Source organism: Chryseobacterium tructae (assembly GCF_030409875.1).
Taxonomy (GTDB): Bacteria; Bacteroidota; Bacteroidia; order Flavobacteriales; family Weeksellaceae; genus Chryseobacterium; species Chryseobacterium tructae.
The window spans coordinates 807,400-864,536 of the sequence record NZ_JAUFQR010000003.1 but is presented as its reverse complement, the minus strand read 5'-3'; the positions used below and the strand labels follow the sequence as shown (position 1 = coordinate 864,536).

At 35.4% G+C, this 57,137-nt stretch carries 47 protein-coding genes and 3 pseudogenes (1 of these 50 running past the window's edge); 32 read left to right on the top strand and 18 right to left on the bottom strand.

The annotated features are described in order from the left end of the window. Positions 1-425: 425 nt before the first annotated feature. Positions 426-2,957: a DUF5686 family protein gene (locus QWZ06_RS27650; RefSeq protein WP_290302373.1), complete on the top strand. Its 2,532-nt coding sequence runs from the start codon at positions 426-428 to the stop codon at positions 2,955-2,957. A 67-nt stretch (positions 2,958-3,024) separates the two neighbouring features. Here QWZ06_RS27650 and QWZ06_RS27645 read toward each other — a convergent pair whose 3' ends face one another. The 5 genes and pseudogenes from QWZ06_RS27645 to rplU all read right to left on the bottom strand — a co-directional run bounded on the left by QWZ06_RS27645 (position 3,025) and on the right by rplU (position 6,099). After that, on the bottom strand, positions 3,025-3,198 hold the full coding sequence (locus QWZ06_RS27645; protein WP_290302372.1) for a hypothetical protein: 174 nt from the start codon (positions 3,196-3,198) through the stop codon (positions 3,025-3,027). A 348-nt stretch (positions 3,199-3,546) separates the two neighbouring features. Then, positions 3,547-4,758, bottom strand: a complete 1,212-nt coding sequence (locus tag QWZ06_RS27640) for a T9SS type A sorting domain-containing protein (protein WP_290302369.1) — start codon at positions 4,756-4,758, stop codon at positions 3,547-3,549. A 141-nt stretch (positions 4,759-4,899) separates the two neighbouring features. After that, positions 4,900-5,058 (bottom strand): bacteriocin-like protein, encoded by a 159-nt coding sequence (locus QWZ06_RS28275; RefSeq protein ID WP_435384146.1) that lies wholly within the window; start codon positions 5,056-5,058, stop codon positions 4,900-4,902. Positions 5,059-5,254: 196 nt separating this feature from the next. Next, positions 5,255-5,512 carry a 50S ribosomal protein L27 gene (gene rpmA / locus QWZ06_RS27635; protein ID WP_027372929.1) on the bottom strand — a complete coding sequence of 86 codons (258 nt, stop codon included), beginning with the start codon at positions 5,510-5,512 and terminating at the stop codon, positions 5,255-5,257. A gap of 12 nt (positions 5,513-5,524) precedes the next feature. Beyond that, positions 5,525-6,099, bottom strand: a pseudogene (rplU, locus tag QWZ06_RS27630) (50S ribosomal protein L21). Between the two features lie 183 nt (positions 6,100-6,282). Here rplU and QWZ06_RS27625 point away from each other — a divergent pair. Together QWZ06_RS27625 and QWZ06_RS27620 are read left to right on the top strand one after the other, a co-directional pair. Further along, positions 6,283-7,170, top strand: coding sequence for a neutral zinc metallopeptidase (locus QWZ06_RS27625; protein WP_290302366.1), 888 nt, complete (start codon positions 6,283-6,285; stop codon positions 7,168-7,170). 119 nt (positions 7,171-7,289) lie between these two features. Next, positions 7,290-8,384, top strand: coding sequence for an acyltransferase family protein (locus QWZ06_RS27620; protein WP_290302365.1), 1,095 nt, complete (start codon positions 7,290-7,292; stop codon positions 8,382-8,384). Here the strand turns inward: QWZ06_RS27620 and QWZ06_RS27615 are convergent. Continuing rightward, positions 8,374-9,570, bottom strand: a complete 1,197-nt coding sequence (locus QWZ06_RS27615; RefSeq protein WP_290302364.1) for a porin — start codon at positions 9,568-9,570, stop codon at positions 8,374-8,376. The two genes, QWZ06_RS27620 and QWZ06_RS27615, sit on opposite strands and share 11 nt — an antisense overlap. 198 nt (positions 9,571-9,768) lie before the next feature. Between QWZ06_RS27615 and QWZ06_RS27610 the strand changes: the two genes are divergently transcribed. The 6 genes from QWZ06_RS27610 to QWZ06_RS27585 all read left to right on the top strand — a co-directional run bounded on the left by QWZ06_RS27610 (position 9,769) and on the right by QWZ06_RS27585 (position 17,555). Beyond that, positions 9,769-10,347: a MiaE family protein gene (locus tag QWZ06_RS27610; protein ID WP_290302362.1), complete on the top strand. Its 579-nt coding sequence runs from the start codon at positions 9,769-9,771 to the stop codon at positions 10,345-10,347. A gap of 23 nt (positions 10,348-10,370) precedes the next feature. Continuing rightward, positions 10,371-10,988, top strand: a complete 618-nt coding sequence (locus QWZ06_RS27605) for a DUF502 domain-containing protein (protein ID WP_290302361.1) — start codon at positions 10,371-10,373, stop codon at positions 10,986-10,988. A 90-nt stretch (positions 10,989-11,078) separates the two neighbouring features. Further along, positions 11,079-12,455: a tryptophanase TnaA gene (tnaA, locus tag QWZ06_RS27600; RefSeq protein ID WP_290302359.1), complete on the top strand. Its 1,377-nt coding sequence runs from the start codon at positions 11,079-11,081 to the stop codon at positions 12,453-12,455. A 548-nt stretch (positions 12,456-13,003) separates the two neighbouring features. After that, positions 13,004-13,777, top strand: coding sequence for an FAD-dependent monooxygenase (locus QWZ06_RS27595; protein ID WP_290302357.1), 774 nt, complete (start codon positions 13,004-13,006; stop codon positions 13,775-13,777). Between the two features lie 4 nt (positions 13,778-13,781). Beyond that, positions 13,782-14,939 carry a pyridoxal phosphate-dependent aminotransferase gene (locus tag QWZ06_RS27590; RefSeq protein ID WP_290302355.1) on the top strand — a complete coding sequence of 386 codons (1,158 nt, stop codon included), beginning with the start codon at positions 13,782-13,784 and terminating at the stop codon, positions 14,937-14,939. Positions 14,940-15,101: 162 nt separating this feature from the next. After that, positions 15,102-17,555, top strand: a complete 2,454-nt coding sequence (locus QWZ06_RS27585) for a TonB-dependent receptor plug domain-containing protein (protein ID WP_290302353.1) — start codon at positions 15,102-15,104, stop codon at positions 17,553-17,555. Positions 17,556-17,727: 172 nt separating this feature from the next. On the opposite strand, the gene QWZ06_RS27580 is transcribed toward QWZ06_RS27585, so the two are convergent. After that, the gene (locus tag QWZ06_RS27580; RefSeq protein ID WP_290302351.1) at positions 17,728-18,945 is read right to left on the bottom strand and encodes a PQQ-dependent sugar dehydrogenase; all 1,218 of its coding nucleotides are present in this window, start codon (positions 18,943-18,945) and stop codon (positions 17,728-17,730) included. A gap of 105 nt (positions 18,946-19,050) precedes the next feature. Between QWZ06_RS27580 and QWZ06_RS27575 the strand changes: the two genes are divergently transcribed. The 3 genes and pseudogenes from QWZ06_RS27575 to uvrB all read left to right on the top strand — a co-directional run bounded on the left by QWZ06_RS27575 (position 19,051) and on the right by uvrB (position 23,005). Beyond that, on the top strand, positions 19,051-19,422 hold the full coding sequence (locus tag QWZ06_RS27575) for a BlaI/MecI/CopY family transcriptional regulator (RefSeq protein WP_290302349.1): 372 nt from the start codon (positions 19,051-19,053) through the stop codon (positions 19,420-19,422). Between the two features lie 83 nt (positions 19,423-19,505). Continuing rightward, on the top strand, positions 19,506-20,825 hold the full coding sequence (locus QWZ06_RS27570) for a M56 family metallopeptidase (RefSeq protein ID WP_290302347.1): 1,320 nt from the start codon (positions 19,506-19,508) through the stop codon (positions 20,823-20,825). A 189-nt stretch (positions 20,826-21,014) separates the two neighbouring features. Continuing rightward, positions 21,015-23,005 (top strand): annotated as a pseudogene (uvrB, locus tag QWZ06_RS27565) (excinuclease ABC subunit UvrB). A 76-nt stretch (positions 23,006-23,081) separates the two neighbouring features. Here uvrB and QWZ06_RS27560 read toward each other — a convergent pair. From QWZ06_RS27560 to QWZ06_RS27545, 4 genes are all read right to left on the bottom strand, one after another. Beyond that, complete coding sequence (locus QWZ06_RS27560) at positions 23,082-23,309, bottom strand: DUF3820 family protein (protein ID WP_123860621.1); 228 nt, start codon at positions 23,307-23,309, stop codon at positions 23,082-23,084. A 20-nt stretch (positions 23,310-23,329) separates the two neighbouring features. Beyond that, positions 23,330-24,406: an AI-2E family transporter gene (locus tag QWZ06_RS27555; RefSeq protein ID WP_290302345.1), complete on the bottom strand. Its 1,077-nt coding sequence runs from the start codon at positions 24,404-24,406 to the stop codon at positions 23,330-23,332. Between the two features lie 11 nt (positions 24,407-24,417). After that, positions 24,418-25,155 carry a beta-carotene 15,15'-monooxygenase gene (locus tag QWZ06_RS27550; protein ID WP_290302343.1) on the bottom strand — a complete coding sequence of 246 codons (738 nt, stop codon included), beginning with the start codon at positions 25,153-25,155 and terminating at the stop codon, positions 24,418-24,420. Positions 25,156-25,227: 72 nt separating this feature from the next. Continuing rightward, positions 25,228-25,953, bottom strand: coding sequence for a hypothetical protein (locus tag QWZ06_RS27545; protein ID WP_290302340.1), 726 nt, complete (start codon positions 25,951-25,953; stop codon positions 25,228-25,230). A gap of 44 nt (positions 25,954-25,997) precedes the next feature. Here QWZ06_RS27545 and QWZ06_RS27540 point away from each other — a divergent pair, with 44 nt between their 5' ends. Further along, positions 25,998-26,975 carry an aminodeoxychorismate synthase component I gene (locus QWZ06_RS27540; protein WP_290302338.1) on the top strand — a complete coding sequence of 326 codons (978 nt, stop codon included), beginning with the start codon at positions 25,998-26,000 and terminating at the stop codon, positions 26,973-26,975. Beyond that, positions 26,959-27,585, top strand: coding sequence for an aminotransferase class IV (locus QWZ06_RS27535; RefSeq protein WP_290302336.1), 627 nt, complete (start codon positions 26,959-26,961; stop codon positions 27,583-27,585). Before QWZ06_RS27540 ends, QWZ06_RS27535 begins: the two co-directional genes overlap by 17 nt. Here the strand turns inward: QWZ06_RS27535 and menD are convergent. Continuing rightward, positions 27,582-29,258, bottom strand: coding sequence for a 2-succinyl-5-enolpyruvyl-6-hydroxy-3-cyclohexene-1-carboxylic-acid synthase (gene menD / locus QWZ06_RS27530; protein WP_290302335.1), 1,677 nt, complete (start codon positions 29,256-29,258; stop codon positions 27,582-27,584). The two genes, QWZ06_RS27535 and menD, sit on opposite strands and share 4 nt — an antisense overlap. Before the next feature lie 84 nt (positions 29,259-29,342). Here menD and QWZ06_RS27525 point away from each other — a divergent pair, with 84 nt between their 5' ends. The 4 genes from QWZ06_RS27525 (at position 29,343) to QWZ06_RS27510 (ending at position 31,572) form a co-directional block, all read left to right on the top strand. Continuing rightward, positions 29,343-30,293, top strand: a complete 951-nt coding sequence (locus QWZ06_RS27525) for an isopenicillin N synthase family dioxygenase (RefSeq protein WP_290302333.1) — start codon at positions 29,343-29,345, stop codon at positions 30,291-30,293. Between the two features lie 65 nt (positions 30,294-30,358). After that, positions 30,359-30,508 carry a hypothetical protein gene (locus QWZ06_RS27520; protein ID WP_290302332.1) on the top strand — a complete coding sequence of 50 codons (150 nt, stop codon included), beginning with the start codon at positions 30,359-30,361 and terminating at the stop codon, positions 30,506-30,508. A gap of 585 nt (positions 30,509-31,093) precedes the next feature. Further along, positions 31,094-31,255 (top strand): bacteriocin-like protein, encoded by a 162-nt coding sequence (locus QWZ06_RS27515; RefSeq protein WP_185155145.1) that lies wholly within the window; start codon positions 31,094-31,096, stop codon positions 31,253-31,255. Between the two features lie 146 nt (positions 31,256-31,401). After that, positions 31,402-31,572 carry a bacteriocin-like protein gene (locus QWZ06_RS27510; protein WP_160138986.1) on the top strand — a complete coding sequence of 57 codons (171 nt, stop codon included), beginning with the start codon at positions 31,402-31,404 and terminating at the stop codon, positions 31,570-31,572. Positions 31,573-31,610: 38 nt separating this feature from the next. On the opposite strand, the gene QWZ06_RS27505 is transcribed toward QWZ06_RS27510, so the two are convergent. Then, positions 31,611-32,657 (bottom strand): PA0069 family radical SAM protein, encoded by a 1,047-nt coding sequence (locus QWZ06_RS27505; protein ID WP_290302329.1) that lies wholly within the window; start codon positions 32,655-32,657, stop codon positions 31,611-31,613. Between the two features lie 123 nt (positions 32,658-32,780). Beyond that, on the bottom strand, positions 32,781-32,975 hold the full coding sequence (locus QWZ06_RS27500; RefSeq protein WP_290302327.1) for a hypothetical protein: 195 nt from the start codon (positions 32,973-32,975) through the stop codon (positions 32,781-32,783). A 173-nt stretch (positions 32,976-33,148) separates the two neighbouring features. Here QWZ06_RS27500 and QWZ06_RS27495 point away from each other — a divergent pair, with 173 nt between their 5' ends. Continuing rightward, on the top strand, positions 33,149-33,499 hold the full coding sequence (locus QWZ06_RS27495) for a hypothetical protein (RefSeq protein WP_290302326.1): 351 nt from the start codon (positions 33,149-33,151) through the stop codon (positions 33,497-33,499). A gap of 103 nt (positions 33,500-33,602) precedes the next feature. Here QWZ06_RS27495 and QWZ06_RS27490 read toward each other — a convergent pair whose 3' ends face one another. The 3 genes from QWZ06_RS27490 to QWZ06_RS27480 are packed head-to-tail and all read right to left on the bottom strand — an operon-like array spanning position 33,603 to position 38,845. Continuing rightward, positions 33,603-36,266: an AsmA family protein gene (locus QWZ06_RS27490; RefSeq protein ID WP_290302325.1), complete on the bottom strand. Its 2,664-nt coding sequence runs from the start codon at positions 36,264-36,266 to the stop codon at positions 33,603-33,605. Positions 36,267-36,268: 2 nt separating this feature from the next. Further along, positions 36,269-38,044 (bottom strand): WG repeat-containing protein, encoded by a 1,776-nt coding sequence (locus QWZ06_RS27485; RefSeq protein ID WP_290302324.1) that lies wholly within the window; start codon positions 38,042-38,044, stop codon positions 36,269-36,271. Positions 38,045-38,047: 3 nt separating this feature from the next. Next, positions 38,048-38,845 (bottom strand): DUF2797 domain-containing protein, encoded by a 798-nt coding sequence (locus QWZ06_RS27480; protein ID WP_290302323.1) that lies wholly within the window; start codon positions 38,843-38,845, stop codon positions 38,048-38,050. A 90-nt stretch (positions 38,846-38,935) separates the two neighbouring features. Between QWZ06_RS27480 and QWZ06_RS27475 the strand changes: the two genes are divergently transcribed. The 11 genes and pseudogenes from QWZ06_RS27475 to msrA all read left to right on the top strand — a co-directional run bounded on the left by QWZ06_RS27475 (position 38,936) and on the right by msrA (position 54,559). Further along, entirely contained in the window at positions 38,936-39,964 is a 1,029-nt protein-coding gene (locus tag QWZ06_RS27475) for a GDP-mannose 4,6-dehydratase (RefSeq protein WP_290302321.1), read from the top strand. Positions 39,965-40,099: 135 nt separating this feature from the next. After that, the gene (locus QWZ06_RS27470) at positions 40,100-40,321 is read left to right on the top strand and encodes a DUF2795 domain-containing protein (RefSeq protein ID WP_002662059.1); all 222 of its coding nucleotides are present in this window, start codon (positions 40,100-40,102) and stop codon (positions 40,319-40,321) included. Between the two features lie 125 nt (positions 40,322-40,446). Next, a pseudogene (gene secA, locus QWZ06_RS27465) lies at positions 40,447-43,520 on the top strand (preprotein translocase subunit SecA). Between the two features lie 151 nt (positions 43,521-43,671). After that, positions 43,672-45,870, top strand: a complete 2,199-nt coding sequence (locus QWZ06_RS27460) for a TonB-dependent siderophore receptor (protein ID WP_290302320.1) — start codon at positions 43,672-43,674, stop codon at positions 45,868-45,870. Positions 45,871-45,903: 33 nt separating this feature from the next. Then, positions 45,904-46,119 (top strand): hypothetical protein, encoded by a 216-nt coding sequence (locus QWZ06_RS27455; protein ID WP_290302319.1) that lies wholly within the window; start codon positions 45,904-45,906, stop codon positions 46,117-46,119. Next, on the top strand, positions 46,080-48,065 hold the full coding sequence (locus QWZ06_RS27450; RefSeq protein ID WP_353960049.1) for a TonB-dependent siderophore receptor: 1,986 nt from the start codon (positions 46,080-46,082) through the stop codon (positions 48,063-48,065). Before QWZ06_RS27455 ends, QWZ06_RS27450 begins: the two co-directional genes overlap by 40 nt. A gap of 39 nt (positions 48,066-48,104) precedes the next feature. Beyond that, positions 48,105-49,307, top strand: coding sequence for a PepSY-associated TM helix domain-containing protein (locus tag QWZ06_RS27445; RefSeq protein WP_290302317.1), 1,203 nt, complete (start codon positions 48,105-48,107; stop codon positions 49,305-49,307). Then, positions 49,307-51,418 carry a TonB-dependent receptor gene (locus tag QWZ06_RS27440; RefSeq protein ID WP_290302316.1) on the top strand — a complete coding sequence of 704 codons (2,112 nt, stop codon included), beginning with the start codon at positions 49,307-49,309 and terminating at the stop codon, positions 51,416-51,418. Before QWZ06_RS27445 ends, QWZ06_RS27440 begins: the two co-directional genes overlap by 1 nt. 50 nt (positions 51,419-51,468) lie before the next feature. Then, on the top strand, positions 51,469-52,680 hold the full coding sequence (locus QWZ06_RS27435; RefSeq protein WP_290302315.1) for a PepSY-associated TM helix domain-containing protein: 1,212 nt from the start codon (positions 51,469-51,471) through the stop codon (positions 52,678-52,680). Positions 52,681-52,759: 79 nt separating this feature from the next. Next, positions 52,760-53,728, top strand: a complete 969-nt coding sequence (locus tag QWZ06_RS27430) for an ROK family protein (protein WP_290302314.1) — start codon at positions 52,760-52,762, stop codon at positions 53,726-53,728. Between the two features lie 276 nt (positions 53,729-54,004). Continuing rightward, entirely contained in the window at positions 54,005-54,559 is a 555-nt protein-coding gene (msrA, locus tag QWZ06_RS27425) for a peptide-methionine (S)-S-oxide reductase MsrA (RefSeq protein WP_290302313.1), read from the top strand. Positions 54,560-54,809: 250 nt separating this feature from the next. On the opposite strand, the gene QWZ06_RS27420 is transcribed toward msrA, so the two are convergent. Further along, the gene (locus tag QWZ06_RS27420; RefSeq protein ID WP_290302312.1) at positions 54,810-55,577 is read right to left on the bottom strand and encodes a hypothetical protein; all 768 of its coding nucleotides are present in this window, start codon (positions 55,575-55,577) and stop codon (positions 54,810-54,812) included. 372 nt (positions 55,578-55,949) lie between these two features. Between QWZ06_RS27420 and QWZ06_RS27415 the strand changes: the two genes are divergently transcribed. Then, positions 55,950-56,156 (top strand): hypothetical protein, encoded by a 207-nt coding sequence (locus QWZ06_RS27415; RefSeq protein ID WP_290302311.1) that lies wholly within the window; start codon positions 55,950-55,952, stop codon positions 56,154-56,156. A gap of 67 nt (positions 56,157-56,223) precedes the next feature. Continuing rightward, positions 56,224-57,137: the 5' portion of a tetratricopeptide repeat-containing sensor histidine kinase gene (locus tag QWZ06_RS27410; protein WP_290302309.1), read on the top strand. It continues 739 nt past the right edge of the window; only the first 914 of its 1,653 coding nucleotides appear in the window; its start codon is at positions 56,224-56,226; its stop codon lies off the right edge, out of view.

Below are 57,137 nucleotides of genomic sequence, written 5' to 3'. Positions count from 1 at the left end.
CGTAGCAGGAGTTGGAGAGACTGATTGTAAGTAGGAAAAATTAAAGAGAGTCGACTTTCTTTTAAAATGGATATATATTATTCTATATCTAAAGTATAGCTGATGTCGAAAAAATATTTGAATACAGATTTAAAAGAATTCATTTTTTTGCCCTTCTTATTACAAACTTCCTATTTTATTATCTCTTAAAAAGGGTGATTTTAGATAAATATAAGTCGTAAAAGAAGTGACTTTTCCGTTTATTATTAATTGATTGATTCCTTATCTATTAAGCTGATAAACATAGTATTTATTTTTTATTAGATGGTAGTACTATTTTTGTTAAATTTGCCGTTTTACATAGAAGTGTAAGAATATTTTATTTTTTTATATATTTTTTAAAAAACTGCATACTTTTTGTTTGTGCTAATTGCCTGAAGAAACGAATGATGTTAAACAACAACTCTAAAAAACACTATTTTTTATTTTTTTTCCTGACTATTACCAGCTTCACATATGCTCAAACCCGGGCTAGTGGTAAGATTGTTGATGCCAAAAACAACAAGGAAGTGAACAAAGTTGATATTTTTATCAATGATAGTAAAACTCCAGCCTTTACTACCACCTCAGGAAGCTTCAGCGTTCAGTCTGACAGCATTATCCAGAGATTGAAGTTTGTTAGAAAGAATTATACTGCAGAAACTTTTGACGTTACTCCTGAAAATGCTGAGAATATTTTTGTTCAGCTTTCTCAGGCTAAGGTAAGCAGCATTCAGGAAGTTGTGATTCAGGCGGGGAAACCTAAATACAAAAACAAGAAGGAAAACCCAGCATATGCTATTATGCAAAAAGTGTGGGCTCAGAAAAGAAACAACGGTCTGGAAAAATTTAATACTTATTCATACAAGGAGTATGAAAAGACCCAATTTGATCTTAATAATATTGACAGTGCCTTTATGAAGAGGAAAATCTTCAATAAGCTGGACTTTATTTTTAATTATGCAGATTCTACAGCAAGCGGCAGACTAGGGCTTCCTATTTTCCTCAATGAAGCTGTTTATGAAAATTATGGTAAAAATAAACCTGATAAAGATACTAAGAGAACGTTAGTGGCTCAAAAGACTTCAGGTTTTCAGGACAACCAGGTTATTACTGTTTCTGCAAAGAATCTTTACAGGGATATTAATATTTATGACAATACTTTAAATTACTTTGATATTGGATTTCAGAGTCCGGCGGGAACTGATGGATTCGGGACTTATGATTATAATCTTGTGGATACTATTTCTATTCATGGAGAGAAAGCTTTTCAAATAAGATATCAACCTAAGCGAAAAGATGTATTGGCATTTCAGGGAAATCTTTATATAGATACAGACAGTTATGCTGTCCTTGGAGCTACTTTAAGATCTACACAAAAAATAAATGTTAATTTCGTCAATAGTGTTTATACTCAACTTGAATATGACAATCCGGATGAGACCACATTTCTCCCAAGGAAATTGATCACAGAGGTTGAAATGAGTCCTTTTTCAAAGAAAAAAGGATCTAAGAGTATTATTGCCCGAAAATCTGTTGATTATTCTAATTATGAATTTAATATTCCTCTTGATCCGAAAGTTTTTAAAAGAAAAGAAGAGGAATATGAAGATAAGTTTACGGATAAAGATGAAGCGTACTGGACAAAAGCAAGACCTGATACTTTATCTAAATCTGAGCAAGGCGTTTATAAAATGCTAGACCAATTACAACAAACTCCAAAGTTCAACCGAATGGTAAAACTGTTTGAAACTCTTGGTTCTCGTTATTACAATGCTTTTAAAGGGGTAGATTTTGGACCTATCTTCTCAGTATACGGAAGAAATGATGTAGAGGGAGATAGAATAAGACTTGGTGCAAGATCTTATTTTGGATTGAATGATCCTTGGAGAGTTCAGTTTTATACGGCTTACGGATTTAAAGATCATCAGATAAAATATGGTGCTGAAGCACGGTATATGTTCAACAGACTTAACCGATTTATGATTGGAGCCGGAACCAGCAGAGATATCGTTCAGCTGGGGGGACAACTTACCGCAGGTGACGGAGTGGCATCTCGATCGTTATCTTCAAGTACATTTTTTGCAAGAGGAGAAAATATTTCTTTAAGTTCTGTAAACCAAACCAATGTTTTTGCGGCTATAGAGCCTTGGAAAAATGTACAGATCAGAGTTGATGGAGTAATGCAAAGCATTCATTCTGCTATTCCTGAAAAGTTCAACCTTATGTATTACCAGGATGGGCAATTAAGGAAAACAGTTAATGATTCCCATGTCACTATCAGTTTAATTGCAAAACCGGGTGCTAGATTTTCTCAAACAGGGATAGACCGATATCAGGCAAAAAACCTTGCCCCTACTATTGTTTTAAGATATACCAGAGGTATAGAAGGACTGTTTAATGCAGATTTTAATTATAATAAGCTTCAATTTATGTTCTACAAACCATTTTTGATTGGAACATTAGGGAAGACCATTGTCAATTTTGAGGCAGGAAAAAATTTCAATACAGTTCCTTTAGCTTTACAGAATATTATTCCTGCTAACCTTTCTTATACTTTGGCTCCGAATACATTCTCACAGCTTAATTATTATGAGTTTGTGGCAGATGCTTATACTACTCTTCATTTGGAACACCACTTTAATGGTAAAATATTATCTTATATTCCTTTAATTAAAAAGCTAAAGCTTAGAGAAGTTGCCTTTCTAAGAGCTGCTTATGGAACTTTAAGTGATGCATCTAAGGCAATTAATGTAGAAGGATTTAGATATTCTGCTCCAAGTGACCATATTTACTATGAGTATGGATTTGGAATTGAAAACATTGGTATTGGAAATCTTAGACTCTTTAGAGTAGATTTTAACTGGCGAGGAAATTATCTTGACAGACCTGATATTTCAAAATTTGGTGTTAAGGCAGGAATTCAGGTAGGATTTTAAAAAAATATGATATTAAAACGGGCGGCTTCTTCGAAGCCGCCCGTTTTATTTTATTTATACTTAAAAATCAACAATAACAAGGCATCATTTCTTCTACGGCATTTGGGCAGTACTGCTGCTGCCAGGAAGTAAGCCCACACCATTGAGCACATGTTGTAACCAAAAAATCAGGACATGTATAATCATTTCCTGCGTTGATCGATTTTAACTGCTTCTTTGTAATTCTGTTATAATTTTTCATACTATCTATTAAATACACTCACAAGGTTCTTCAAAGAGATTACTTAAACAGTGTTGTTTTTGCCAGGGAGTCCATCTACACCATGCATTACAAGAATTTGCCACAGGAGGACAATTTCCTGCTCCTCCATTAATTTCTTTCAGATTCTTTTTCGTTAATTTTTTTTAGATTTTTCATAATTATTTAGTTTTAATTTATTGCCTACTCTATATGCTTTTCGGCTTACGCAATGAATTTGTTATTTGATTATAAACAAATATATAAATATTTCACTATCACAAGAATATTTATGAAAATTTAATTTATTTCTAATAAAAAAGCTGAACCTGTAAAGCTCAGCTGATATATTTATTTTTTAATCAATTTTGCAGATTGGGTTTCTTTATCTGACAGCAATATCAAATAGTAAACTCCAAGAGGCAAATTCTGGACGTTAATGATTCCAGTATCCGGAAGAGAGCCAGTACTCATTATCTTTCCTGATTCATCCAAGATTTTATACATTTTAAATTGGTTACTCTCAACATATACATAATCTTTAGCCGGATTAGGATATATTATGGCTTCCTTTTTTATAGTCGTTTCATGAACGTCAAGACTTGACGAAGCAGCAAGCCATACCACAGCATTTACCAAAAGGGGTCTGTGATTTCCATTAGCATCACCTGTATATCCATTATATAGTGTATCATTAGGATCTCCTGTACCATCATCCGGAACAGAGCTATCTCCTAGAGCGCAAATTCTTCCATTACCATAAGTAGATGTTGCAAACATTACATTTGTACTTCCGACTGTTGAAGAGCCCGTTGTAAAGATAAGCCCTTGTGCAGAAGGATTATTGTTTTTATTTAGAGTCATTGTAGCCCCACTTGAAAATTTCATTTGCGTTGGTGTTCCTTGTGGACCAGCCAAAATGGTAGGATTAAGATTAACTGGAGCAAAATTGGAACTCACTGGTGACACATTATTTAGATTAAAACTTATTCCAAAAGGATTATTAGCAACATTATTTGAAGTAAAAAAGTCATTCCATATAGCAGGAGAATCCCAGCCATCATTATTCCTGTCACTTACCGTATGATCTGAAACCATAAAAAGCCCCCCTCCATTGGCTACAAAATTTAACATTGCTGTTTTTTCTGAGTCAGTAAATCTTATATTAGGTTCAACGACAATAAAAACTTTATAATTAGAAAGATCTTGTGGATTGGATGAGTTTCCATAACTAATATTTCCGTTATAAGGTAAAGTTTCTACAACATATCCCTGCCTTACCAGGTCAATTCCCCAATTGCTCAACGCTCCCTGCCAATAAGTCTCTGAGGTGGTGCCAGTAATTCCACTTTGGGCAGGAGTTGGAATTCTTTGCGGATTCGATTCTGTTCCGGTTGTACCTATTCCCGTAGAGGTCACGCTAAGATTATGAGTATCAGCATCGATAATCCAATCTGCATTTCCCCCCATTTCAGCTTTGGTAGCATCAAACAGTACTTTGACTTGAGCCTGCCAGCCTAAAGAAACCAACATACTCAACACAAGTATACATTTACCCTTCATATTTATTATATTTAAAAATGGGGAACAAAATTATAATTCTTTGAATTTTGTTGGAATGGATAAAATTAAAATTATATTAAAATTGAAAATAAAAAAGCGGCTTCTAAGAAACCGCCTATATCATTCTCACTCATTTATTCGTTAGCAAGGTGCACAGGATTCTCCCAATATGCAATGGGTCTTCTGCCATGGAGTCCAGCTGCACCACTCTTCACATGTATCTGTCATTGAAGGACAAATCCCTGCGCCTCCGCACACATTCTTTAAGCCTCTTTTTGTAAGTTTTTTTAAATTTTTCATAGTTATATAGTTTTAATGGGGGTTCCTTACCTTATATATTTTTTGGTTTGCACAAATAATTTGTTATTTGATCACCAACAAATATAAAAATATTTCACATTCTATAGAATATGATTAAAAAAACGACTCATGGGTATGAAGCAAAAAAAATCCTCAGCAAATACTGAGGATTTAATTTTTATAAAACGCTTAAAAATTATGCGTTTGGTTCTACAGATACGAAAGATCTGTTGTTTGCTTTCTTTCTGAAAACTACTTTACCATCTACTAATGCAAACAAAGTGTGATCTTTACCGATTCCCACGTTATCACCTGGGTGGTGCTGAGTACCTCTTTGTCTAACAATAATATTTCCGGCAATAGCTGCTTGTCCTCCGAAAATCTTCACACCTAATCTCTTAGAGTGAGACTCTCTACCGTTCTTGGAACTACCGACTCCTTTCTTGTGTGCCATTTTATTACTGGATTATTTGTTAAGTGCTTTAAATTGATCAATATTCTTAATGATAGCAGCATCTACTTCTTCATGAGTAAGAATATTCTTTTCTAGTTCAACTTTAACTGCTTTACCTAAAGTAATTAAAGTTTCTCTGTTCTCTTTAGACTGAGACAAGTTGTTTTTCTTTAAGTGATAGTTCAACTCGTGATCTTCACTAAAGTTAACAGTTGCGTTGTCAGAAAGAACCTCAGACTTTACAGTTTCTTTTTTAGCAGCTTTTTTAGCTCCTGCTTCAAATCCTGTAATACCAGTGATTACGATTTGAGTTAAAGATTGTCTGTGACCGTTTTTCACTTTGTAACCTTTTCTTCTTTTCTTTTTGAAAACGATTACTTTATCAGCTTTTACGTGGTCAAGGATCTCTGCTTCCACAGTGATACCGCTTACAGCTGGGGCGCCTACAGTGATTGCTCCGTTTACAGTAAGAAGAACTTTATCGAAAGAAACTTTCCCTCCTTTATCTCCTTTTAAACGGTTCACAAACAACTTTGGTCTTGCTCAACTTTATATTGAAGCCCTGCTATTTCTACAATTGCAAACATTGTTTATAAATTTTTAGTTATTTCGAGGTGCAAATATACAAATAAAATTCTAATCAGCTTACAATCAAAGCAATGTTTTTTATATAAAAAATATATTCACTATGTTTTGAATAATTTTTAATAATAATGTGTTCATATATAAAAGATAATTTCATAACTTCGTTTTACCAACTAAATTATTATATGAAAAGAAACTTTAATCTCTGCTTAATAGCAGGCGCCATTGCTGCAACATTCCTGTCAGCATGTAGTGATGAAAAAATGGACGATCAGGTTCTCCCACAACAGGAAACACTGAATGCAACAATTGAACAACCCACAGCACTTGAAAAAGCTTGTAACTATGTAGACAACAACTGGAGTCCCAATTCTGTTTTAGTGACTGGACTTCAAAACTCCACAGACACCAATTTTATGAATGCTCAGATGACTAAAATTGCAAGTTTATGGGGAAGAAGCAATCCTACTCTACGATTCGTAAATGATCCATCCAACTTCAATTCTACGTACAACGCCATTTCTTATGGTAATGGAAGAATCTACTATGGTTATGCTATTTATTATGATGCAAAATCAAAAGGAGGAGATATTGTAAATGCGATGATTCTTGCTCACGAGTATGGACATCAGCTACAGTATATCTTTGGACTTCCTTCGGTAAATGAAAACACGGCAAGACCCAACGAGCTTGAAGCAGACGGTTTCGCAGGATATTACTTAAGAAGACCAAACGGTTACAACAAGACTAGTTTTCCGGAAATTGCAGCAGCTTATGAGTTTGCACAGAGCATCGGAGATAATCAAACTTCAAGTCCAAACCACCACGGTACTCCTGCACAGAGAAGATCTGCTGTTCGTTTAGGCTTCCTATTAGGACAGTATGACCTTAACGCTCAAAACTTTGATTACAATTTCTTCTATTACTATCAGGGAGTTTTGAACGGAACTTATAAGATGGCTAAAAACACTGCTAACCCAGAAATTGATGCTTATATGAGTCAATATATAGATGAATTGAGAAAAATTCAATCTGGAGAAATTTCAGCAGAAGAATTTAAACATCTTCAATAAAGAAACATTCATTTTTAGCATATTTAAGAAAGGAGGCAGACCATTTAGGTTCTGCCTCTTTTTATTTGACTTGAAAAATAACAGAAGTTTATTTACTTTTGACCCCACATCCAATAATAATGAACAGAGATCTCTATATTGACTTTGCCAAAGGACTGGCTACCCTATCTATTATCTTTATCCATACAGCTTTCTGGTCTGGACAGTTTTATATTCCTGCAGAAGTAAGAGTCTTTTCTCTTGTTTTTGATGTGGCTCTATTTTATGCTTTGAGCGGAATTACTTCAGGAGCCAATATTGAGAAAACACTCTATAGATTATTAAAATTACAGATCACTTATATGATCTTTGTGACTTTTCTATTCTTTTTAGATTACTTTTTTAAAGTATTTGGTCTCACTTTCTTTTCTATGGAGTGGCTACAGAATTTTTATTCCACCTTTGGGTCAAAGTACTCCACCACCAGTGTTTCAACGATACCTCAATGGCAGAATCTCGGAAACTGGTACCTTCATCAATATACCAATGCGGATACATTTCCTGTAGTTATGGGAAGCTTCTGGTATCTGAAGGTCTATTATATCCTTACTGTTCTTGGCGTATTAATCTTAAGATTTTTCCCAAGACACATCAACTGGTTTATTGGACTTTGCATTGGCCTAACGTTATTATTTAATATTTTTCCGGAATACTATCCAACAGGCCAGGTTGGTTACGTTGCTTTCTATATGGCAGTTTTCTTAATTGGAAACAGAATGCGTGGAAAAAAAATCCCAACTAAATTCATTCCGGTACTATATACACTTGTAGCTACAGCTTTAATATGGATGTTCTGGTATTATGGAAATGAAATTTTCTATAAAATCAATAAAAATAAGTTTCCGCCGCAAATCCCTTATATCATCTGGGCACAATTCTCACTGGTTACTTTGTTTGTTCTTTACAACAGATTAAAGGTTACCAAGGAAAATCTTATCACATACATTGGTAAAAATGCCATTTTCTTCTATTTCGCTCAGGGAATAAGCTCCTCTTTAGTTTATTTTTTGGTAGTTCCGTTGAAAGAAAATATGCCTTGGTGGATCTTAATGATCGTTATTTATGTCATTAATATCATTTTAGCATTCATTATTTCTTCAGGATTAAAAAAAATAGATGCATTGGGTTGGAGTATTCTCGAGTTTTTAAGAAAAAAAACAGCCATTAAAGACTAAATTTCTTATTAAAGCTTCCTGAAAGATCAAGTCTAAGACCTAAAGTGAAAACACTTTTCTCTCTTTCTCCTGTTGATGTTTTCCCCATAGAGAATCTCTGTTCACTGTAAATTTGAGCAAATTTAAAAGGAGAATAAGAAAGTCCGATAATGATATCATTCTTTTTAAATCCAGGATCAAGGCTATATTGATTAAAAGTTTCATTCATAGATTTTAGATCGGGAACATACAAATTATACCCCGTTAAGACAGAAAATTTTTGAAATTTATATTTTCCGAATATTTCTAATCCTTTAGCATTGAAAACGGTAGTAAATGGCAATGTTCCCATATCAGGATCCCTATAAGAACCATGAGAAAAGTCGCCATTTTTCTGCAGTATCCCTACAATACTAAAATCGATTGTCTTTCCAATATACTTAGTTCCCAAAGAAAAATAAGTGGGTTGTCCTTCAAGACCAATGATCTTTCCATTATTGACGAGATTATCACTAAGTAATGCCCTGTTAAAAGCTGCTCCAGCAAAGAAATTCTCTATAATTTCGTATTGAAGCGAAGCTCCGAATCCATCTATAAATTTGCCGTTATTACCTCCTCTCGCAAGAATTTGTCCGCCCACATACCATGATCCGAAATGATTCCTGTAAATAACCGATTGATCTGCACGGCCGGTTCCGGTTTCGCCACCATCTGTCCCCCCGATAAATGTAGCAGATGCCCTTGATCCAAAAACATTAAATCGATCAGTATACGCAGTAACATCACGGTAAACACTCCACTGCTTTCCAATAGTAAGCGTTCCAAATTTACCAAAATCCAGTCCCAGATATCCCAATCGGTTTCCAAAAACCTGTTGTTTCTGAGCAGATTCTACAGTAAGAAAGCCTCCTGATAAATTCCCGTCTACATTAAAGGAGGTTCCTCCTTTAAACATATTCAACTGAATCTCACCACCTGCAATGAATCCCAGATTTCCTTTTTTTATAGTAAGCTCCATTCCAATTCGGGAAGCATTTTCCTGCATCTCCATCTTCTGATCGTACACAGCCAGATGCCCACGAAGACTCGCGTAAGGTTTTACTAAGACTTCAAGGGAATCTTTTGTCTCTTGCGCCTGCATCTTTCCTGCACCTATAAAAAGTAATAAATATCCTATTGAGAAACAGAATTTTCTATTTATGTTCATCTGAATGATTATCTGATTATTAGTTGGGTTGCTTCGTAGAAATGTAAGAAAAAATATTGTAACCAAAGAAGCCAACCATTTATAAATACTAGATTAAATGACATCTTCATTACATAAAACTCAATAGAAAATAAATTCTATCTATCCAGAAGCATTGAATATGTCTAATTTGTATTAAATTTACAAAAATTTTAAAACATGTTTAAGTTGAAACTCCCAACCGATCCAAGGTGGGCAAACATTGCGGAAGGAAACATCGAAGAAATTTTAACAGATCATGCCTGGTGTGAGCAAAAAGCGGCCACCAATGCGATTGGCCTGATCACTATGCTTCCAGAATATCCAGAGATTGTTACAGAACTTCTTGCTATTGCCCAGGAAGAACTGGATCATTTTAATCAGGTTCATGAGATCATCAAAAAACGAGGGTACACATTTGGAAGAGCCAGAAAGGATGATTATGTAAATGAGTTGGCGAAATTTATTATTCAAGGAAGCAGAGAGGATCTTATTGTAGACAAAATGCTTTTTGCTGCGATGATTGAAGCCAGAAGCTGTGAGAGATTCAAGGTTCTTACTGAAAACATTAAGGATGAAGAACTTAAAACTTTCTACAAAGAGCTTATGATTTCTGAAGCGAACCATTATACAACTTTCATTGGATTTGCAAGACAGCTTGGTGATCCTGAAAAAGTAAATGAAAGATGGGAAGCGTGGTTAGAATATGAAGCTAATATCATTAAATCCTACGGAAATAAAGAAACCATTCATGGTTAAAAATAAATAGTAAAGAATAAACATTGAAGAAACCAAGCTTTGAAAGTATTGCCAATCTATTCCTGAAAAACTTCTTTCAGGGGCTGGTTATTATTGGCCCAATTGGACTGACAATTTTTGTAATCTGGTATATTGTAAGCGCCATTGACAATCTTATCCCGTCTCTTGCCAAGCAAATCCCAGGGCTTGTTTTCGTATCAATCATATTACTGACTGCTATTTTAGGCTATCTTGGAAATAAATTTGTGGTCGGAAGATTCTTTTTCGATACCATGGATAGTTTACTGGAAAAAACACCTGGAGTAAAGCATATTTATACTCCAACAAAGGATGTTATGTCTTCTTTTGTGGGTGACAAGAAAAAATTCAACGATCCTGTATGGGTTAAAACCAATGAAAATCCGGAGATTTGGAGAATTGGCTTTTTAACTCAAAAAGAAATGTCGGACGTTGACAAGCATAATTACGTTGCGGTATATTTGCCCCATTCTTATGCCATCTCGGGCTGGGTAATTGTTACTGAAGAAAAAAACATCAAACCTGTAGTGGGAATGACTGCAGCTTCTGCCATGAAGTTTGCAGTAAGTGGCGGCGTTGCCGGATTTCATTCTGATGAAAATATATTTAAAGCGCCGGAATAATCTCCTTTTCTCTTTACATGTACATTGATGAATTTGAAAATTATTTTCAAACCAATTTTCTTTACACACAATTAAAAAACATACCAACCCATGAATTTACCTTACGCGGAACCTTTCCGCATTAAAATGGTGGAAGAAATCCGCCAATCTACCAGAGCTGAAAGAGAACAATGGCTTAAAGAAGCTAATTATAACCTCTTCAATTTAAAATCTTCACAAGTTTTTATCGATCTTTTAACAGATTCCGGAACCGGAGCGATGTCTGACAGACAATGGGCTGCATTAATGACCGGGGATGAAAGTTACGCGGGATCCCGTTCTTTTGAACAACTCCAAAATACTGTTGAAAGAATCACCGGCTTCAAATATTTATTGCCTACTCACCAGGGAAGAGCTGCTGAAAATGTTCTTTTCTCCGTTTTGGTAAAAGAGGGAAATGTAGTTCCGGGAAACTCTCATTTTGATACTACAAAAGGACATATTGAATTTAGAAAGGCACATGCCATAGATTGCACTATTGACGAGGCTTTTGACATCAATGACCCTCACCCTTTCAAAGGAAATATCAATCTTGAAAAACTAGAAGAAGTTTATAAAAGCCATCCTAAGGAAAATATTCCTTTCTGCCTAGTTACTATTACTTGTAATTCTTCCGGAGGGCAACCTGTATCTTTAGAGAACATGAAGGCCGTAAAAGCTCTTTCTGACCAATATGGTATTCCTGTATTTTTTGATTCAGCAAGATTTGCAGAAAACGCTTACTTCATTAAGAAAAGAGAGCAGGGGCAAGAAAACAGAAGCATTAAAGAGATCTGTAAAGAAATTTTCTCTTATGGCGACGGAATGACGATGAGTTCTAAAAAAGACGGTCTGGTGAACATTGGAGGATTTATTGCTCTGAACAGTGAAGAAATTTTCAGAAAAGCATCCAATTTCACCATTATCTACGAAGGATTTATTACCTATGGAGGAATGGCTGGAAGAGATATGGCTGCATTAGCGGTAGGCCTTGATGAAGCTACCGAATTTGCTTATCTGGAAAGCAGAATTTCTCAGGTAGAATATTTGGGAAACAAACTGATCGAATATGGAATTCCTGTGCAGAAACCTATTGGAGGGCACGCTGTTTTCATCGATTCTTTAAACTTTCTCCCCAATGTTTCCCGTGAGGAATATCCGGCGCAAACACTAGGCCTTGAAATCTATAAGGAAGCAGGAATCAGAACCGTAGAAATTGGAACCCTATTGGCAGACAGAGATCCTGAAACAAGACAAAACCGTTATCCTAAACTGGAGCTGGTACGCCTTGCAATCCCGAGAAGAACTTATACCAACAATCATATGGACTATATTGCTGCTGCAATAAAGAATGTATATGAAAGACGTGAAGAAATTGCGAAAGGGTATAAAATCACTTGGGAACCAGAAATTTTAAGACACTTTACCGTACAGCTTGAAAAGGCATAACAATACAAACAGAACCGGAATTTATTTCCGGTTTTTTTATGCACCCAATTATTTCACAAATATTTTTCTAAAATCTTACATATAGATTCTTCTATTTCTTATGCTTTTCATCTTATCTTTCAAAATTTCAGAATCAAATTAATTTATTTTTTCAAAATAATGAATGTTTTTAATTTACTTTTGTACCCATAAAAATCGACCGAAAATAATTTAAACACCAACCTGAAAAAATCCATTATTCCGAACATGAACAAAATTGCTGTCGTGGGTGCCGGCATTTCCGGCTTAAGCATGGCTAATTATCTCGAAAAGCACAAATCAATTACCACATTTACGAAAGAAGAAACAAAGAAGATTTAGCCGGCCATGGCTTTCTTATTCCACAAGAAGGCATAGAATATCTTACCCAGATCATTGATCCCGCTCTTCTTTTTGCACATGGAAGCTTTCTGAAAAAATACATACAATATTCTCATACAGGAATAAAACTTGCAGAAAAAGACCTCAACAATGTATTTGCCATTTCAAGACACGCCTTGATTGATCTTTTGTCCAGAAAAATCTCTCCTGAGAAAATAACGTACAATGCAACTGTAATTCCTTCTGATATTGAAAAAGGAAAGCTGATACATTCTGACGGAACTGATATTGATGCAGACGTAGCCATTGTTTCTGATGGTTCTAAAAGCCGTATCAGAAGAACGCTTTTTAAAGATGAAAAAATGCGACAAGTCAGAGAAAATGAAGTGGTTAACATTATTAAAGATGAAGAAATTGCTGCTTCTATTGAGAACGACTTCATAAAATTCCATCATGATCAGGGTGGACTTACTTTTGGAATTCTAAAATTGTCTCCAGATACTATTCTTTGGTATTCTCAATTCGACAATGAAAAATACCAGATCAACAAATTCAATACTGATCATCTAAAGAAATATATGCTGGAAGTTTTTGCAGACTGGCATCCTTTGGTAACCTCAATTATCAAAAAATCGAGCTATGAAAACGTACATTTATGGTGTGTGTATGAACTGGAAAACCTCAACCCTTTTTATAAAGACAATATTGTATTCATTGGTGATGCAGCTCATCCACTCATTCCTTTTACAAGCCAGGGAGTTACCTCAGCACTGAAAGATTCTTTTACACTGACGAAATATTTAGTTGAAGAAAATAATACCAATGAAGCTTTCCGAAAATATGAAACTGAAAGAAAACCTGAAATAGAAACTCATATCAATAATGGCAGGATACTATTGAATCAGTTCCTTCTTCCGACAGATCAACAAACAGATAATATTTTACCTATATCATACAAATAAGAATATGTTCACAAATAACGATATCAACTTTGAAGCTTTAAAGAGAAAAGCATATAATGGCAGATGGGCAACTCTTGAAGACGGAATCATCCCTTTAACAGCTGCAGATCCGGATTTCAGGACTGCACCGGAAATAGAACAGGGAATCATTGAATATATAAAGGACGGATATCTGAGCTACGGCCCATTTTCCGGACTTCCGGAGTTTAAAAAAAGCGTTGCTGATCATTTTAATCAGGAAAAGCATGGGAGTTTCTCTCCTGAAAATGTATTGGCTGTTAACAGTGCTGCACAGGGAATGTTTCTTATTGCTAAATATGTTTTAAAACCGGGTGATGAAGCCATCATTCTGGATCCTGTAGATTTTTTGTTTAAAAAGTCTGTAGAAACTGCTGGGGGAACTGTAAAGCTATGTCCTGTAGATACTCAAACGGGAGCTATTGATTTCGAAAAAATGATTTCTTTAATCAGTCCCAATACTAAACTGATCAGTATCTGCAATCCACATAACCCACTGGGAAAAGTTTATTCTAAGGAAACATTGAAAAAGGTTTCGGAGATTGCTTCTGCTCATGACTTATGGGTAATGAGTGATGAAATCTGGAGTGATATTATTTATGATAACAGAGATTTTCACACGTATTCATCTGTATCTGAAGAGGCCAAAAGAAAAAGTTTTACGGTTTATGGTTTTTCAAAGTCTTTTGGAATTGCTGGATTGAGAATTGGAGCGGTATTGTGTAATGATCAGGAAATTCTTGAAGACTTCACAGAAAAATCCAGCTTCAACTCTACCATAGAAGGGGTTTCCACATTATCACAGATTGCGGGAAGTGTAGCTTTGGAAAAAGCCAAGCCTTGGTATAAAGAGTTTCTAAATCACTTACAACACAATAGAGATCTGGCTTTTCAGCTTTTGAATGGATCGGGCCTTGTTACCCCTAATCTTCCCGAAGCTACTTTTGTATTATTTCCAAAGATTGAGAACGGAATGTCCAGCGAACAGTTTGCCCAACATGTTCTACAACATGGAAAAGTAGCCATTGTTCCAGGCTCAGAAAGATGGTTCGGAAAAGGAGCAGAAGGACATATAAGAATTTGTTTTTCAACTTCGCAGGAAATTCTAGAAGAAGGTCTTAACAGAATCATTACCAGCTTTTAATATTAAAAATCTTCATTAAACTAATGATTTTAACTATTATTTTACTTTAATCCATTATAAACAATATTAAATTAAGACATTCATAACAAATAATTAATTTTAATATTGATTTAAAAATAAATATTGATAATTTTGAGTTAACCATCACCCAAAATTATCAATATGAAGATAAAATACATAAGCATTGTTTTTCTTACAGTTTCTTCTCTATCTTATGCTCAACAGGTAAAAGATACGCTGACAAAGGAATCTAAAATAGACGAAGTAGCGATTACCGGAAGCCGAAACAAGAAAAGAACAGTTATCAACACTCCCGTTCCTATTGATATTATCGATATCAAACAGGTAAGCCAGGCTACAGGGCAGGTAGAAGTTAACCAACTTTTACAATTCTCGGCTCCATCTTTCAATTCTAATAAACAATCCGGATCAGATGGTGCTGATGCGGTAGATCCGGCAACGTTAAGAGGACTTGGCCCGGATCAAACTCTCCTCCTTCTTAATGGAAAAAGATACCACCAGTCATCATTAATTAATCTTTTCGGAACCAAAGGAAGAGGGAATACGGGTTATGATATGAATACCATTCCTATTGGTGCGATAAAACGGGTTGAAGTTCTGCGTGACGGAGCTTCAGCTCAATATGGTTCGGATGCCATTGCCGGTGTAATCAATGTTATTCTTAATGATCGGGATAAAGGTTTCGAAGGAAATGCTTTTTATGGGATGAATCTTTTTAAAAGTCCGGGAAATAATGATATCGTTTCTGATCATAAAGTAGATGGAATGACCTTTGACTTTAGTGGAAATTTGGGAACAAAAATCGGGAACAAAGGGGGTTTTGGAAATTTCACCGTAGAATTCATCAATAAGGATTATGCCATCAGAAATGCTAATCCGGATATTTACAACAATCCTGATCCTGCTCCCAGACAACGCTTCGGAGATGCGAAAGCTCAAAATATTTATTTTTTCGGTAATATTGAACTCCCTCTATCTGATGGACTCACATTCTATTCCCGTCAAGGTTTTTCACACAGAAATACCAAAGCTTATGCATGGACTAGGACTCCTAATGCCAATGGTAATATTCCTGAGATCTATCCGATGGGATTTAATCCTATTGAAGATACCAACATCACAGATTTTACTTTCGATAATGGTTTAAAATTCAAGGTGGCTAACTGGGATGTAGATTTTTATAATGCTTTTGGGGATAATAGATTTACTTATGATGTTACCCATACTCTTAATGCCACTTTAGGTACTAAATCTCCAACTCAATTTTATGCTGGTGGGCATTCACTCCTACAAAACACAACAGGGTTTAATGCGGTAAGACAGTTTAAGGTGCTTGAAGGGCTTAATATTGCCTTCGGTTCAGAGTTTAGATATGAAAAATTCAATATTATTAAAGGAGAAGAAGCTTCTTATACGATGTATGACATCAATGGAAATGTGGTAACCCCTAATACACCTGCCAATTTATTGGTGACCAACCCTCTTGTTCCACCTGGCGAAAATAACATAAGACCGGGAGGATCACAGGGTTTTCCAGGGTATTCTACAGATATTGGCAAAAGCAGAAATAATTTTGCAGCTTATATAGATACTGAACTGGATGTTACTAAGAACTGGATGGTCAGTGTAGCTGGAAGATTTGAAAATTATAATGATTTTGGCAGTACCTTAAATGGCAAGTTTGCGACAAGGTATGCCTTTACCCCTCAGTTTGCTTTCAGAGGATCTGTCTCTACAGGTTTCAGAGCTCCTTCTCTTGCTCAGAAGTATTACAGTCAGCAGTTCACTAATTTCCAAGGGGGGAAACTGGTTACCATTCAATTGGCTTCCAATGATAGTAATCTTGCCCAAAGAGTGGGTATTGAACAACTGAAACAAGAAACTTCCGTTAACGGAAGTGCCGGATTTACCTTTAATACCGGTAAATTCACTGCAACAATAGATGGATATTATATCAGCGTAAAAAATAGAATTGTTCTCACAGGAAACTTCTCAAGAGATGATCTCCCAATAGATGTTCAAAAAGATTATCCTTATATTGACCAGGCACAATTTTTCTCCAATGCCATTGATACCAAAACAAGAGGGATTGACCTAATCTTAAGCTATAGTGAAAATCTGGGCTCAGGAAAGCTAACCGCTACTCTAGCTGGAAATTATAATGACATGGAGATTACAAGAGTAAATACTTCACAACAACTCGCAGGAAAAGAAGATATTTATTTAAGTCCAAGAGAAAGAGGCTTTATTTTAGCCTCCGCTCCTAAAACAAAAGTGAATCTTAACCTCAACTACAAAATTAACAAGTTTAATGCAAACCTTCAGCTGGTAAGATTTGATAAAGTTACCCTTATTGGATATGATGATGCAGAACAGATTTATAACCCAAAAGTAACCACTGATATTTCTTTTGGGTATGAATTTTCAAAGAACCTCAACTTTACGTTAGGAAGCAAAAATATTTTCAACAGATATCCAACCTTACAAACCACACAGGTAACTACGGGGAACACTGAATCCGGTGGAATATTTGATCCTGTACAAATGGGATTTGCAGGAAGACAGGTTTTTGCCAGACTTAACTTTAAGTTTTAGAAAGAAGAGAAGCCGGAAGAGAGAGAATGAAAGTTACCAATTTCTCTACCATCACTTAAAATCTTTTAATAAAAATTAGAATTTCATTTACCTTGATTGTGAGAACTTCCCTCTTCCAGCCTCTAACTTCCTTACAAAACAGCCCGGTTGAAAATTTTCAACCGGGCTGTTTTTATTTCTTTGATATTCTATAGAGTTTTCCGCTGTCTGTGACGGCATAGAGATTACCATCGATACCATTCAGCACATCCCTGAAACGCTCGTTCTGATCTGCAAGAAGACGCTCTTCCCCTACCACCTTATTATCTTTCATTACAATTCTGTTGATGTGTTCTCCACTCAGACATCCTATGAAGAGATTACCCTTCCATTCTTCTATATTCCCCGTATAGAAAGTAATTCCACTTGGTGAAATTACAGGATCCCAATAATAAACAGGCTGTTCTGTTCCTTCTTTTTGAGTGATCCCCTCTCCTACTTTTGCCCCAGAATACTCAATCCCATAAGTAACATCTCCCCAACCATAATTTTTCCCCGGTTGAATAAGGTTGATTTCATCGCCTCCTCTTGGTCCCATTTCTACATCCCAAAGATTTCCATTAGGATCAATCGCCAGTCCTTGAGGATTTCGAACTCCATAGGCATAAATTTCAGGTTTATACCCCTGTTTTCCTATAAATGGATTGCCGGGAGAAGGTAATCCATCCTTGGTAATTTTGATAATTTTCCCTAAATAATTATCTGTTTTCTGAGCATAAACTCTTGTCACCTTATCAGATCGTTCTCCTGTACTGATAAATAAGTTTTCATCTTTATCAAAAACCAGTCTGCTGCCATAATGTTTATCTCCGTCATAAGAAGGTTCCGCTCGGAAAATCACTTTAACATCTGAAATAGTTTTAAGATCTTCCGATAATTTCCCTTTCGCCACAGAGGTCAGATTTCCTTTTCCAAATGGCTCAGAAAAGCTGAAATAAATAAGTGAATTGCTTTTAAAGCCAGGATCAAGTGCAACATCAAGCATTCCACCTTGTCCTTTTGCATCTACTTTTGGAAATCCCTCTATCTTAGAAATTTGTTTTCCATCCTTAGAGACCACGTTCATATATCCTCTTTTATCTGTAATAAGAAATCTTCCATCCGGTAAATTAATAATTCCCCAGGGTCTTCCTAGGTCTTTATTCAATACCTCAACATGATAAGCGGTATTTGTTTTTACTGCCTTACTCCTTGTTTGCCCCTTAAAGGCAGGTTTATATTCGGAATTAGGCTTTTCTGTTTCTACACTTCCTCCATTTCCGGTCTGCTGTGCATTCGCCTGATTCTTTTTACACGAATATAAAGTCAAAAAAAGACTCAGCATTGGAATATAAAATTGATTGATTTTCATGATATTATGATTAGATATTTAAAAATGAATGGAAAAATAATGCCATAAAATTTGCTCAATTAAATTTTTATTCTACATTTGTAGAACAAATTACAACATTGTAGAATGAAAGAGATTAAACTAACCGATTCTGAAAAAGTTCTCATGGATATTCTTTGGGAGGAAAAGAAAATCTTCATGAAAGATATTCTGGAAGCCTATCCGGAACCTAAGCCGGCAACAACAACAATAGCGACCCTATTGAAAAGAATGCAAAATAAGGAGCTTGTAGGCTACAAACTCTATGGAAACTCCCGTGAATACTATCCCATGGTAGAGAAAGGGGAATATTTCAAGGAAGAAATGACTTCTATGATTGACCGTTTTTTTAACAGCTCTGTAACACAGTTTGCATCATTTTTTACCTCTAATGCCAAACTAAGCCAAAAGCAATTGAAAGAACTCCGTGATATTATTGACGAACAGATAGAACAATAACTATGTTACCTATTATTCTAAAAATAATCTTGTGTTCATCTCTTTTCATTGCTGTGTACTACTTGTTTTTGGAAAGAGAGAAAATGTATAGATTCAATAGGATCTATCTTTTAAGTTCACTTATATTATCGTACGTAATTCCGTTTATAACCTTTACCATACAGACACCAAAAGCAACTCGCCCCCAGCTGATTATTGAAGAGGCTGTACAATATGTTGTCACCACTCAGCACAGACAAGAAAGTTTTAACTGGATGAATCTAATATGGAGTGTTTATCTAATTGTTACTTTTTTTATATTGGCTAAAAGTATCTTATCTTTTTTAGTCATAAAAAGAATACAAGGAAAAAAATCTTCATATCAAAATTATAATATTATTATTACTCAGAAAAAGCTCTCTCCGTTTAGCTTTTGGAATACCATCTATATAGGAAAAGAATATATAAAAAATGACACCATTGATCCAAGAATATTTCTTCACGAAAAAAGCCATATAGATCAGAAACATAGCATAGACCTTATTCTTATACATATTGTAAAAATATTTACTTGGTTCAATCCTGTTTTATTCTTGTACAAGAAGGCTGTCATTACCAACCATGAGTTTTTAGCTGATGAAGCTGTACTGAATCAGAAATTCAACCTTAAGGAATATCAGAACTTAATTCTTGATGAACTTATAGAAAGCCAAAATTTGCCATTTACCCATTCACTTAGTTTTAACAACACCAAAAAACGATTTATTATGATGAAGTCACAAAAAACCAAATTCAGCTTATTACGAAAAACCGTTGGAATTACTACGCTTGTAGCAGCTACGGCATTGCTTTCAGAAAGAACTTATGCTAATACTTCTGTTAGAACTGAGAACAATACAGAATTAGAGCACGCTTCTTCCCCTATAAAGACTTCTAATACTGAAACAACAAAAGTTGTAGAGTATTCTATGAAAAGCTTACCGGAAGATATTCTTCAGGAAAAGACAGCAATAGCTCCTACAGCATTAAAGAAAGAGATTATAAAACCTGTTGCTGACACAATATCTCCTAAAAAAGACCAAGAAGGTAAAAACACAAATATCCAGGATGATAAAAACTTTGTCAGCGCAGAATACCCAAATAGTATGGCAGAACTTAGAGCCCAAATAGGTAAAACCATAGACTTAAGTGCTCTTGAATCTGTAAGAGGAGTCATAAAAGCAACGGCTTACGTTCATATAGATAAAACAGGAAAGGCCTCCCAGGTGACCACTTCAGGTGACAATGATATTTTCAATAAAGAACTTCTTAAAACGATAACTGCTATCAGCAATGAAACAAGTTGGAAACCCGCAACAAAAGATGGCCAACCCATCGCATCCGTGTTAAAGATTCCAACAACCATGAACTTAACAAAACCATGAGAATCGAAGCGCTTTTATAGCGCTTTTTTTATATCTAATACTGAGATCTTTTTTAAAAAACTATTTTCTCAAAAGAAATCAATGCTACCAGAACAATGAACTGAAGTTTTTATCATCAAAATATTCATCATCAAAACTTTATCATGCCTAATAATTTCTTTCGTATTTTTGTTCTATACATTCTTTCTTATGGATTTTAAGCTTCAATCAGAATATAAACCTACCGGGGATCAGCCCCAAGCCATTGATAAATTAACTGCAGGAATAGAGATTGGTGAAAAATACCAAACTCTTCTTGGAGTAACAGGATCCGGGAAAACCTTTACGGTTGCTAATCTTGTTCAAAACGTTCAGCGTCCCACCCTGGTTCTTGCTCATAATAAGACCCTGGCAGCACAGCTTTTCATGGAATTTAAAGAATTTTTTCCCGAAAATGCAGTGGAATACTTTGTCAGTTATTATGACTACTATCAACCGGAAGCTTATATTGCTACAACCGGAACTTATATTGAAAAAGACCTGAGCATTAATGAAGAAGTTGAAAAATTACGTCTTTCTGCTACAGCAAGCCTTCTTTCTGGGAGAAGAGATGTTCTGATCGTAGCTTCCGTTTCATGTATTTATGGTATTGGGAACCCAACAGAATTTCATAAATCCCTAATTTCTATTGCCATTGGTGAAAAAGTTACAAGAACAGCACTCCTTCATTCTTTAGTTAATGCTTTATATGCAAGAACGTTAAACGAATTCCAAAGAGGTACATTCCGTGTAAAAGGAGATGTCATTGATGTTTTCCCTGCTTATACAGACAATGCGATCAGAATCCAGTTTTTTGGGGATGAAATTGAAAAGATTCAAAGCTTTGATCCCGTTAGCGGAAATGTAGAAGATAATTTCGATCAAATACAAATCTATCCGGCGAACCTTTTTGTTACATCCAAAGAAACACTTAATGGAGCAATTAAAGATATTCAGGATGACATGGTAAAACAGGTAGATTTCTTCAGTTCTATAGGGAAACCGCTAGAAGCCAAAAGACTTCAGGAAAGAACAGAACTGGATCTGGAAATGATTAAAGAATTAGGCTACTGTTCAGGAATTGAGAACTACTCCCGATATCTTGACGGAAGACTCCCGGGAACAAGACCTTTCTGTCTGATTGATTACTTTCCAAAAGATTTCTTAATGGTTATTGATGAAAGCCACGTAACAGTTCCGCAGGTTCATGCCATGTATGGTGGTGACCGAAGCAGAAAAGAAGCTTTAGTAGAATATGGATTCAGGCTTCCTGCCGCTATGGATAACAGGCCTTTAAAATTTGAAGAATTTGAAGCCATCCAAAATCAGGTAGTCTATGTTTCTGCAACTCCAGCTGATTATGAACTGGAAAAAACAGGAGGAGCATATATTGAACAGATCATTCGCCCTACAGGACTTCTTGATCCTATTATTGAAGTAAGACCAAGTTTGAATCAGATTGATGATTTAATGGAAGAAATTCAGAAAAGAGCTGATGTTGATGAAAGAGTCCTGGTGACAACCTTAACCAAAAAAATGGCGGAAGAGCTCACCAAGTACTTCACAAAATTCGGGATTCGAACAAGGTACATTCATTCAGATGTTGAAACTTTGGAAAGGATTCAGATTATGCAGGACTTACGTTTAGGTCTTTTTGATGTTTTGATTGGAGTCAACTTGTTAAGGGAAGGATTGGATTTACCTGAAGTTTCGTTGGTTGCTATTTTAGATGCTGACAAGGAAGGAATGCTGAGAAGCAGAAGATCAATGATTCAGACGGTCGGACGTGCTGCGAGAAACATAAACGGAAAGCCATTATGTATGCTGATAAGATCACCAAATCTATGCAAGCAACATTAGATGAGACAGAATACCGTCGTGTAAAACAGATGAAGTACAATGAAGATCATGGAATGGTGCCTAAAGCGCTCAATAAAAAAATATCTGAAAACCTTGTAGGAAGAAGCAAAGATTTCCCGGATGAAAAATACACCCAAAAAGAAATTCTTCAAAAGGTTGCTGAAGTTAAAGCTACCTATGCCAGCGAAGATGTTGAAAAAATGATCGAACAGAAACAAAAAGAAATGGAAGCTGCGGCTAAAAGTCTTGATTTTATTAAAGCAGCTAAACTAAGGGACGAAATTGCAGCTTTAAAAGCGTAAAGAATATGTAGTAAAAAATTTCGGCGGCTTCTTCGAAGCCGCCGAAATTTTATTTCAAAACAGAGTGTTCTTATTTTTACAATCCATTCCTTACTGAAGCCCTTATGGGTGCCAGCAGATCCATCAATCCATTTAATTTGATTTCATAAACGGTTGAAAGCTGCATTCCCAGTTTTCCTTTAGGCATTCCATTTTTATTGAACCATTCCAGATAGCTTATCGGAAGATCAATTAAGACTGTTCCTTCATATTTACCAAAAGGCATTTTAAAAACACAGATTTCTTTTAATATTTCCGGATTTATTCCCTCCACTTTTTATATAATTAAATCAATTTATCTTCTAATTTATCCTGATTAGGCAATTCCAGATCGGGAGGTGCTTTTTCATCCGCAAACTCATTTCTATAGACTTGTACCAGAAGAAGAGTCAAAGAGATCAGAATAGGGCCGAAAATAAGCCCCATAAAGCCAAATAGATTCATCCCCATGATAATTCCGAATACTGTATTTAGAGGATGGATGTTTTCAAGTTTCTTTAAAAGTGTAAAACGAAGCAGGTTATCTGTAAGTCCTACTACCACTACACAATAAATGGCAAGCCCTAATCCTTGTCCTGTATTTCCTTCTGCAATCATAAAAATACATACCGGTACATACACAATAGCGGTTCCCACCACTGGAATAACAGAAGAAGCTGCCGTTAAAGCAAAAAGCAAAACGGCTCCCGGAGCTCCAAATATCAGATATCCGATAAGTGATACAATTCCCTGACCAATAGCAACGACAGGAATGCCTATCGCGTTGGCCATGATCAACTTTCTCAGCTTTTCGCCCAGCAATGAAACATTTGACTTTTTTAGTGGCGCCGAATTCGTCAGAATTCTTTCAAACAATCTCGGCTTTTCCAACATGAAATACAGAATAAAGTACATTGACATTACTACTGTAAGAGTATTGAATGTTCCGCTCAATGCTGAAGTAGAAAATTTGCCTACAAAGCTTTTCAGCTTATCCATATTCTCCTGGCTCAGAATATCAAAACCTGTTTTGGTTTGAATATAGGAATGTATTTTATCTAAAAACACATTGAATTTATCCATATAAGCCTGTGCGTTCCCTAATTTATCGATAATCAGATCTGCGATGAAATAAATAGGCAGAATCAGAACGATAAGACTCGCAAACATCAATGCAAAAGCTGCCAGAGAAGGCTTCCACTTCTTTTCTTCCTGAAGATAGAAATTGTACTTCCGGCAAACTACATAAATGGTAATGGCTCCTAAAACCGATGGAATAAACAATGCAAGGTTAAAGCAGATCAAGCCTGCCAACACCAAAATAATGGCGAGCAAAGAAATCTGCTTTATGGCAACACTGCTTATTTGATTGTCTTTATTCATCAATTGTTATTTTATTCTTTTGTATACATGATTTGTCTTGGCTTTCCAACGAAGGCACAATAGGTAGAATACATCACGATCATAATGAACGGAGCCGTCAAAATAAGCCCGATTCCGCATAGGATGATTCCTGCCATGGAGATCAATAGTCCAAGGAAACTCGCCCCTAAAAATGTTCCGTAGTTCTCTTTTGCAATATTGAATGATTTACTTAAAGCATCAATAGCTGATGCATTTTCAAATAACAAGATTGGATATCCCAATAAAAGGAAAGGATAAATAAAGATAAAGGGAAGAAAACAAAATCCGATTCCAATAGAGGAAATAACTCCCGCAATCAAACTATAAATCAATATATTAACAAAATTCTGGCGATATCCAATAAACAGGTCTGAAAACTCAATCGGATTCTTCGTATTGAATTTATTCACCATATAGATCAATCCTACATAAAGGGGAGTTAATATCAATAAAAAAATACTGGAAAATGTTGTATACATTGAGAATCCTGGAGTATCCCAGTATCTAAAGTTTCCATAATCACCTGAAGATTTCATTTCATCCATTATAGCAGCAGAGTTAAATCCGGTAACTCCCTGGATAATACTTACTCCGATAATATAAATAATCATGGCTACAATAGCGTACCCAAAAACACCTTTATACATTTCAAAGGCATGCGAAATGATAGATCCGGTTTCCTTGTTGGGAACAGAACCTTGCTGATCAAATTCGTTAAATTCAGACATAGTTTAAATATTTAATGATTTTACCAAATTTACCTTTTTTTGATAAAAAAACACATTAAACTCTATTGAAATTTAGCTTTTCTCAGAAAACACCACCTTATACAATGAATAGATCATGGCATTCCAGAAAGGAAATGTAAAAAGTCCACCAATTAAAAACAAGCTGAAGCCTAAATATTTAAATAAAACCGCAACGAATACACACACCATGATTTCTACAAAATACATTCTTAGCGCTTTAAAGTTTAAGGAAATAGCTTCAAATATCCTTTTATTGGTAAAAAACATCAATGGTGCAACAAATATCGTTACTGCGACCCAAATAATCGCCAGGAAAATAGTAGGCACTGTAAACCTGTAGATCATAAACCAGAACAGATAGTATCCCAGATACTTAAAGAAGTTGATTCCGTTATATCCTACAAACAAGTCTCCGATTTCAATTTTCTCTTTGAGATCAAGTTTTCTGAAAATCTGAAACATCCCAAGATTCAATGGATATAGAAATGCTGTGGTCGCCCAGATGGCAAGGGTGAACATCTGATAACTTTCAGTGGCACTCAGTTCTGCTATCTTCTCCATATAGGCTTTCGTTCCTTCTCTCAACGCTTCTGTTAACACCTGATTTTGTTCCCATATTCCATACCAATTCCCAAAAAAGAATAGGGAGGTCAAAAAGATTCCAAAAAAGATCATTGAAAACATCAACTGAAAAACCAGTGTTTTATTCCAGTAAAAAAAAGCCTGCTTCAAGATAAAATCAATTCCCGGTTTCTGAGGATATTTGCTCTGCATCATAAAAATTTTATGCAAAAGTAAACATCAATAATTATTTTTGCCGAATGTTTTCAGTGAATCATCAAAAATTTATGGAAATGGACGAGCTTTCTCTTCAGAAGGTTCCCTATTTCTTTGTTATCGATTTTCTCTCAGAGAATGTTGAAGTCTATAAAGAAAATGAAATTGAAAAATCAGGATTAATTATTGATTTTCAAAACATTACAACCCATAAAAACAAACATACACTTGATAAAAAAGTAGAATGGAAATCCTTTCCGGAGACTCTGGAAAGCTTTAAAACAGGTTTTGATAAAGTTCAGAAAAATATTCGCCTAGGAAATTCCTATTTGGTCAACTATACCCGAAAAACCAAAATAGAAACAAATTTAAGCCTTGAAGAAATTTTTTATCACTCTGAAGCCAAGTACAAGGTTTTTTATAAAGATTTTTTTGTATTTTTTTCTCCTGAAACTTTTGTGAAGATCATTGACGGTAAAATTTTAACTTATCCTATGAAAGGCACTATTGATGCTTCCATAGAAAATGCTGCGGAGATCCTGAAGAACGACCCGAAGGAAAAAGCCGAACATTATACAGTCGTAGATTTACTCCGCAATGACCTGAGCATGGTAGCAGATGATGTATGTGTAGATCAGTTTCAGCATATTGACTTCATCAAAACCCGGCAAAAGGATTTATATGCCATGAGTTCTGAAATTTCAGGTGTATTAAAATCTGAATTTGATGGAAAGTTGGGAAGCATTATGCAAAAACTTCTTCCTGCAGGCTCTATTTTAGGGGCTCCTAAACCTAAGACTCTGGAAATAATCCAGGAGGCAGAAGGCTATGACCGAGGATACTACACAGGTGTTTGTGGCTGGTTTGACGGTAAAAATGTCGACAGCTGTGTAATGATACGCTTTATCGAAAAAGAGGGTGATCAACTCTATTTCAAAAGCGGAGGCGGTATAACGCACATGAGTAAATTAGAAGACGAATATCAGGAAATGAAAAATAAAATCTATGTCCCAATTCATTGAAAGCATTAAGGTAGAAGATCAGAAGATTTTTCTATTGGAACTCCATCAAAAACGTGTCAATCAAACATTTTCCCACTTTGGTAAAGAGGATTCTATTGACCTGGCCAAAATTTACAAAAATCTGGAGCATGATGAGGATGGACTTTTCAAGTTGAGAATCTCTTATGATCTTGATAAAAGGATTCGTACTCAGATGATCCCTTATGCGATCCCTGAAATTCAGGATTTCCAATTGGTAGAAAACAACAGTTTCGATTATTCTTTCAAATTTGAGGATCGTAAAGAATTAGATAAGATGAAAATGAAATCTAAAGCTGAAGAAATCATTATCGTTAAGAATAATCATATCACTGATACTTCATTTTCCAATCTTTTATTTTTAAAAGGTAAGGATTGGTTTACTCCTAATTCTTATCTTCTGAATGGTGTACAAAGGCAGCATCTTTTAAAACATAAAAAAATAAAAGAGGCTGAAATTACTTTACAAAATATAAAACAATTCAGCCACTTTCAACTCATCAACGCTTTAAACGATTTTGATGATATGTTTATCTATCCTATCGACAGAATCATGAATCTGCCGGGAAATGAAGAGTATCTTGATCTTTAATTTTCTTTCATGAAATTAAAATAAGCCTTCTGAACATCAGCACTGTTCTTTCCATAGGTATTTACTTCCAGAATTTTTGGTTGTGAATCCGGCTTGAAGAAATTCTCCAGCACTCGGTCAAGGGTTAGATCATCCTCAACCTTAATATAAGAGAAACCGAAATGTTTTGCCAGATGTTCTGCATTTTTGCGGTGCTTAGTGGCAATAAATTCATCCAGCGTATTTGGATTCGCATTTCCGGGTCCTGGAATGATTTTAAAGATATTTCCTTCTCCATTGTTGAAGATGATGATTCTTACAAAAGGTGGAATATATTGGTTCCAAAGACCATTAATATCATAGAAGAAACTTAAATCTCCGGTAATCAATAAGGTTGGATTAGCATTTTTAATGGCAAAACCCATTGCTGTAGACGTTGAACCATCAATACCACTCGTCCCCCTATTGCAGTATATTCTTCTTTTACCAAAGTCAAACAACTGCGCATATCTAATCGCTGAAGAGTTTGTAAAATGGATATTATAATTTTCAGGAATCGTCTGTGAAGCTTTATTGAAAAAATAGAAATCAGAAAATTCAACCGTATTTAAAAACTGTTGGTGTCTGGCATCTTTTTTATCCCTTAAGACATCCCAAAGATTGAAGTAAGGTCTTGGTTCCAGATTGATAAATTTTAACAATTTAGAAAAGAATACTTCTGGTTTTACCTCTATTTTTTCTGTCAAAGAAAAATAAGTGTCGGGTTGCCATACCTCATCCAAATGCCAGTGTTGCTTCGGTCTTGCACTTCTCAGGAATTGTTTTACCTTTTTGGAAACCACATTCTGTCCCACTGTAATCAACAGATCCGGAGCATACATTTTATAATCTTCTTCTGTAAAATTAAAAATATAACGGTCTATATGTCTGAAAAACTTCTCATGATACAGATTAGAATTCGCTTCACTCAGCACAATAACAGAATGGTTTTTAACCAATTGCGTTAACTGATTTTCTAATTCGGGGCTATAATCTCTTGTCCCTACCAACAGCATGATTCTTTGAGAAGTATGCCATTCTGCAATCAGATTGGATGGGATCTCATACTCTTTATGCTTGATTGTTTTTTCAACCGTTGGAAAAGTAGGTAACTCTGATACCAACTCATATAGTGGCTCTTCTAAAGGAATATTGATGTGCACCGGCCCTTGCTTTTCAAAACAAAGTTCAATAGCTTTTTTAATCGTATCGAAATTAATATCTTCTGCATTGTCCTTACTATCTTCCAAAAGCTGGAAATCTCCGTAAGAATGCTGATGAAAAACATCCTTCTGCCTAATGGTCTGCCCATCAAAAATATCAACAAAATCCGTTGGCCTATCAGCTGTTAACACCAAAAGCGGAATATTCTGATAAAAAGCTTCCGTAACTGCAGGATAATAGTTGACTACCGCTGATCCGCTGGTACAGGTAATTGCTACTGGTTTTTTTTCACTCTTAGCCATTCCCATTGCTACAAAGGCAGCACTCCTCTCGTCTACAATGCTGTAGCAATTGAAGCTGTCTATTTCTGAAAAATGAATCGCCAAAGGAGCATTCCTTGATCCCGGCGAAATTACAATGTCTGCAATTCCGTACTGCTGAAGAAGATGTGCAAGTATTTGGATACTTCTCTTAGAAGAATATTTTTTCATACAGCAAATTTAACTTATAAATAATGATTTTAAAATCATTTAATTTAAAAAAAATGTAATTTTGCTATTCGTAAATTTCTAAAAATGGATAAAATACCTAGTGTAGACCTGCGTGATTTCCTTTCGGACAACCCGGAACGCAAACAGAAATTTGTAAATGAAATCGGAAAAGCTTATGAAGAAATTGGTTTTGTAGCCTTAAAAGGCCACTTTCTTGATGACAACCTTGTAGATGATTTATATGGAGAGGTAAAAAACTTTTTTGAACAACCAACGGAAACGAAACAGAAGTATGAGATTCCAGGAATTGGTGGCCAAAGAGGATATGTAGGATTCGGTAAAGAAACTGCAAAAGGTTTCAAAAAAGGAGACTTAAAAGAATTTTGGCACTTTGGACAGTATCTGTCTGATGATTCAAAATACAAAACAGAGTATCCTGACAACGTTATCGTTGATGAACTTCCAAAATTCAACGAAGTAGGTAAAGAGGCCTTCCAAATGCTTGAAAAAACAGGACAATATGTTTTAAGAGCACTAGCATTGCACCTTGGTTTAGATGAGTTCTATTTTGACGATAAAATCGCTGAAGGAAATTCCATCTTAAGACCTATTCACTATCCACCTATCACAGAAGAACCGGATGATGCAGTAAGAGCTGCTGCTCACGGAGACATTAACCTTATTACTCTTTTAATGGGAGCGCAAGGAAAAGGTCTTCAGGTTCAGAATCACAACGGAGAATGGATCGATGCGATCGCAGAACCGGATGAATTGATGATCAATGTTGGAGATATGTTATCCAGACATACCAACAACAAATTGAAATCTACGATTCACAGAGTGGTAAACCCACCAAGAGAATTGTGGACTACTTCAAGATATTCAATTCCTTTCTTTATGCACCCTATTAGTGCGATGTCATTAAACGCTCTTGACAACTGTGTAAACGAAAACAATCCAAAGTTATACGAAGACACTACAGCAGGAGAATTCTTGCATGAAAGATTGATAGAATTAGGATTGATTAAGAAATAATAATTACCTAACGATATGAAGTCGGCTGCCTCAAATGAGGCAGCCGATTTTTTATAAAAAAACAGATGAAAAATAAAGATATAAATAGACTAATTATTGAGCTCAATAAAGAGTCATTACCAGAATATAAAATTATTAATTTTTGGGATGCAGACATCCCCCAAGCTGCCGCACGAATCCTTTCTTGTGGTATTTTAATAGATTACTTCCCTTAAGTAATCCATTTCATATCTTTACCTAAAACACCATCAGTAATTATTCTAATTTTAAAAAACTGACTAAGAATGACATTTAAAATAGTTAATTTATTCTTTTTAAACACACAAAAGGATTCGTACGGTAGCGGGGAAATAATTAAAAATCAATAAATGAAAATAGTATTTGTTATTTTACAATTTGTTTGTGTTGTATCTCTTTTTATTTTTTCCTTTTATCTATTAATAGCACTTGGAAGTAGTCACAAAATTCTACTTCAAACGTATCTTAAAATAATAATTGCAATTGTAATTTCTATAATTTCTTATTTTTATATTCGTTATATTAAAAGAAAAGATTAATAACACAAAAACTGATGTCTCGGATTTGTAATTCGTGACTGATATAATAAAAAGACGCTCACAAAATGCAAGGGCTTCGTGTTTTACAGCGCAACAATATTTTTCTGGAGATAATCTTTAACCCACTTTTAGAGACTAAGATATTTTTTAAATAATTTTTCATTTTTTTTATAAAATCATTGTATTTATTTAAAAATATTTTAATTAATTTTGATTTACTATCAAATTTTTAATTAAATCTATATGAAAAATCTAAAAAAACTAAGAAAAGACCAATTGAAAGGGATTTCAGGCGGTGCTAATGTTCCTGTTATTGAATACTGTATGTATTATTGCAGCGGTACTATCATTTGTGCAGCTTGCACTGAGGACTTTAAGTGCCCGGTTACCTCTGAGGAAATGTAAGATTTACCATCAAAATGTAATGATACCGTTTCTCTAGAAGCGGTATTTTTATTATCAGGCATCCAGCACCAATGCTGAAATAAAAAACTCAAAAACAAACACTTAACTAATTTTTCATATCTTTATTGAAACCAAATTCAAACGATATGAAAAATTTACAAAAATTAAGCAAAGGTAAATTGAAAACCATTTCCGGAGGGATAAGCTTCCCTTATAATGGAGAATGTTTTTATGTGTGTAGTGACGGAATACAGTATAAAGCGCTATGCAGGTTGGAGTTCATCTGTCCAGATGGAGAACAGCCTATTATTTACTAAAAACAAAAATGCTCCCAAAGGAGCATTTTTTTATATATTTAATCAAACAGTCTCAGTTGCTGATCCTTAGTTCCCGTAAAGTTGGCCGTTGATAATTTGGGAAACTCTTTGCCTTCAAAAAACTTTTTCCGCCCTATTTTAAAGGTCGTATGAATCATTTCAGCGATATTCCCCTCTCCTCTCTGTCTTTCAAAATATCTTTTATCACCCAGCTTTCCGCCACGCATGGAACGGATAAGGTTCAGTACCTTCTGAGCTCTGTCGGGGAAGTGAGATTCAATCCAATTAACAAAAACAGGTTCCACCGTATCATTCAAACGAACTAAAGTATACCCAAATCCCAATGCGCCTGCATCAGAAATTGATTTTAAAATATTTAAAGGTTCGTCGCTGTTTAGCCCAGGAATAATAGGTGCCACCATGACATGAACGGGAATATTATTTTCGGTCAGGATCTCAATAGCTTTTAATTTATTGGGCGCAGAACTTGTCCTTGGCTCCATTTTTCGTCTCAGCTCTTCATTAATGGTTGGAATACTCAGAGAAACAGAAACAAGATTCTGCTCCGCCATCGGTTTTAAAATATCCAAATCCCTCAATACCAATGCATTTTTTGTCAGAATATTGACAGGATGTCTGTAATCAAGACAAACCTGCAGGAGCTTTCTGGTGATTTCAAATTGCCTTTCAGCAGGCTGATAGCAATCGGTGTTTCCGGAGAGCAAAATAGGAGCAGCTTTATAGCCTCTTTTTTGAAAAAACATCTCCAGCAATTCAGGCGCATTTTTCTTCACCATGATCTTTCTTTCAAAATCAATTCCAGCACTATACCCCCAATATTCATGGGTAGGTCTGGCAAAGCAATAGGAACATCCATGCTCACAACCCTGATAAGGATTCATGGAATATTCCATCGGAAGATCTTCGCTTTTTACCTGATTCACAATTGTTTTTGGAAAAACCTCGGTAAACGAAGTCTTCATCGTTTCGAAATCTTCATCCTTGGGTTCATAGGTATACCTGTCGAAACGGTTGATGACGTTTCGCTGAGCTCCCTGACCTTTTATGAAATTTTCGTTTGACATTCTGGTGTAAAATTAGAATGGATTTTTTATAAAATAATGAACTTTAACATTTAAGTTTTCCACAAAAAAAATCCAACACTTTCAAAAGCGTTGGATTTAAACATAATTTAATATATTTTTTTACTACTTCAGCGCGTAAAATTCCACTCCGTGTGTTTCGTCGTCGTGGCTCTTTTCATCAAAGTGTCTGTGATAATCTGAATAATTATCACTATATTTTTTATCTTTTTTAGTCAATATTTTCTTGATACTTATTAAACTTAATACTGCCAAAAGACCAACTCCTCCTGCCAGTAAAACTCCAACTTCTTTTTTCATATTTTCTTTGATTTATTGTGATGAGTATTGCAAAAAGTGTACCTATTTTATTTTTCTGAATTATAAATTTTGTTAACATTAAACTATATTTTTAAGGAAATTATAATCAGGTATTTTCTTATCTTTAAAAAAGCAATGGTTTAATTATTGTACTTAACAACAAAAATATTATTATGGAAAATCGTGAAAATACCGACCAAATGACCACTTTAAGCCAAGTCATGAAAAAGCTTTCTGAGAGAGGGATTCAAAGAGAATTCAGAATGAATGACAACTGTGAAATGAAGTTTGAAAACTCTGAAAAAGTATATCAGCCTTCCGAGCTTATTATTGTAAAAACCTACCGTTTCGAAGGAGACAGCAATCCGGATGACAATGCTGTATTGTACGTAGTAAAAGATGATGCCGGAAACCGTGGAATGATCATTGATTCTTATGGCGCAGACAGCAATTATACTGGTGAAAAGTTTGATGAATTCCTGAGAAACATTCCTATTCTGGAAAGTGATGAATTCAATTTCTAAGTCTTACTATCAAATATTAATTTTTTAAACCATTAAGGCTATTTTAATTAAAATAAAATTGATTTCAAGATCAGCTATAAGTACTCCTCAATGGTTTAAAAAATTACTTCTCTTCGGCATTCTTGTCTTTCTTTTTAAATATATTATTTAGAAATCCCTTCTTTTCTTTTTTCTCTTCCTGATGAGATTCAGAATTTTCTTTTTTATTTTTGATCTCTTGCTTTATATCTTTTACCGACTGCTTCATTTCTTTCACTGAAGACACTGCTTTTTTCACCTTTTTCTCGGTCTTTTCTACATTTTTACCAATCAATGTTTTCTTTAACCCTTGCTCAATACCTTTCCAGAAAAGATTAAAGAATGATTTGGTAGGATCGCGTTCCACATTTTCTACCGTTACAGATTCCGGATAACTGCCTGAGTTTGATTTCAGAAAAACATTCGCTACAGCAGTTAAGAAACCTTTCTTTTCATGATTATCTTTATTTAAAACCGCAATTTTTAAATCTTTATGTTTTAAATTAAATGTTCCGTGTAGCCCCGCCGGATTTCCTTTAAAATTAAACAACATTTCCTGAATCGTTCCAGCAGTTGCTGTTACATGCAGATAAGGTCTTATGAAAGGATTAATTCCATTGGCAGGAAGATTAGAGGTTTTTCCTGAAATGGCAAAATTATCATGTTGATCTGCTACATCAAAACTCCAGTTTACCGAAAGTGGTGATAAATTCATGAATGAACAATGAATATTAATATCAACTTTAGTAGGCTTCCCTTTTGCCTTTGCTGAGTTCAGATTTTTAACATTCATAGTAAAATTGCTGAATATAAGTTTTCCCGGCCCCATACTTTCAGGGGTATCTTCTTCATAGACCAAAACGGAATTCTTCAGATCCAGATTACTGACATTCATAGGAATTTTGATTGAACGAAGCATCTTGGAATACAAGGCTTTTATCTTCGGATCATCTTTAGGAATTTTACTTCTGAAAATATTGGCATCGGCAGACTGAATCACTACATGAGAAGCATTGATGAACTTATGATCAGAAAATAATTCCCATTCCCCTTCCGCAGTGATCTGCCCAGCCTTCAGGTCGAAGAGATCTCTCTCCACTGGGATCATTTTGATAAACTGGCTTCTCGAAACGAGAGGTTTCATTGCAAAATTGTTGACCTGTATTTTATTTTTATTCAACTTTAAAAGCCCAAGGCTGAGATTATAAAATTGGGTTTTATAGGCAAAATTCCGGGTGGTAAGGAAATAATCTTTTATCTTAAAAGAAAGTCCTTGGGAACTCTCTTTTTGCCCTATTTCAATACCATTTACCGTGGCATTCAAATCATGGAATGCCAGTGGCTGTTTTCCTTTATCATAAATAAGATTAGAGTTCTTTAAAGAAACTTTTCTTACGATAATAGATTGTATAATTCCTGAATGGATATTTTTCTTTGGTTTGCTCTCGCCTGCTGTTATCGTTCCGTTTGCATTTTCCACAAGAACATCTTTGACATCCAGATTCAGCTTTTTATTAATTAATTCCAGCTTATTTATATTAAAAGCAATATGACTGGTTTTTAAATCCATTGTGGTCTTTCCATTAGTCTGGGATCCTGGGGTCAATGAAATGTTTCGGATTTCTCCGTTTGTAGGCTTTAACGCAACACTTCCTACCGCAACATTCTGATGATCAGAATATAAAATATCTTTCCCTGAAAAAGTAAAATCTTTGTAAGCCACAGGAATCACCTGTTCTGAGGTCTCTTTATTGAATACTAATTTCTTGATATTCAAGTTCAGATTTCCTGCAGATAAAAGTTGGGTTCCATCCGGTTTATTAATCTGAGCGACGGCATTTTTAAGCCTTATATTCTCTATATTAACTTCAAAATCGGATTTCTTCGTTTCTTTCTTCACCTTACTTGCTCCCGTATTGTATACGGCAAAATTTGGATTTTGGAAATCTGCATCTGTAAGGGAAACTTTATTTTTATTTAAAACAATGTCCTTGAATTCCATTTTAGGAATGGTAAATTCAAACAGTTGTGTTTTTTGAGGATAAAACTTTTTAAACTGAGTAAACGACAATAGGGGAATAAGCTTAAAGTTCTCAACAGACATCTGTCCATCCGTTGTACTGATAGAATGAATGGTCATGGCATAAACATTATCCGGTCTGAAAAAGAAGTTTTGCCCTTTAATGCTATATCTATCAAAAACAATGGGTAACTTATCTTCTACAGACTCTTCTGTCATCTGTAAGTTTTCAACAAACAGATCAAGCTGCTCTACAGATAAAAACTTCTGTTTGGTAGATTTGAAAACAGCAATCTTCCCTTCATTGATCCTAATATTTTCAAATAAAAAAGAATTCCTTTTCTTTCCTTTTTTCTGATCAGCAGGTTTTGCCAGAATGATGTTCAGATTAGGCATTGCCAGCAACAAATCGGAAGAACTGATCCTTTTATTAAAAATCGCATCGTAGATTCCAAAACGGCTAATCTTTAGAGTATCAACAGTTCCCTGAAGCCCAATAATATTAGTATTCTGAGGGTCTTTACTATTGACGGAAATTCCTGTTACCAAAATATTTCCGGTACCCAGATCTACATCCAGACTTTTGTAAGAAACTTTATAGTCTGTATTGTTTTTTATATACTCCGGAAGCTGGGTTTTAAGCCAAAAATTCAGTCCGAAATTCGCAGCAAGAAGAAGTCCTGCCAGGATTCCGAAACTGATTAATAGTCTTTTAACCCATTTTTTCATACTTACATATTTTGGTGTTCAGTATCTTTTTTATATTCTTTCTGAGAAATTTCTTTTATAATTTTCCCTGTTAAGGTTATTTCGTAAAACTTATTATCTTTTTTAGAGTAAATCCTGTTCTCATCTTCACGATATCCAACCCCAAAAAAGTACCCATGTTTAATCTCATTAAAAATAAAAGGACAAATTTCTTTATTATTAATATCTAAAATACCTGATTTTCCATTTCTGTGAGCAAAAATCACACCTCTTCTTTGAATAAACTCATCATAAATTGGTGGAATTACAATCCTGAATGTTTCATCTTCTATTAATCCATGTTTACCCTTTTTAACAATAAAATGTCTTTTTTCCGGCCCGTATTCTACCCAATTTGATATTTCATCATATTCTAAAGGTAGTAATATTTTATTCTTAATATCAACAATTCCGTACTTCTTATTTTTAGATACAATAAACCTCTGGTTATTATAATAAATTGGTGTAATACGATCATATCCAGATAGTATTGGTTTATTATCTAAGTCTATAATTTTATCATCTGCAATAAATAACTGACCATGATCATCCAACCCATCTAGACTTTTATATTCAAAAGGGATTCTTAATCTTCCGTTTTTATCAAGAATTCCAACCTTTCCGTTCCTTTTTCCAAGAAAGAGATCTTGATTCAGTTTTTCAAGCTCGCTATATTCAAAAGGAATTACAATACTGCCATTCGAATTTACCATTCCATATTGTCCTTTCAAATTTTTAAATATTAAATTCGGTGTAGAAACTGAAAAATCACTGGAAACCTTTTCATACGATTCTCCTATTTTCTTCAGGTTCCTGTTATAGATATGAAATATGTTGTCCTTTTTTGCATTATAATATTCTGAAGAGTTATGATTTGTATCAAAGTACCCTATCCAGTCATATTCTATGGGAACTTTTGCTATTCCATCAGGCTTTATAATCCCGTATTTATTATTTCTTTTGACAATGGCATTTTTATAGGTATCAAATACTGATGCTAAATCGAATGTATTGTCCTGAAATGCAGATTTTATCTCTTCATTAAGAAACTCATACTTCTTATTCTTTAATACCAAAACAGCTCCATTTTGAAAATAAGTGGTGGCTTCACTTATATCTGGAGGAGGCGGTATATTTAGATTATACCCCTTAAAAACCTTATCGTACATAAAGTCTGACAATTGTTTTCCTTTAGAATCAAAAAAGGCCCACTTTCTGTTTTTAGAAGCAGTCACAATAGAATCAATATCAGAATTATCGACTGCATCATAAATAATAGGAATAACAACCCTTCCTTTTGGATCAATAAATCCGTGCTTTTTATTCTTTGAAACCCCGCATAAGCCCTGGCTAAAAAACCCAACTTCATCATATACCATCGGAATGACTACATTCCCCTCTGTATCCAGAAAACCATACTTCCCTTTTCGTTTGACACTGAGCAACCCTTCTGAAAACAAACCCATTTCATCATAATCAGAAGAAATAGCAACTTTGCCCTGTCTATTGATATAAAATTCTTTACCTCCGTCTTTTGTATAAGCTAGTCCATTTTCATCAAAAGGATTTATAAAATCATATTTAAAAGGAATGATGGTGATTGTATCTTTATCTACAAATCCCCACTTCCCATTTTTATGATGTACTCTGAACAGATCTGTATTTTTATCTTTTTCAAAATAATCAATATCCTGTCTTGTAATTTTAGGATGATCGGGAGCGCATGACAAAAGAAATATCAGGGGTAAATATCTACGCATCTATTAATTTTTCACATTCAGTTCTATCACATATCCTTCATGCCCTCTTACATTGATAAAATTTCCGCCTTCAAATCCAAGGTATTGTCCTTTAATACCCGTAAGTTTCCCTGTAAATTCAGGCTTCTTATCTAAAGTAAATGAAGTTACTTTCTCGGGTTTTTCAAAAGGATAATCAAATGCCCAAAGTTCTTCTCCTTCACTGTAGAACTTCTGGAAATCCTCCGGAAAATGATCTTTGATCTTTTGTCTGAAATCCGCCAGATCTACCTCTCCTTCAAAATCGTCCTGAAGCATTTTTCTCCAGTTTGTTTTATCTGCTAAGTGTTCTTTTAAGGCAACTTCTATCATTCCCGCTTCATAACGGTTCTCTGTTCTTGCAATAGGTAAAGCAAAAGTAGCTCCCTGATCGATCCATCTTGTAGGAATCTGGGTATTTCTGGTCACTCCTACTTTTACATCTCCGGTATAGGCCAAATACACCGTGTGAGGCTGAAGCTGAATTTCTTTTTCTACTTCCAAATCACGCTCTGCCACCCCTAAATGAGCCGTTGAAAGCTCCGGACGAATGATGGTATCACTAGCATAAGGACTTTCAAAAAAGCAGCTTTTACAAAACCCCATTCTATAAATAGGCTTATTTTCACCACAGTTTACACACTGAAATCCTACATGCTTAATACTTAATTCCTTTCCAAACAACTCATTAAGATGAATCAGATCTCCTGAAAGATTGAGGTAATATTGGATGGGTTTAGCATCATAGCTTATCATTTTTAAAACTTGCCCTTGAAACTGCATATTATATTTATATTACTTTTTTAAGTAAATTTAATGATTATATTTTTCAAAAAGTAAAATTTATATTTTTGTATTCATAAAAAACCACTGATGATTTATCTTGTAACAGGCGGTAGCGGCTTTATTGGTTCCCATTTAGTTGAACGATTATTAAGAAATGGACATTCTGTCATAAACATTGACAATTTTGATGATTTTTACAGCTATCAGGTAAAAATTAAAAATACTTTAGAGTCTATCGATATAATTTCGAATTTTGAATTTTCTGACAAAGAAACTGACATTCAACATCTGACTTCTCTTTCTCATTCTGACAAATATTCCCTTTACTATCAGGATATCAGAGACAAAAAAGGTCTTGAAGACATTTTCAGGAACCACTCTATTGATATGGTTATTCACCTGGCTGCATTAGCGGGTGTTCGTCCTTCTATTGAAAAACCTTTGGAGTATGAAGAAGTAAATGTTCGCGGAACAATGAATCTTTGGGAGTTATGCAAAGAGTTCAATATCAAAAAATTTATTTGTGCGTCTTCATCAAGTGTTTACGGAAACAATGAAAAGGTTCCTTTTGCAGAAACTGATAATGTAGACAACCCTATTTCTCCTTATGCAGCAACAAAAAAATGCGGAGAAGTTCTGGGACATGTATATCATAGTCTTTATCATATTGACATGATTCAGTTAAGATTTTTTACGGTATACGGCCCAAGACAGCGACCAGATCTTGCCATTCATAAATTTACGAAGCTGATTTCAGAAGGTGTAGAAATTCCTTTCTATGGGGATGGCACTACCGCCAGAGATTATACCTATATTGATGACATTATTGATGGGATTATCAAATCTGTTCTTTACTTAGAAAATAATTCCAATGTGTATGAAATCCTTAATTTAGGAGAAAACCAGGTCGTTACTTTAACAGAAATGGTAGCCACAATAGAAGATACCCTGGAAATGACTGCCAACAGAAAAATTCTGCCAATGCAGCCTGGAGATGTCACAAAAACTAATGCCGATATTACCAAAGCTAAGACTTTAATAGGGTATAAACCTGACACAGACTTCCAAAATGGCATAAAAAAATTTGTGGAATGGTTTTTGAGAAAACGACAATAGTAAATTGCTGACATGGCTGCCATGCAGTTGGTGACAGACATTTACAAGAAAATATTATAAAAAGAATTGAAAATCAAGTATAAAAAAGTTTATTATACAACCTATTTTTATACTTTTGCAAAAAATTAGAAAATTATGTACTGGACATTAGAATTAGCTTCATATCTAAGTGACGCACCTTGGCCAATGACAAAAGCAGAGCTTATTGACTACGCAATCAGAACTGGTGCTCCTATGGAAGTAGTTGAAAACCTTCAGGCCATTGAGGATGAAGGAGAAATTTATGAATCTATCGAAGAAGTTTGGAGTGACTATCCAACAGACGAGGATTTCCTTTGGAACGAGGACGAATATTAATAAAGCGATAAGCTTTAGGCTACGAGCTTAGAGCTTTTTTGCCCTTTTTTATATATTAACTTACACGATAAGCGTGTCATTAAAACGCTTAAAGCATCTTGCATTAAGCATAAAGCAAAAAATTTATGAGTTTTTTAAACAAAGTTCTTAAAGGGTTTTTGGGAGACAAAAAAGCGCAGGACCTAAAAGAAGTAAAAAAAGTTGTAACAAAAATCAAGGCTGTAGAACCTAACATCCAACAATTGTCGGATGATGGACTGAGACAAAAAACTGCTGAGTTTAAAGCAAACATTAAAGATGCTACCAGCAAGATCACAGCTCAAATAGAACAGATTAAAGAGCAGATAAAAAATTCAACAAACGTTGATGAGAAAGAAGCTCTTTTCTCAAAAATTGAGTCTTTAAAGAAAGAATCATACGAAATTGAAGAAAAAGTTCTACTTCAGGTTCTTCCGGAAGCTTTTGCATTGATCAAAGAAACCGCAAGAAGATGGGCACAGAATGGAGAAATTCGTGTAACAGCAAGTGACTGGGATAGAGAACTAGCTGCTGCAGGGAAAGATTTCGTTTCGATCCAAGGAGACCAAGCTGTTTGGAAAAACTCATGGGATGCTGCCGGAACTCCAGTAGTTTGGGATATGGTCCACTATGATGTTCAGTTTATCGGAGGTATTATTCTTCACAGTGGTAAGATTGCCGAAATGGCAACCGGTGAGGGTAAAACTTTGGTAGGAACATTACCTATTTACTTAAATTCACTTCCGGAAAGAGGGGTTCACGTAGTAACGGTGAACGACTACCTTGCGAAAAGAGACTCGGCTTGGATGGGCCCATTGTATCAGTTCCACGGAATGTCTATCGATTGTATCGATAACCACCAACCGAACTCAGACGGAAGAAGAAAAGCATACAACTCGGATATTACTTATGGAACCAACAACGAATTTGGTTTCGATTATCTGAGAGACAACATGGTAACTTCACCTTCAGAACTGGTACAAAGAGAATTGAACTTTGCGATCGTGGATGAGGTAGATTCCGTATTGGTAGATGATGCAAGAACACCATTGATTATTTCAGGTCCGGTTCCTCAAGGAGACAGACAGGAATTTGATGTTCTTAAGCCTTCTATCGACAGAATTGTTGAAGTTCAGAAAAAAACTGTTTCTGCTATTTTTAATGAAGCGAAAAAACTAATCGCAGCAGGAAACACTAAAGAAGGAGGATTCAAATTGCTTCAGGCATACAGAGGTCTTCCTAAAAACAGACAATTAATCAAATTCTTATCGGAAAGCGGAAACAGAGCATTGCTTCAGAAAGTTGAAGCACAATACATGCAGGACAACAACCGTGACATGCCGATCGTAGATAAAGATCTTTACTTTGTAATTGAAGAAAGAACAATCAGGTAGACCTTACAGACAAAGGTGTTGAATACATGTCTCAAGGGAACTCTGATGCTAATTTCTTTGTGCTTCCGGACATTGGGACTGAAATTGCTGAAGTAGAAGCGAAGGATTTAACCAAAGAAGAAGAATTCGAAGCTAAAGAAAGACTTTTTGCTGATTTTGCTGAAAAATCTGAAAGAGTTCACACGATGAGCCAGCTATTGAAAGCCTATACACTATTTGAAAAAGATGATGAGTATGTGGTAATTGATGGTGAGGTAAAAATCGTTGACGAGCAGACAGGTCGTATCATGGAAGGAAGACGTTATTCTGACGGTCTTCACCAAGCGATCGAAGCTAAGGAAAATGTAAAAATTGAGGCAGCTACTCAAACTTTTGCAACGGTTACCCTTCAGAACTATTTCCGTATGTACAACAAACTTGCGGGGATGACGGGTACTGCTGAAACAGAGGCTGGTGAGCTTTGGGAGATCTACAAATTGGATGTTGTAGTTATTCCAACCAACCGTCCTATTTTAAGAAATGACAAACAAGATTTAGTTTTCAAAACTAATAGAGAAAAATATAATGCTGTCATTGAAGAAATTGAAAGATTAACTGCTGCAAAAAGACCTGTATTGGTAGGTACAACTTCAGTTGAGATTTCTCAGTTGCTTTCAAAGGCACTTCAATTAAGAAAGATTCCACACCAGGTATTGAACGCGAAGCTTCACAAAAAAGAAGCAGAGATCGTTGCAGGTGCAGGACAGCCGGGAGTTGTAACCATTGCTACCAACATGGCGGGTCGTGGTACGGATATCAAGCTTTCTAAGGAAGTAAAAGAAGCAGGAGGTTTAGCAATTATCGGTACTGAAAGACACGACTCAAGACGTGTTGACAGACAGTTAAGAGGTAGAGCGGGACGTCAGGGAGATCCGGGAAGTTCTCAGTTCTACGTTTCTCTTGAAGATAACTTGATGCGTTTATTCGGTTCTGAAAGAATTGCTAAAATGATGGACAGAATGGGTCATAAAGAAGGTGAAGTAATTCAGCACTCTATGATCAGTAAATCTATTGAAAGAGCTCAGAAAAAAGTAGAAGAGAATAACTTCGGAACAAGAAAGAGGCTTCTTGAGTATGATGACGTAATGAATAAACAACGTGACGTAATCTACAAGAGAAGAAAGAATGCTCTATTCGGAGATCACTTGAAATATGATATCACCAATATGATTTTCGATGTAGCCAACTCTATCGTTGCGAAAGGAAAAGCTACAGGAAATTATAAAGATTTTGAATACGAAATCATTAAAACATTTACCATGGAATCTCCGGTTTCCCAAAATGATTTTAATAATAAAACCGTTCAGGATCTAACGAATATCTTATTCCAAGCCGCTCAGGAAGATTATCAAATGAAGCTGAACCTATTGAAGGAAAAATCATTCCCAATCATTGAGAATGTTTACCAAAACCAGGGAACAATGTTCAAGATGATCCAGGTTCCTTTCACAGACGGGCACAAAACAATGACTATTGTAGCTGACCTTAAGGAAGCTTATGATACTCAGTGTGAAAGTTTAATCAATGATTTTGAAAAGAATATTACTTTATCCATCATCGATGAGAACTGGAAGCTTCACCTTCGTGAAATGGACGACTTAAGAAGATCTTCTCAAGGAGCTGTTTATGAGCAAAAAGATCCACTTGTGATCTACAAACAGGAATCTTTCCATTTATTCAGCGAAATGATGGAGAAATTGAATAAAGAGATTATATCATTCTTATACAAAGGAGAAATTCCTGCATAAGAAATCACTAACAATATTATTAAAAAACCGCTCTGGCATTGACCTGAGCGGTTTTTTGTTATTAATTGTATAATATTTTTATGACAAATATCAATATTATTGTTTATTTAGAATAGTTAAAAACAATATATTTGCATAAAATTTGACTTTCATGAAAAATGTACTGATGTGTGCTTCTTTGCTGGGCTCTGTATTCTCTTTTGCCCAAGAAAAAGATTCTACCAAAACAAAAAGCATTGATGCCGTAATCATTAATACATATATAAAAAAAGACAGTGAGTCTTCCAATAAAATGCCTTTAAAGGCGATTGAAAATCCACAGGTTTACTCAAGTATTGATAAAGTCATTTTAGAAAATCAAGGAATTTACACCGTTGATGATGCCTTCAAAAACATTACCGGTCTCCAAAATATGTGGACATCCAATGGTAGAGCAGGCGATGGAGGAGCTTACGTTAGTTTAAGAGGTTTTGTATCATCAAATTCTTTAAGAAACGGAGTATTAGGAGCTGTAACAGGAACTATTGATGCCATTAACCTTGAAAAAGTAGAAGTTCTGAAAGGCCCTTCAGGAACATTATTCGGAAGTTTACTGTCAAGCTATGGTGGAGTTATCAACCGGGTGACTAAAAAGCCTTATGATACATTTGGTGGAAATGTCAGCCTGGGAGGTGGAAGCTATAATACATACCGAGCAGCGGTAGATATTAATACCCCTATAACTCAAGATAAAAAGCTATTATTCCGATTAAATTCGGCTTACACCAACGAAGGTACGTTTCAAACGGAAGGATTCAGAAGAAACCTTGCTATTGCACCAAGTCTAAGCTATAAACCCACCGACCGCTTAACTATTAATCTAGATATGGAATTATTCCAGATGAAGAATATGAGCGATCAGACCTTCTTCTTCTATTCGGGAGATTACTTACAAAAGGTCAATAACATCAAGGATCTTAATCTTGATTATAGAAATTCTTACTTAGGAAAAGACCTTACCAATACAGGAAGAAGCATTAACTTCTTTGGGCAGGTTAACTATAAAGTTTCAAATACGATTACTTCTTCCACTAATTTCAGTACATCTTCCAGCTATTCTAACGGATTTATGCCTTATTTATATTTTTCCGGGGATTATGCAGACAGAGTATACAGAAGTGACCAGTCTACCAGAGACAGCAGAAAAAGATCTCTTAATTTCCAACAGAATTTTAATGGAGACTTTCATATTGGAAATCTAAGAAACAGAGTCGTGGTTGGTTTTGATTATTTAAGAGTAAATAACAATCAAAACTTCTACGATGTGAATGGATTTGATAAGAATGCAAAAGGAGAATCAATTCCGGTTCCTTTACATACGGCCTTTGATTATACAAATTTCAATGGCTCAGCATTACAAGTACAGTATGCAGCTATGGCGGGTAATGAAAAGCCTTACCTCATCAACGGGATACAGGAAAACTATGCGGTATACATTTCCAACGTATTAAATATTACCAAAAACCTTAATGTATTGATGGCATTGCGAGTGGATAACTTCAGCAATAAACCCGGCAGTACAAGCCTTACAGATCCTCAGGAAAAAGAAAAGCTAAACCAGACTTTCTTTTCTCCAAAATTAGGAGTAGTCTATGAACTTATAAAAGATAAGGTTTCTGTATTTGGAAATTACCAAAACAGCTTTAAAAACCTTGATTATTATGTAAATGCATCCGGTGCAACGGTAACCCCTGTTCCGGAACAGGCTAACCAGATAGAAGGAGGGATCAAAACCAATCTGTTCAACGGAAAAATATCTTCTACATTCAGCTATTATAATATTAAAGTAAAAGATGTTTTAAGAAATGCTATCGGTGCAATTGATCCAATGGCAAAAATCCAGGATGGAACCATTGTAAGCAGAGGAGTGGAGCTTGAAATCAATGCTTATCTGGTAAAAGGTTTTACAGCCATTGCAGGGTTCAGTTATAATGATTCAAAATATACTCAGTCTGATGATACTGTTCTTAACAGAAGACCGAACACGTCAGGATCTCCTTACCTAGCCAACCTTTATGCAAGCTATCAGTTTCTTGACGGAAAACTTAAAGGATTAGGATTCGGAATTGGAGGAAACTATGCAAGCGAAAATAAGATTGTCAATAACTTAAATACAGCAAAAAACACTGATGAAGTATTTACATTACCATCCTATGTAGTCCTGAATGCCAGTGCGTATTATGATGCCGGAAAATTCAGAATCGGTGTTAAGGTAGATAACTTTACCAATCAACATTACTGGATCGGATACACAACAGCCAATCCGCAAAGGTTAATTAATGCTGTAGGAACACTTACTTATAAATTCTAAACTGTTACAATAAATTACTACCCCTTATAAACAATGAAAAAACTGACGATAGGAGCTGCATTATTAACATCAATGTTAAGTTTTGCACAGGAAAAGGACACTATTAAATCTAATAATATTGAAGAAGTAGTGGTTAATGGAAGATATTATAAGAAATACGTAGAAAAACAGGGATCATCTTCTCTTCGTCTGGATGAAGCGCTTATCAAATCCCTCAGAATATTTCCATCATTACTAATAAAGCACTAGAAGACCAACAGGTTACAACTCTAAGTGACGGAGTGCTAAGAAATGTTGCCGGAGCTCAAAGATTAGAACACTGGGGAGATATGTACACCAGAGTGAATATGAGAGGATCCAGAGCTGCCGCTTTCATGAATGGAGTGAATGTAACTTCTAACTGGGGTCCGCTAAGTGAAGATATGAGCTATGTAGATCATATTGAATTCATCAAAGGCCCGTCTGGATTCCTAATGTCAAACGGAGAACCAAGTGGTATTTATAATATTGTTACTAAAAAACCTACAGGAAATTCTCTGAACGGAACGGCAAGAGTAACCCTTGGAAGTTTTAATATGTATAGAGGTGAAGCAGATATTGACACGAAAGTTACTGATAAAGTAGCATTTAGATTAAATCTAATGGCTCAGAATAAAAACAGCTTCAGAGACTATGAGTTTAATGATCGATATATCATCAATCCATCATTAAAAGTGAAGCTGACGGATAACACAACGTTGGTTGCTGAATATATTTACCAGAAAGCAAAAATGTCTGAAGTAGGCTCTGCTTACGTTTATAGTTTTGAAGGATATGGTAAAAAACCTGTAGAATATACTGTTACAGATCCGGGAATTGATCCTACAAAAATCACTAACCATACTGTTAACTTAAACTTACAGCACAAATTTAACGAAAACTGGAAATTAACAACCCAACTTTCCTATGTAAATGAATATACTATGGGAAGTGATATCTGGCCGGGGAAATTTATTTCAGATACAAAATTTATAAGAACTCTTAATTTTTGGGAAGCGAGTAATATCATGAAATTTGGTCAGATATTTTTAAATGGTTATTTGAAAACCGGATCTGTTTCTCATAAAGTATTGGCTGGGCTCGATTTTGGTTCAAAGAAGTATCTGGCAGACTGGTCAAGCAGTGGAGCCCTGGATACACAAGAAAACCCTTTTGATCTTAATGCTGGTACATATACACCTCCTAGTGCAGGCTATCCTAAATTTAATAATCAAGGAAAGTCTTTATTAGAAAGAGCAACTCCTTACGGTACTATTGAACAGGAATATACAGGGTTATATTTACAAGATGAATTAGGATTTCTTGATGATGCTCTTCGTTTAACCGTTGCGGCACGTTATACCCATGTAAATGAGAATAGTTATGGAACTAAAGCAGAGGCCAACAAAATAACGCCACGTATCGGATTAAGTTATTCTATAGATGCTAATACTTCCGCTTATGCATTATATGACCAGGCATTTACACCACAATCCGGGTTGTTCAGAGACGGAACAACAGCAAAACCTATCACCGGAAACAGTATGGAAATTGGGTTCAAAAGAGACTGGTTTAATGGGAAATGGAATACTACTCTTTCTTTATATAACATTAACAAAAACAATGCAATCGGTGGTGATCCTACCGATCCTACAGGAGTTTTCTCTGTGTTTCTTGGAAAAACAAGAGTACAAGGAGTAGAGTTTGATTTGAAAGGAGAAATCGCTAAAGGATTTAACGCTATCCTTAATTATGCTTTCACTGAAAATAAATTCGTAGAAACGACACAGAAAGCAAACAAAGGAGATTTGGTTCCCGGATATGCCAAGCATACAGTTAATGGCTGGTTAAACTACACATTTACTGAAGGAGAATTGGAAGGATTTGGTCTAAGCTTCGGTGGAACCTTCCTGGGAGGAAGAAGCAGCTGGAACTGGGGAAGTATCAACGCTCCTCTGCAAATGAATGATTATCTGAAATTTGACGCTGGACTATCCTGGGAAAACACGAAGTTCAGAGTGGGATTGAATGTTTTCAACGTCTTCAACAGATATCTGTATAGTGGAAGCAGTATTAACTTCACTATGGCGGATGCTAATAACACCCAAAGAGGTGGATATTACTATCAGGCCGAAGCCCCTAGAAACTTCAGAATATCTTTAGCATATAAATTCTAAAAAATAAAAGTTAGCCCTTTTGAGGGCTAACTTTTCACTATGAAAAAAAAGCATCTCCATAAAAAGAAAATTTCTCCAACGAAGAAATGGTCTGCCAAACTGCATTTGTGGTTTGGTTTGTCCGTTGGTCTCATTGTCTTCATAGTCTCTCTTACGGGGACTTTGTACGTTTTTAAGGATGAAGTACAAAATAGTCTTCGTAAAGAAGCCATCTATGTAAAACCCGGTGAGATCAATAAAAACCCTTTATCCATCAATATTCTTCGTGAAAAAGTAAGTTTGGAACTTAACGAAAAATATCCTGTAAGCTCAGTTGAAATCTCTTTGGATAAAAATAAATCCTATCGTTTCTTATACTATGATAAGAGTAAGAAAGGTTGGAATTATTTTCAACAGGTTCTCATCAATAAGCAGGTTTATGTTAACCAATATACCGGAGAAATTCTTGCTGTTTACAATGAAAAGTATGATGTATTTAATATTCTGAAGTATATCCACTGGGGACTTTTACTGAACTCAGAATGGGGTTCTTATGTAACGGGAATTCCAACTGTATTATTTATTATCATGCTGATTACCGGAATTATTCTATGGTGGCCGAAAAATAAAAATGCCAGAAAAGGAAGATTTTGGTTCAACTGGGAAAATGTAAAAAACTGGAAACGCAAAAACTATGACCTTCACAATGTATTGGGATTCTATGCCTCATTCATTGCACTGGTGATGAGTGTTACCGGGATTTATTTTGCCTATCCGTATGTGAAGAATTCATTTAATCTTGCCATATCCGGTTATTGGGAATCACCAAAAGAAAAGGAAATCAAATCCCCGGATTCATTGATGGCAAAGAGGTCTGATATTTTTGATATAACAGCCTTACAAACCGAAAAACTATATGCAGGATCATCCAGTTTCAGAATTACTTTAAATGGAAAAAATAAAAAAGGAAAGGAGCTCAAAAACCTTCCAGTCACTGTGTATGGTCAGGATGGAAGATTCAGTGAAAGAAACCTGCTTACTTTCGATAAATATTCGGGAAAACTACTAGCCAATAAACCTCATCACAAACTCAAAGCTGCAGAAAAATATGCGAACGCCAATTATGATGTCCACACCGGATCTTATTTCGGATTGTTTGGAAAAATCATTTGGTTTATCGCAGGTCTTATCTGCACCTCACTCCCTGTTACCGGATTTTTGGTCTGGTGGGGAAAAAGAAAGAAACAAGGAAAGAAAATATAATGAAAAAAGCAATTTTATCAGCTGCCAGTCTGGGAACTACAATAGTTTTCGGCCAGGTAAAAGATACTTTACAAACCCAAAATGTGGATGAGGTTGTGATGACGGCTTCCAGAAAAAAGGAGAACATTAAAGAGGTTCCCAGCTCCATAACAGTAGTTGGAGAAAAGCAGATACAGTCTCAATTAACTGTTAACTCAGACATCACAAGTATATTACAATACACGGTTCCCAGTTTAGGAACAAATTCCGGCCAGACTTCTAATACGGGACAAACTTTAAGAGGACGCCAGGTGCTAGTCTTAATAGACGGAGTTCCTCAATCTACTCCCCTTCGAAATGGAGCAAGAGACCTACGAGTAATTGATCCCTCAGCTATTGAAAGAATAGAAGTCATCAAAGGAGCTTCATCCATTTACGGGAACGGTGCAGACGGAGGTATTATCAATTATATCACAAAAAGAAATAAAACGAATAAGTCTATTTCCGGAATTTCACAAGTAGGCTTCACTGGCCAATTTTCAGGAGGAACTTTAGGAGTAAGAGCAAGCCAGCTTTTATCAGGGAAGATCAATAAGTTCGACTACACGCTTTCCTTAGCCTATGAAAGAACAGGCTATATGAAAGACGCCAATAAAGTCTATTTGAGTCCAACATACAGCACGGCAAAAATGGACAACTACAACGGAATGTTGAAATTAGGCTATGACATCAACGAAAACCAAAGGATTGAAGCCTCCTATATTGGGTATTCATCAAAATCAAACCTGAACCTGGGATTACATACAGGAACCTATGGCACTGATCCTACCATTGGCGAAGGATTAGGAAAAGGTCTCGAAACAACTCCTCAGGGAACTCCAAGAAATCATAACATCAGAGTAAGCTATGATAATAAAAATCTGTTCGCCGGAACTGCATTAAATGTGAATCTTTATTATCAGGATTTTAAAACCGTTTATGGGTATAGCGACACTTTTTTCAATGGTGGCCAGTCTAATGTTCTTTCTAAAAAAGCCGGGGCAAGATTTAATTTTGATACTCAACTTTGGAATACCCAAAACTCTCAGGCAGAAATTATCTATGGAGCTGATATCCTTAATGATGAAACTGTACAGAAACTGGAAGACGGTCGTTTCTGGACTCCAAACATGAATATGACCAATATTGCGCCCTTTTTATTGGCAAAAATTGATCTTTTCAAAAAATTAACCATCAAAGGAGGGCTTCGATATGAAAACATCAAAGTAAATGTAGATGATTTCAATACGCTTTCTGTCATTAAAAATAATGGCACATTTACACCAAGTATTCCAGTAGCAGGAGGAAAATTAAATTACAATGCGCTGGTAGGAAATATCGGAGTTCGATACAATATTGAACCGTTTATCAATATTTTCGGAAGCTTTTCACAAGCCTACTCGATCAATGAACTGGGACGAATTCTAAGAACCTCAACCTCCGAAACCATCAAAAACCTTGAAACAAAACCTATTATCGTAAACAATTACGAATTGGGAGCAACAGGACAGGTTTCAAACTGGATGAATTATGAACTTACCTCTTATGTAAGTACCTCTAAACTTGGAGCTACTTTTGTTCAGAGTGCAGACAGAGCGTTAACAATTAAAAGAGCTCCGGAGATTATTTATGGAGTGGAAGGTTTCCTGCACTTTACTCCTCTTAAATGGCTTCAGTTTGGTGGAAGCTATAGCTGGATGGAAGGAATTACTTCTCCGGATGATAATGGAAATTATTCAGCAAAAATCAATAACAGCAGAATTTCTGCTCCAAAAGTTCTTGCTTATATACAGGTGAAACCAATTCCACAAGCTTTCATCGGTATTGACATGCTTCACTCTTTTCAGCAAAACAGATTTCAACCGGATGCCAAAAATCAATACACCTATGGAGAAGGATTTGTGCCTGATTACACCGTATTTAACGTAAAACTTGGGGGTGAGATTAACAAGAACTGGAAAGTATCTTTAGGAATTGAAAACGTTTTAAACAGACTTTATCAACCTTCTATTGCTTGGTGGTCTGCCAGAGACAGTGAGTTCGTCAATTCGCTGGGAATGAGAGGAACATTCATACTTGAATATAAATTTTAATTAATCTAAATAAAAAGTAAAGTTTATCTTTGCAGAACTTTAACTGTTATATGAAGAAAAATCATCATCATAAGAAAAAGCCGGGATTTTTTAAAAAATGGTCTGCCAAACTCCATTTATGGTTTGGGCTGGTCATTGGTTTTCTAATCTTTATTATCTCCATTACCGGAGCATTGTATGTCTTTAAAGATGAAGTGGAAAACTATACCCGAAAAGATGTTATTTACCATCACGAACAGAATATCGAACAAAAGCAGGTTCTTCCCATCAGAGTTATGGAAAAGGCTGTTGCTGAGCAGGTAAAAGAGAAATATCCAATCCATTGGGTAAATGTACCTATCGACAAAAAGATGTCCTATATGTTCTTCTGGTACGAACACAACACGGATGCTTGGAATTATTTTGATGAATTTCCTATCTATAAACAGGCTTATGTGAACCCTTACACCGGAAAGGTTCTTCGTGTGTATGATGAGAAAAACGGGTTTTTCAATATTGTAAAAATGATTCACTGGAGTTATTTGCTGAAACAGGATTGGGGAACTTATGTGGTAGGAATACCAGTTATCATTTTCATCATCATGCTCATTACCGGAATTGTTTTATGGTGGCCTAAAAATAAAGCGGCAAGAAAACAACGTTTCTCTTTCAAGTGGAAAAACATTAAAAGCTGGAAAAGAAAGAATTATGACCTTCATAATGTTCTTGGTTTTTATGCTTCAATTTTCGCGCTTATCTTTTCAATCACAGGATTGTTTTATGCATTCTTTGTTGTTCAGGCAATGATCTATGTAATATTTTCCGGTGGCGAAACCCAATATCCGGATTTCTCTCATATCAAAACAAAGGCTCCGATAGAAATGAGAACAGAGACCACTCTTGATAAGATCATCAGTACTGTTGAAAAAAGATATCCCGATTCCAATGGTTTTGCCATAGATCTTGGGCATGAGCATATGGATGATCATGAGCATCCTAATTTTGAAGTATATGTAAAACACCTTTCCTATTCTTATCATAAAAGCAGCAGCCTTATTTTTGATGAAAACTCAGGAGAATTATTACATACCCATGATCCAAAGGACAAAAACTTCGGTGAGAAGGTAGTCAGCGCCAATTATGACATCCACGTAGGTGCTATTTTGGGGCTTCCAACAAAGATTTTAGCTTTTATTGTAAGCCTTATCTGTGCCTCACTTCCAGTAACAGGTTTTATGATCTGGTGGGGAAGAAGAAAGAAAAAAACGGTAAAAACAGCTTAATCTTTTAAATAATACCAGGTTAATAAGTTATTAATACAATCTTTTTTATAATTTTAGCCCTTAGAATTTAATAATAGAAATGTCATTAATAGATTTATCAAAACAGGTTGCCCTTGGAGTTGACATCGGCGGAACCAATACCAAATTCGGAATTGTAAACCATCGTGGAGAAGTTCTGGATAAAGGAAACCTTAAAACCGATGCCTATGATAAAGTAGAAGATTTCATCGACGCTTTATACGAGCATGCCTATCCTTTAATGGAAAAACATGGTTCAGAAAAGCACTTTGACGGAATCGGTGTAGGAGCACCCAATGCCAACTATTACAAAGGAACAATAGAATTAGCCCCTAACTTACCCTGGAAAGGAGTCATTCCTTTTGCTGAACTCATGACCGCAAAATTCAATTTACCTTGTACGGTAACCAATGATGCTAATGCTGCCGCTTTGGGAGAAATGCTTTTTGGTGCTGCTCGCGGAATGAAGGATTTTATCATGATTACCCTGGGAACAGGAGTAGGAAGCGGAATTATCGCCAATGGAAACCTCATCTACGGACACGATGGTTTTGCAGGAGAACTGGGACATACTATTGTAAAACCAGGAGGAAGAAAACACTGGAGTACAGGATCTGAAGGAAGTTTAGAAGCCTACGCTTCTGCAACGGGAATTACGATCACAGCTAAGAAAATGAGAGCCGAGTTCCCGGAATCTATGCTGAACCAATATCCTGAAGATGAGATCAATTCTAAAACCGTATACGAATGTGCGATGAAGGAAGATCCGATTGCTATTGAAGTTTTCAGATATACAGGACAAAAACTAGGAGAAGCATTAGCTAATTTCGTGATGTTTTCTTCACCACAGGCTATTCTTTTATTTGGAGGAGTAATCAAAGCTGGAGACTTTATCTTAAAGCCTGCTAAACTTCATATGGAAAGGAATCTATTGCCTATCTTCAGAAATAAGGTAAAACTGGTATTCAGTGAGCTGGACGAAGCCGATGCTGCTATTTTGGGAGCAAGTGCTTTGGTTTGGGAAAAATAACTGATATACTTAATAATATGTAAAGCGATCTCAATGTGAGATCGCTTTTTTGTTTTGCCACGAATTAACGAATATAAAATATTTTCTATGTGGCTATTTGGTTAGAAAAACATATTTATATAGGCTCACATGCTTTTTTATCATTAGCATTATCTATGAAAACAATTCATGAGATCCGTATCAAAATCCATGAAGTTTTTCTTACTTTTGATTAGCATTTTTCATAGCGATCAAGGTCATGAGAAATGCAGCAAAAACAATACAATTACCAAAAAAATGGATAACAATAATTTAGAGACCATCGTTTTCGGTGGCGGATGTTTCTGGTGTGTTGAAAGCTGTTTCAATCTGTTAAAAGGCGTTGATGCTGCCATCTCAGGATATTCCGGCGGTCACAAGGATAATCCCACTTATCAGGAAGTGTGTACCGGAGAAACAGGTCATGCAGAAGTAGTACAGATCACTTATAATCCTTCCATAATTTCCTATGAGCAATTAATGGATGTCTTCTTCTTTCTACACGATCCTACCCAACTTAACAGACAAGGGAATGATATCGGGACACAATATCGTTCCGTAATTTACTATAAAGATGATGCTGAAAAACAAAAGGCAGAACAAGCTATCAAAACTTCTGAGGAATCAGGAAGATGGGCAGGAACTTATGTCACTGAACTGGCTCCTTTTGAAAAATTTTGGCCTGCAGAACAATATCATCAGGGGTATTACAATGATAACCCTACCCAACCTTATTGTAGTGCTGTAGTAGGCCCTAAAATTCAGAAGTTTAAAAAGTATTTTGGAGAACTTGGAATGCTGAAAACAGAGTAACCTTCATAAAACTATTATAACCATAAAAATGATTCAATTTATTGTAATGCTATTGGGATTAGCGTTTCCCAACAATACAACCAATGCAATAGCATCAAATAACATAGCCATAATAACGGCACAAAGCTCAATATCTAATTCAGGTGAATCAACTGAGGATACAAGTGGAGATAATGGGCAATTACCTCCGAAAAAATAAAAGCTAAACGATAACAAAAGCGGGATATTTTATATCCCGCTTTTTTATTTATCAATACCCGGCATATTTATCAATAATATAAGCTGTAGAAGCTCTTAGTTCCCGTCCTGTATCAGGGTCTACTCCATCCATCGTAAAAAACTCAACATTCCCATTGTACTTCGAATACCAAGTCTTTCCCAAGGCATTATCTATCGTAAGAGTATCCTTTCTTGTAATCCTTTTAAAATACCTCAACTGAACAGTATCTTTTGGTATAAGACTACGTTGGGGATTTTTATCTTCACAATTGGCCAACCTGTACTCATTATCTTCCCAAAACATACAACTTCTTTCCTCAACAGATGCCCCAAAAAAACTTAACGGGGTATTACTCTTCCCTTTTGATGAATAATGATTCCCTATTAGAACACTGATAATCAAAAAGGCTCCGGCTATTCCTAATCCATTTTGTTTTAAAACCCCTGGCATCGCAAGAATAGGCTTATTAATGATTGTTATTACAATTTTAGAAATAGCTTGTTGAATAGTATATTCCATTGTTCTCCATTCAGATCGATAATCTTTAAACGTTTCATATCCTAAATATCTACTTAAATTATCCAAAGTAGATGTTTTTATATTATAATCTTCATCATTTTCTACTATAGCTTTATAATAATTTTCAAAAGATTTATAACTAAGCGGTTCAAATTCGTCTTTCAAAGTTCGATCAAGATATTGAATAATTCCATTAAATGATGTCTCTGTGGCTTCAGATGAAGCTTTTTTATAAACATCTTCTAATAACTTTTTCTTTTCGGATAAAAATTTTGACATACTCATGGTTATTGTGTTGAAAATTATGAAGTCCTAAATCAAAAACATTACGGGTTTCCGTACAGCTCACCAAAAAACTTTCCAAAAACTTTCCAGAATCTTTCTAACCCTTGCCCTCTTTTCTGTAGCATCTTTGCATCAGAGATCAGTGAAACACAAAACATTACAAACAAATTTACAAAACTGATTTCAAAAATCACCAGATAAAACGGAGGAAAACTCCGGGTTGGGAAGCAGATGTTTCTCCTCCGTTTTTGAAGGTTCACTTCCCAAAAAATTTAGAAGCGCTTCAAATTTTTTAATCGTGTAGCTCTACCTGTGATCAGTTTCACCGGCAACTACAGAAATGCACAAATTTTAAATTTTTAAGGAATGATCCAGTTTTTTATGATGCTACTTTTAGCATTTACTAATAATGCCAACGCAACACACCATAATGATAATCAAAAGCCAAATATCATCACTCTAAGTGCCAAAGAAGACCCTGAAACGGAAACAGGTGACGGAAATGGCCATGGAAACGGAGGTAATACAGGAGGCAATACAGGCCAACTTCCCCCTCCGGGTATGTTGCCTTAATAAATACGAAAGAACAGATTGTATAATCTGTTCTTTTTTTTTTACTTTGGATACCACAAAGTAATCCATGAAAAAACTCTTTATCATATCTCTTGCTATACTACTATTCTCATGCAATGACAAGCAGATTGAGCCGGGAAATGGAATAGCCAAGAAGTATTATGAAAAAGCTAAAACCGATACTACAGGTTCTTCATTCTATTATTTCAACTTGGCAAAAAATGCTTATCTGGATACAAAAGACTCTGTAGGCGCAGCCAAAGCACTGGTAAATATGGCAATACTTCAGGAAAGTAAAGGAGATTACTATGGAAGTATTGAAACCTCACTTGAAGCAGATCGATATCTCGGAAAAAAAGAGGACAGCATAAGCCGTCAAACATTTGCTTCAAATTTTAATAGCATGGCCATATGTTCCTCCTATCTTTATGAATTTGAAGATTGTATCACGTATTATAAAAAAGCGCTTCAATATACATCTGCTAAAGAGTATAGATATATGATTCTAAATAATCTTGGGACGGTACAGATTACTTTAAAAGACTATAAAGAAGCCATAAAAAATATACAGCTTGCATTACCTACAACAGATAGTTTGAAATATGCTATGGTCATTAATAATTTAGCAAGAGCTAAAAATTTTGATAATACAAATTATAATCCTCTCCCTGAATTTTATAAAGCTCTTGAAATTAGAAAAAGAGCAGACAACAGTGTAGGTGAAAATTCGAGTTATGCCACTTTATCAAATTTTTATTCTGATTCAGATAAAAAGAAGGCACTCTATTTTGCCGAGCAAATGCTCAATACGGCTAAAAAAAATAATAGTATTGAAGATCAGCTTCAGGCATTACAAAAAATAATTAGCCTAAAACCCAACAATAATCTGGTCTATTTTGAAGATTTTCAGAAACTAAATGACAGTGTTCAAATTTCACGAAACAAAGCAAAAAATCAATTTGCAACCATAAGGTATGATGT

Excerpts from the sequence above, each read along its gene's own strand:
- QWZ06_RS27650 (WP_290302373.1), top strand. The coding sequence starts at position 426 with ATGATGTTAAACAACAACTCTAAAAAACACTATTTTTTATTTTTTTTC.
- QWZ06_RS27645 (WP_290302372.1), bottom strand. The coding sequence starts at position 3,198 with ATGAAAAATTATAACAGAATTACAAAGAAGCAGTTAAAATCGATCAAC.
- QWZ06_RS27640 (WP_290302369.1), bottom strand. The coding sequence starts at position 4,758 with ATGAAGGGTAAATGTATACTTGTGTTGAGTATGTTGGTTTCTTTAGGC.
- QWZ06_RS28275 (WP_435384146.1), bottom strand. The coding sequence starts at position 5,058 with ATGAAAAATTTAAAAAAACTTACAAAAAGAGGCTTAAAGAATGTGTGC.
- rpmA (WP_027372929.1), bottom strand. The coding sequence starts at position 5,512 with ATGGCACACAAGAAAGGAGTCGGTAGTTCCAAGAACGGTAGAGAGTCT.
- QWZ06_RS27625 (WP_290302366.1), top strand. The coding sequence starts at position 6,283 with ATGAAAAGAAACTTTAATCTCTGCTTAATAGCAGGCGCCATTGCTGCA.
- QWZ06_RS27620 (WP_290302365.1), top strand. The coding sequence starts at position 7,290 with ATGAACAGAGATCTCTATATTGACTTTGCCAAAGGACTGGCTACCCTA.
- QWZ06_RS27615 (WP_290302364.1), bottom strand. The coding sequence starts at position 9,570 with ATGAACATAAATAGAAAATTCTGTTTCTCAATAGGATATTTATTACTT.
- QWZ06_RS27610 (WP_290302362.1), top strand. The coding sequence starts at position 9,769 with ATGTTTAAGTTGAAACTCCCAACCGATCCAAGGTGGGCAAACATTGCG.
- tnaA (WP_290302359.1), top strand. The coding sequence starts at position 11,079 with ATGAATTTACCTTACGCGGAACCTTTCCGCATTAAAATGGTGGAAGAA.
- QWZ06_RS27590 (WP_290302355.1), top strand. The coding sequence starts at position 13,782 with ATGTTCACAAATAACGATATCAACTTTGAAGCTTTAAAGAGAAAAGCA.
- QWZ06_RS27585 (WP_290302353.1), top strand. The coding sequence starts at position 15,102 with ATGAAGATAAAATACATAAGCATTGTTTTTCTTACAGTTTCTTCTCTA.
- QWZ06_RS27580 (WP_290302351.1), bottom strand. The coding sequence starts at position 18,945 with ATGAAAATCAATCAATTTTATATTCCAATGCTGAGTCTTTTTTTGACT.
- QWZ06_RS27575 (WP_290302349.1), top strand. The coding sequence starts at position 19,051 with ATGAAAGAGATTAAACTAACCGATTCTGAAAAAGTTCTCATGGATATT.
- QWZ06_RS27570 (WP_290302347.1), top strand. The coding sequence starts at position 19,506 with ATGTATAGATTCAATAGGATCTATCTTTTAAGTTCACTTATATTATCG.
- QWZ06_RS27555 (WP_290302345.1), bottom strand. The coding sequence starts at position 24,406 with ATGAATAAAGACAATCAAATAAGCAGTGTTGCCATAAAGCAGATTTCT.
- QWZ06_RS27550 (WP_290302343.1), bottom strand. The coding sequence starts at position 25,155 with ATGTCTGAATTTAACGAATTTGATCAGCAAGGTTCTGTTCCCAACAAG.
- QWZ06_RS27545 (WP_290302340.1), bottom strand. The coding sequence starts at position 25,953 with ATGATGCAGAGCAAATATCCTCAGAAACCGGGAATTGATTTTATCTTG.
- QWZ06_RS27540 (WP_290302338.1), top strand. The coding sequence starts at position 25,998 with ATGTTTTCAGTGAATCATCAAAAATTTATGGAAATGGACGAGCTTTCT.
- QWZ06_RS27535 (WP_290302336.1), top strand. The coding sequence starts at position 26,959 with ATGTCCCAATTCATTGAAAGCATTAAGGTAGAAGATCAGAAGATTTTT.
- menD (WP_290302335.1), bottom strand. The coding sequence starts at position 29,258 with ATGAAAAAATATTCTTCTAAGAGAAGTATCCAAATACTTGCACATCTT.
- QWZ06_RS27525 (WP_290302333.1), top strand. The coding sequence starts at position 29,343 with ATGGATAAAATACCTAGTGTAGACCTGCGTGATTTCCTTTCGGACAAC.
- QWZ06_RS27520 (WP_290302332.1), top strand. The coding sequence starts at position 30,359 with ATGAAAAATAAAGATATAAATAGACTAATTATTGAGCTCAATAAAGAG.
- QWZ06_RS27515 (WP_185155145.1), top strand. The coding sequence starts at position 31,094 with ATGAAAAATCTAAAAAAACTAAGAAAAGACCAATTGAAAGGGATTTCA.
- QWZ06_RS27510 (WP_160138986.1), top strand. The coding sequence starts at position 31,402 with ATGAAAAATTTACAAAAATTAAGCAAAGGTAAATTGAAAACCATTTCC.
- QWZ06_RS27505 (WP_290302329.1), bottom strand. The coding sequence starts at position 32,657 with ATGTCAAACGAAAATTTCATAAAAGGTCAGGGAGCTCAGCGAAACGTC.
- QWZ06_RS27500 (WP_290302327.1), bottom strand. The coding sequence starts at position 32,975 with ATGAAAAAAGAAGTTGGAGTTTTACTGGCAGGAGGAGTTGGTCTTTTG.
- QWZ06_RS27495 (WP_290302326.1), top strand. The coding sequence starts at position 33,149 with ATGGAAAATCGTGAAAATACCGACCAAATGACCACTTTAAGCCAAGTC.
- QWZ06_RS27490 (WP_290302325.1), bottom strand. The coding sequence starts at position 36,266 with ATGAAAAAATGGGTTAAAAGACTATTAATCAGTTTCGGAATCCTGGCA.
- QWZ06_RS27485 (WP_290302324.1), bottom strand. The coding sequence starts at position 38,044 with ATGCGTAGATATTTACCCCTGATATTTCTTTTGTCATGCGCTCCCGAT.
- QWZ06_RS27480 (WP_290302323.1), bottom strand. The coding sequence starts at position 38,845 with ATGCAGTTTCAAGGGCAAGTTTTAAAAATGATAAGCTATGATGCTAAA.
- QWZ06_RS27475 (WP_290302321.1), top strand. The coding sequence starts at position 38,936 with ATGATTTATCTTGTAACAGGCGGTAGCGGCTTTATTGGTTCCCATTTA.
- QWZ06_RS27470 (WP_002662059.1), top strand. The coding sequence starts at position 40,100 with ATGTACTGGACATTAGAATTAGCTTCATATCTAAGTGACGCACCTTGG.
- QWZ06_RS27460 (WP_290302320.1), top strand. The coding sequence starts at position 43,672 with ATGAAAAATGTACTGATGTGTGCTTCTTTGCTGGGCTCTGTATTCTCT.
- QWZ06_RS27455 (WP_290302319.1), top strand. The coding sequence starts at position 45,904 with ATGAAAAAACTGACGATAGGAGCTGCATTATTAACATCAATGTTAAGT.
- QWZ06_RS27445 (WP_290302317.1), top strand. The coding sequence starts at position 48,105 with ATGAAAAAAAAGCATCTCCATAAAAAGAAAATTTCTCCAACGAAGAAA.
- QWZ06_RS27440 (WP_290302316.1), top strand. The coding sequence starts at position 49,307 with ATGAAAAAAGCAATTTTATCAGCTGCCAGTCTGGGAACTACAATAGTT.
- QWZ06_RS27435 (WP_290302315.1), top strand. The coding sequence starts at position 51,469 with ATGAAGAAAAATCATCATCATAAGAAAAAGCCGGGATTTTTTAAAAAA.
- QWZ06_RS27430 (WP_290302314.1), top strand. The coding sequence starts at position 52,760 with ATGTCATTAATAGATTTATCAAAACAGGTTGCCCTTGGAGTTGACATC.
- msrA (WP_290302313.1), top strand. The coding sequence starts at position 54,005 with ATGGATAACAATAATTTAGAGACCATCGTTTTCGGTGGCGGATGTTTC.
- QWZ06_RS27420 (WP_290302312.1), bottom strand. The coding sequence starts at position 55,577 with ATGTCAAAATTTTTATCCGAAAAGAAAAAGTTATTAGAAGATGTTTAT.
- QWZ06_RS27415 (WP_290302311.1), top strand. The coding sequence starts at position 55,950 with ATGATCCAGTTTTTTATGATGCTACTTTTAGCATTTACTAATAATGCC.